This is a genomic window from Sphingobium trunci, from assembly GCF_022664535.1.
Classification (GTDB): Bacteria; Pseudomonadota; Alphaproteobacteria; order Sphingomonadales; family Sphingomonadaceae; genus Sphingobium.
The window spans coordinates 55,072-109,414 of record NZ_JAKUJY010000009.1; the positions used below are offsets into that span (position 1 = coordinate 55,072).

63 protein-coding genes and 1 other RNA gene (2 of these 64 running past the window's edge) are annotated in these 54,343 nt (G+C 65.5%); 34 read left to right on the top strand and 30 right to left on the bottom strand.

Annotated features, from left to right (window positions below):
* On the bottom strand, window positions 1-286 hold the 5' portion of the coding sequence (gene aroQ, locus MJ601_RS10240) for a type II 3-dehydroquinate dehydratase (protein ID WP_242125978.1). Its footprint begins 155 nt before the window's first position; the window shows 286 of its 441 coding nt (coding positions 1-286); the start codon lies at window positions 284-286; its stop codon lies beyond the left edge, outside the window.
* A 94-nt stretch (window positions 287-380) separates the two neighbouring features.
* Here aroQ and thiS point away from each other — a divergent pair, with 94 nt between their 5' ends.
* On the top strand, window positions 381-1,382 hold the full coding sequence (gene thiS / locus MJ601_RS10245; protein ID WP_242125980.1) for a sulfur carrier protein ThiS: 1,002 nt from the start codon (window positions 381-383) through the stop codon (window positions 1,380-1,382).
* Here thiS and MJ601_RS10250 read toward each other — a convergent pair.
* Window positions 1,379-2,263, bottom strand: a complete 885-nt coding sequence (locus tag MJ601_RS10250; RefSeq protein WP_242125982.1) for a LysR family transcriptional regulator — start codon at window positions 2,261-2,263, stop codon at window positions 1,379-1,381. The two genes, thiS and MJ601_RS10250, sit on opposite strands and share 4 nt — an antisense overlap.
* An 89-nt stretch (window positions 2,264-2,352) precedes the next feature.
* On the opposite strand from MJ601_RS10250, the gene MJ601_RS10255 reads away from it, so the two are divergent.
* The 5 genes from MJ601_RS10255 to MJ601_RS10275 all read left to right on the top strand — a co-directional run bounded on the left by MJ601_RS10255 (window position 2,353) and on the right by MJ601_RS10275 (window position 6,753).
* Window positions 2,353-3,063: a CoA transferase subunit A gene (locus tag MJ601_RS10255; RefSeq protein WP_242126188.1), complete on the top strand. Its 711-nt coding sequence runs from the start codon at window positions 2,353-2,355 to the stop codon at window positions 3,061-3,063.
* A complete protein-coding gene (locus tag MJ601_RS10260; protein ID WP_491572905.1) occupies window positions 3,060-3,932 on the top strand; it encodes a 5'-nucleotidase, lipoprotein e(P4) family in 873 nt (290 codons plus the stop codon). The genes MJ601_RS10255 and MJ601_RS10260 overlap by 4 nt, the downstream gene beginning before the upstream one ends.
* Window positions 3,932-4,567: a CoA transferase subunit B gene (locus MJ601_RS10265; protein WP_242125984.1), complete on the top strand. Its 636-nt coding sequence runs from the start codon at window positions 3,932-3,934 to the stop codon at window positions 4,565-4,567. Before MJ601_RS10260 ends, MJ601_RS10265 begins: the two co-directional genes overlap by 1 nt.
* An 11-nt stretch (window positions 4,568-4,578) precedes the next feature.
* A complete protein-coding gene (locus tag MJ601_RS10270) occupies window positions 4,579-5,019 on the top strand; it encodes an HIT family protein (RefSeq protein WP_242125986.1) in 441 nt (146 codons plus the stop codon).
* 81 nt (window positions 5,020-5,100) lie between these two features.
* Entirely contained in the window at window positions 5,101-6,753 is a 1,653-nt protein-coding gene (locus tag MJ601_RS10275) for a capsular polysaccharide export protein, LipB/KpsS family (protein ID WP_242126192.1), read from the top strand.
* 71 nt (window positions 6,754-6,824) lie between these two features.
* Here MJ601_RS10275 and MJ601_RS10280 read toward each other — a convergent pair whose 3' ends face one another.
* Window positions 6,825-7,433, bottom strand: a complete 609-nt coding sequence (locus MJ601_RS10280) for a molybdenum ABC transporter ATP-binding protein (protein WP_242125988.1) — start codon at window positions 7,431-7,433, stop codon at window positions 6,825-6,827.
* On the bottom strand, window positions 7,423-8,121 hold the full coding sequence (gene modB / locus MJ601_RS10285; RefSeq protein WP_242125990.1) for a molybdate ABC transporter permease subunit: 699 nt from the start codon (window positions 8,119-8,121) through the stop codon (window positions 7,423-7,425). Before modB ends, MJ601_RS10280 begins: the two co-directional genes overlap by 11 nt.
* 110 nt (window positions 8,122-8,231) lie before the next feature.
* Between modB and MJ601_RS10290 the strand changes: the two genes are divergently transcribed.
* Complete coding sequence (locus MJ601_RS10290) at window positions 8,232-8,978, top strand: HAD-IIB family hydrolase (RefSeq protein WP_242125993.1); 747 nt, start codon at window positions 8,232-8,234, stop codon at window positions 8,976-8,978.
* A 6-nt stretch (window positions 8,979-8,984) separates the two neighbouring features.
* Here MJ601_RS10290 and modA read toward each other — a convergent pair whose 3' ends face one another.
* Entirely contained in the window at window positions 8,985-9,758 is a 774-nt protein-coding gene (modA, locus tag MJ601_RS10295) for a molybdate ABC transporter substrate-binding protein (RefSeq protein ID WP_242125995.1), read from the bottom strand.
* 98 nt (window positions 9,759-9,856) lie between these two features.
* Here modA and MJ601_RS10300 point away from each other — a divergent pair, with 98 nt between their 5' ends.
* On the top strand, window positions 9,857-11,515 hold the full coding sequence (locus MJ601_RS10300) for a molybdopterin oxidoreductase family protein (RefSeq protein ID WP_242125998.1): 1,659 nt from the start codon (window positions 9,857-9,859) through the stop codon (window positions 11,513-11,515).
* Here MJ601_RS10300 and MJ601_RS10305 read toward each other — a convergent pair.
* Both MJ601_RS10305 and MJ601_RS10310 read right to left on the bottom strand, forming a co-directional pair.
* Window positions 11,512-12,687, bottom strand: coding sequence for a glycosyltransferase (locus MJ601_RS10305; protein WP_242126000.1), 1,176 nt, complete (start codon window positions 12,685-12,687; stop codon window positions 11,512-11,514). The two genes, MJ601_RS10300 and MJ601_RS10305, sit on opposite strands and share 4 nt — an antisense overlap.
* Before the next feature lie 56 nt (window positions 12,688-12,743).
* A complete protein-coding gene (locus MJ601_RS10310) occupies window positions 12,744-13,307 on the bottom strand; it encodes a helix-turn-helix domain-containing protein (protein WP_242126002.1) in 564 nt (187 codons plus the stop codon).
* Between the two features lie 101 nt (window positions 13,308-13,408).
* Between MJ601_RS10310 and MJ601_RS10315 the strand changes: the two genes are divergently transcribed.
* Window positions 13,409-13,870, top strand: coding sequence for a DUF6456 domain-containing protein (locus tag MJ601_RS10315; protein WP_242126005.1), 462 nt, complete (start codon window positions 13,409-13,411; stop codon window positions 13,868-13,870).
* Window positions 13,871-13,877: 7 nt separating this feature from the next.
* On the opposite strand, the gene MJ601_RS10320 is transcribed toward MJ601_RS10315, so the two are convergent.
* Genes MJ601_RS10320 through MJ601_RS10335 form a run of 4 tightly spaced genes read right to left on the bottom strand, consistent with a single transcriptional unit; the run spans window position 13,878 to window position 16,492 of the window.
* A complete protein-coding gene (locus MJ601_RS10320) occupies window positions 13,878-14,420 on the bottom strand; it encodes an NUDIX hydrolase (protein WP_242126007.1) in 543 nt (180 codons plus the stop codon).
* Window positions 14,417-15,094, bottom strand: coding sequence for a TPM domain-containing protein (locus MJ601_RS10325; RefSeq protein WP_242126008.1), 678 nt, complete (start codon window positions 15,092-15,094; stop codon window positions 14,417-14,419). The genes MJ601_RS10320 and MJ601_RS10325 overlap by 4 nt, the downstream gene beginning before the upstream one ends.
* Window positions 15,094-15,882: a TPM domain-containing protein gene (locus MJ601_RS10330; RefSeq protein ID WP_242126010.1), complete on the bottom strand. Its 789-nt coding sequence runs from the start codon at window positions 15,880-15,882 to the stop codon at window positions 15,094-15,096. Before MJ601_RS10330 ends, MJ601_RS10325 begins: the two co-directional genes overlap by 1 nt.
* A gap of 7 nt (window positions 15,883-15,889) precedes the next feature.
* Window positions 15,890-16,492 carry a LemA family protein gene (locus tag MJ601_RS10335; RefSeq protein WP_242126012.1) on the bottom strand — a complete coding sequence of 201 codons (603 nt, stop codon included), beginning with the start codon at window positions 16,490-16,492 and terminating at the stop codon, window positions 15,890-15,892.
* A 101-nt stretch (window positions 16,493-16,593) separates the two neighbouring features.
* Between MJ601_RS10335 and mscL the strand changes: the two genes are divergently transcribed.
* The 11 genes from mscL to MJ601_RS10390 all read left to right on the top strand — a co-directional run bounded on the left by mscL (window position 16,594) and on the right by MJ601_RS10390 (window position 25,208).
* Window positions 16,594-17,022, top strand: a complete 429-nt coding sequence (mscL, locus tag MJ601_RS10340) for a large conductance mechanosensitive channel protein MscL (protein WP_242126014.1) — start codon at window positions 16,594-16,596, stop codon at window positions 17,020-17,022.
* Window positions 17,023-17,155: 133 nt separating this feature from the next.
* The gene (locus tag MJ601_RS10345) at window positions 17,156-17,431 is read left to right on the top strand and encodes a hypothetical protein (RefSeq protein ID WP_242126016.1); all 276 of its coding nucleotides are present in this window, start codon (window positions 17,156-17,158) and stop codon (window positions 17,429-17,431) included.
* A 126-nt stretch (window positions 17,432-17,557) separates the two neighbouring features.
* Window positions 17,558-19,951 carry a chemotaxis protein CheA gene (locus tag MJ601_RS10350; RefSeq protein ID WP_242126018.1) on the top strand — a complete coding sequence of 798 codons (2,394 nt, stop codon included), beginning with the start codon at window positions 17,558-17,560 and terminating at the stop codon, window positions 19,949-19,951.
* Window positions 19,952-19,966: 15 nt separating this feature from the next.
* Window positions 19,967-20,407, top strand: a complete 441-nt coding sequence (locus MJ601_RS10355) for a chemotaxis protein CheW (RefSeq protein WP_242126020.1) — start codon at window positions 19,967-19,969, stop codon at window positions 20,405-20,407.
* 82 nt (window positions 20,408-20,489) lie between these two features.
* A complete protein-coding gene (locus MJ601_RS10360) occupies window positions 20,490-20,855 on the top strand; it encodes a response regulator (protein ID WP_242126022.1) in 366 nt (121 codons plus the stop codon).
* Window positions 20,856-20,918: 63 nt separating this feature from the next.
* Window positions 20,919-21,998: a chemotaxis protein CheB gene (locus tag MJ601_RS10365; protein WP_242126024.1), complete on the top strand. Its 1,080-nt coding sequence runs from the start codon at window positions 20,919-20,921 to the stop codon at window positions 21,996-21,998.
* A complete protein-coding gene (locus tag MJ601_RS10370; protein WP_242126026.1) occupies window positions 21,998-22,879 on the top strand; it encodes a CheR family methyltransferase in 882 nt (293 codons plus the stop codon). Before MJ601_RS10365 ends, MJ601_RS10370 begins: the two co-directional genes overlap by 1 nt.
* A 118-nt stretch (window positions 22,880-22,997) precedes the next feature.
* Window positions 22,998-23,696 carry an N-acetylmuramoyl-L-alanine amidase gene (locus MJ601_RS10375; RefSeq protein WP_242126029.1) on the top strand — a complete coding sequence of 233 codons (699 nt, stop codon included), beginning with the start codon at window positions 22,998-23,000 and terminating at the stop codon, window positions 23,694-23,696.
* Between the two features lie 43 nt (window positions 23,697-23,739).
* Window positions 23,740-24,139: RNase P RNA component class A (gene rnpB / locus MJ601_RS10380), an RNA gene on the top strand.
* 209 nt (window positions 24,140-24,348) lie between these two features.
* The gene (locus MJ601_RS10385; protein WP_242126031.1) at window positions 24,349-24,897 is read left to right on the top strand and encodes a J domain-containing protein; all 549 of its coding nucleotides are present in this window, start codon (window positions 24,349-24,351) and stop codon (window positions 24,895-24,897) included.
* Window positions 24,870-25,208 (top strand): (2Fe-2S) ferredoxin domain-containing protein, encoded by a 339-nt coding sequence (locus MJ601_RS10390; RefSeq protein ID WP_242126194.1) that lies wholly within the window; start codon window positions 24,870-24,872, stop codon window positions 25,206-25,208. Before MJ601_RS10385 ends, MJ601_RS10390 begins: the two co-directional genes overlap by 28 nt.
* Here the strand turns inward: MJ601_RS10390 and MJ601_RS10395 are convergent.
* The gene (locus MJ601_RS10395) at window positions 25,192-25,626 is read right to left on the bottom strand and encodes a hemerythrin domain-containing protein (protein ID WP_242126033.1); all 435 of its coding nucleotides are present in this window, start codon (window positions 25,624-25,626) and stop codon (window positions 25,192-25,194) included. The genes MJ601_RS10390 and MJ601_RS10395 overlap by 17 nt on opposite strands.
* Window positions 25,627-25,754: 128 nt before the next feature.
* The gene (locus tag MJ601_RS10400; RefSeq protein WP_242126035.1) at window positions 25,755-26,366 is read right to left on the bottom strand and encodes a superoxide dismutase; all 612 of its coding nucleotides are present in this window, start codon (window positions 26,364-26,366) and stop codon (window positions 25,755-25,757) included.
* 212 nt (window positions 26,367-26,578) lie between these two features.
* Between MJ601_RS10400 and MJ601_RS10405 the strand changes: the two genes are divergently transcribed.
* A complete protein-coding gene (locus MJ601_RS10405) occupies window positions 26,579-27,136 on the top strand; it encodes a urate hydroxylase PuuD (RefSeq protein WP_242126037.1) in 558 nt (185 codons plus the stop codon).
* Between the two features lie 36 nt (window positions 27,137-27,172).
* Here the strand turns inward: MJ601_RS10405 and ispZ are convergent, their stop codons facing one another.
* From ispZ to MJ601_RS10435, 6 genes are read right to left on the bottom strand one after another with little or no spacing between them, the layout of a single operon-like run.
* Window positions 27,173-27,826, bottom strand: coding sequence for a septation protein IspZ (ispZ, locus tag MJ601_RS10410; protein WP_242126039.1), 654 nt, complete (start codon window positions 27,824-27,826; stop codon window positions 27,173-27,175).
* The gene (gene ftsY, locus MJ601_RS10415; RefSeq protein ID WP_242126041.1) at window positions 27,816-28,754 is read right to left on the bottom strand and encodes a signal recognition particle-docking protein FtsY; all 939 of its coding nucleotides are present in this window, start codon (window positions 28,752-28,754) and stop codon (window positions 27,816-27,818) included. Before ftsY ends, ispZ begins: the two co-directional genes overlap by 11 nt.
* Entirely contained in the window at window positions 28,751-29,995 is a 1,245-nt protein-coding gene (mtaB, locus tag MJ601_RS10420; protein ID WP_242126043.1) for a tRNA (N(6)-L-threonylcarbamoyladenosine(37)-C(2))-methylthiotransferase MtaB, read from the bottom strand. Before mtaB ends, ftsY begins: the two co-directional genes overlap by 4 nt.
* 5 nt (window positions 29,996-30,000) lie before the next feature.
* A complete protein-coding gene (gene dapF, locus MJ601_RS10425) occupies window positions 30,001-30,804 on the bottom strand; it encodes a diaminopimelate epimerase (RefSeq protein ID WP_242126196.1) in 804 nt (267 codons plus the stop codon).
* A gap of 41 nt (window positions 30,805-30,845) precedes the next feature.
* Window positions 30,846-31,235: an energy transducer TonB gene (locus MJ601_RS10430; protein ID WP_242126046.1), complete on the bottom strand. Its 390-nt coding sequence runs from the start codon at window positions 31,233-31,235 to the stop codon at window positions 30,846-30,848.
* Window positions 31,236-31,252: 17 nt separating this feature from the next.
* Window positions 31,253-32,650, bottom strand: coding sequence for an amino acid permease (locus tag MJ601_RS10435; protein ID WP_242126048.1), 1,398 nt, complete (start codon window positions 32,648-32,650; stop codon window positions 31,253-31,255).
* A 168-nt stretch (window positions 32,651-32,818) separates the two neighbouring features.
* Here MJ601_RS10435 and MJ601_RS10440 point away from each other — a divergent pair, with 168 nt between their 5' ends.
* The 9 genes from MJ601_RS10440 to MJ601_RS10480 all read left to right on the top strand — a co-directional run bounded on the left by MJ601_RS10440 (window position 32,819) and on the right by MJ601_RS10480 (window position 40,772).
* Entirely contained in the window at window positions 32,819-33,169 is a 351-nt protein-coding gene (locus MJ601_RS10440; RefSeq protein ID WP_242126050.1) for a hypothetical protein, read from the top strand.
* A gap of 209 nt (window positions 33,170-33,378) precedes the next feature.
* On the top strand, window positions 33,379-34,860 hold the full coding sequence (gene ffh, locus MJ601_RS10445; protein WP_242126052.1) for a signal recognition particle protein: 1,482 nt from the start codon (window positions 33,379-33,381) through the stop codon (window positions 34,858-34,860).
* Window positions 34,861-34,905: 45 nt separating this feature from the next.
* Window positions 34,906-35,352: a 30S ribosomal protein S16 gene (gene rpsP / locus MJ601_RS10450; RefSeq protein WP_242126054.1), complete on the top strand. Its 447-nt coding sequence runs from the start codon at window positions 34,906-34,908 to the stop codon at window positions 35,350-35,352.
* A 5-nt stretch (window positions 35,353-35,357) separates the two neighbouring features.
* Entirely contained in the window at window positions 35,358-35,837 is a 480-nt protein-coding gene (rimM, locus tag MJ601_RS10455; RefSeq protein WP_242126056.1) for a ribosome maturation factor RimM, read from the top strand.
* A 15-nt stretch (window positions 35,838-35,852) separates the two neighbouring features.
* Window positions 35,853-36,125 (top strand): hypothetical protein, encoded by a 273-nt coding sequence (locus MJ601_RS10460; protein WP_242126058.1) that lies wholly within the window; start codon window positions 35,853-35,855, stop codon window positions 36,123-36,125.
* Window positions 36,122-36,868 carry a tRNA (guanosine(37)-N1)-methyltransferase TrmD gene (gene trmD / locus MJ601_RS10465; protein WP_242126060.1) on the top strand — a complete coding sequence of 249 codons (747 nt, stop codon included), beginning with the start codon at window positions 36,122-36,124 and terminating at the stop codon, window positions 36,866-36,868. The genes MJ601_RS10460 and trmD overlap by 4 nt, the downstream gene beginning before the upstream one ends.
* Window positions 36,865-37,233: a 50S ribosomal protein L19 gene (gene rplS / locus MJ601_RS10470; protein WP_176591676.1), complete on the top strand. Its 369-nt coding sequence runs from the start codon at window positions 36,865-36,867 to the stop codon at window positions 37,231-37,233. Before trmD ends, rplS begins: the two co-directional genes overlap by 4 nt.
* 440 nt (window positions 37,234-37,673) lie before the next feature.
* Window positions 37,674-40,148 carry a TonB-dependent receptor plug domain-containing protein gene (locus MJ601_RS10475; protein WP_242126062.1) on the top strand — a complete coding sequence of 825 codons (2,475 nt, stop codon included), beginning with the start codon at window positions 37,674-37,676 and terminating at the stop codon, window positions 40,146-40,148.
* Between the two features lie 87 nt (window positions 40,149-40,235).
* Window positions 40,236-40,772 carry a GNAT family N-acetyltransferase gene (locus MJ601_RS10480; protein ID WP_242126063.1) on the top strand — a complete coding sequence of 179 codons (537 nt, stop codon included), beginning with the start codon at window positions 40,236-40,238 and terminating at the stop codon, window positions 40,770-40,772.
* Here MJ601_RS10480 and MJ601_RS10485 read toward each other — a convergent pair.
* The 9 genes from MJ601_RS10485 to MJ601_RS10525 all read right to left on the bottom strand — a co-directional run bounded on the left by MJ601_RS10485 (window position 40,744) and on the right by MJ601_RS10525 (window position 48,497).
* On the bottom strand, window positions 40,744-42,051 hold the full coding sequence (locus MJ601_RS10485) for an MFS transporter (RefSeq protein ID WP_242126065.1): 1,308 nt from the start codon (window positions 42,049-42,051) through the stop codon (window positions 40,744-40,746). The genes MJ601_RS10480 and MJ601_RS10485 overlap by 29 nt on opposite strands.
* Window positions 42,048-42,845, bottom strand: a complete 798-nt coding sequence (locus MJ601_RS10490; RefSeq protein ID WP_242126067.1) for a TrmH family RNA methyltransferase — start codon at window positions 42,843-42,845, stop codon at window positions 42,048-42,050. The genes MJ601_RS10485 and MJ601_RS10490 overlap by 4 nt, the downstream gene beginning before the upstream one ends.
* Before the next feature lie 80 nt (window positions 42,846-42,925).
* Window positions 42,926-43,921, bottom strand: coding sequence for a sensor domain-containing diguanylate cyclase (locus tag MJ601_RS10495; RefSeq protein ID WP_242126069.1), 996 nt, complete (start codon window positions 43,919-43,921; stop codon window positions 42,926-42,928).
* A gap of 114 nt (window positions 43,922-44,035) precedes the next feature.
* Window positions 44,036-44,308: an HPr family phosphocarrier protein gene (locus MJ601_RS10500; protein WP_242126071.1), complete on the bottom strand. Its 273-nt coding sequence runs from the start codon at window positions 44,306-44,308 to the stop codon at window positions 44,036-44,038.
* Complete coding sequence (locus MJ601_RS10505) at window positions 44,305-44,709, bottom strand: PTS sugar transporter subunit IIA (protein WP_192665690.1); 405 nt, start codon at window positions 44,707-44,709, stop codon at window positions 44,305-44,307. The genes MJ601_RS10500 and MJ601_RS10505 overlap by 4 nt, the downstream gene beginning before the upstream one ends.
* Window positions 44,710-44,734: 25 nt before the next feature.
* Window positions 44,735-45,673, bottom strand: coding sequence for an RNase adapter RapZ (gene rapZ / locus MJ601_RS10510; RefSeq protein WP_242126073.1), 939 nt, complete (start codon window positions 45,671-45,673; stop codon window positions 44,735-44,737).
* A complete protein-coding gene (locus MJ601_RS10515; protein WP_242126076.1) occupies window positions 45,670-46,119 on the bottom strand; it encodes an HPr kinase/phosphorylase in 450 nt (149 codons plus the stop codon). Before MJ601_RS10515 ends, rapZ begins: the two co-directional genes overlap by 4 nt.
* A gap of 109 nt (window positions 46,120-46,228) precedes the next feature.
* Window positions 46,229-47,824 carry a stimulus-sensing domain-containing protein gene (locus tag MJ601_RS10520; protein ID WP_242126078.1) on the bottom strand — a complete coding sequence of 532 codons (1,596 nt, stop codon included), beginning with the start codon at window positions 47,822-47,824 and terminating at the stop codon, window positions 46,229-46,231.
* On the bottom strand, window positions 47,790-48,497 hold the full coding sequence (locus MJ601_RS10525) for a response regulator transcription factor (RefSeq protein WP_242126080.1): 708 nt from the start codon (window positions 48,495-48,497) through the stop codon (window positions 47,790-47,792). Before MJ601_RS10525 ends, MJ601_RS10520 begins: the two co-directional genes overlap by 35 nt.
* Window positions 48,498-48,827: 330 nt before the next feature.
* Here MJ601_RS10525 and MJ601_RS10530 point away from each other — a divergent pair, with 330 nt between their 5' ends.
* From MJ601_RS10530 to MJ601_RS10540, 3 genes are all read left to right on the top strand, one after another.
* The gene (locus MJ601_RS10530; RefSeq protein WP_242126082.1) at window positions 48,828-50,423 is read left to right on the top strand and encodes a phosphoenolpyruvate carboxykinase; all 1,596 of its coding nucleotides are present in this window, start codon (window positions 48,828-48,830) and stop codon (window positions 50,421-50,423) included.
* A 117-nt stretch (window positions 50,424-50,540) separates the two neighbouring features.
* The gene (locus MJ601_RS10535; protein ID WP_348635572.1) at window positions 50,541-50,858 is read left to right on the top strand and encodes a hypothetical protein; all 318 of its coding nucleotides are present in this window, start codon (window positions 50,541-50,543) and stop codon (window positions 50,856-50,858) included.
* Between the two features lie 514 nt (window positions 50,859-51,372).
* Window positions 51,373-52,188 (top strand): ferredoxin--NADP reductase, encoded by an 816-nt coding sequence (locus tag MJ601_RS10540; protein ID WP_242126085.1) that lies wholly within the window; start codon window positions 51,373-51,375, stop codon window positions 52,186-52,188.
* Window positions 52,189-52,244: 56 nt separating this feature from the next.
* Here MJ601_RS10540 and MJ601_RS10545 read toward each other — a convergent pair whose 3' ends face one another.
* Together MJ601_RS10545 and MJ601_RS10550 are read right to left on the bottom strand one after the other, a co-directional pair.
* The gene (locus tag MJ601_RS10545; RefSeq protein WP_242126087.1) at window positions 52,245-52,688 is read right to left on the bottom strand and encodes an NfeD family protein; all 444 of its coding nucleotides are present in this window, start codon (window positions 52,686-52,688) and stop codon (window positions 52,245-52,247) included.
* Complete coding sequence (locus tag MJ601_RS10550) at window positions 52,688-53,701, bottom strand: SPFH domain-containing protein (RefSeq protein WP_242126089.1); 1,014 nt, start codon at window positions 53,699-53,701, stop codon at window positions 52,688-52,690. The genes MJ601_RS10545 and MJ601_RS10550 overlap by 1 nt, the downstream gene beginning before the upstream one ends.
* Window positions 53,702-53,779: 78 nt before the next feature.
* Here MJ601_RS10550 and MJ601_RS10555 point away from each other — a divergent pair, with 78 nt between their 5' ends.
* A protein-coding gene (locus MJ601_RS10555) for an HpcH/HpaI aldolase/citrate lyase family protein (protein ID WP_242126091.1) crosses the window boundary here: on the top strand, window positions 53,780-54,343 show its 5' portion. It continues 252 nt past the right edge of the window; the window shows 564 of its 816 coding nt (coding positions 1-564); its start codon is at window positions 53,780-53,782; its stop codon lies off the right edge, out of view.

Consider the following 54,343-nt stretch of genomic DNA (forward strand, 5'->3'; position numbering starts at 1 on the left):
TCCCCTTGATCGCGTCGTGCAGCGCGACGGAGGTGTGGGTCAGGCCGCCGGGATTGATGATGACGGCATGCGCGCCTTCCGCATGCGCTTCCTGCAGCCAGTCGATCAGATGGCCTTCATGGTTGGACTGGCGGAAGTCGATCTCGACATGGGCGCGATTGGCGGCGTCCTCCATCCGCTCCGCAATGTCGTCCAGCGTGTCATAGCCGTAGATTTCCGGCTCGCGCGTCCCCAGCATGTTGAGATTGGGACCATTCAACACATAGATTTTGCGCGTTTCGGCCATGACGATCCCCTTATGGTTGCGAGCAGGGCGCCCCCGCCCCTATATGCGCCCGGCGGCGCAAAACCTCTTAGCCGCATCAAGGAAGGTTTGCATAGTGAGCGTCGACGGAACCATCTCCATCCACATCAATGGCGAGCATCGCCGCGTGCGCGGCGGCATGACGCTGGCGGAGCTGGCGAGCGAGCTGGGCTTCGTGCCGGAGAAGGTCGCGGTGGAGCGCAACCTGGAGGTGGTGCCGCGTTCGACGCTGGCGCAGGTGTGCGTCGAGGATGGCGACGAGCTGGAGATCGTGCATTTCGTTGGCGGCGGCGATCTGGGGCCGCAAGAGGAGGATAGCTGGACGGTGGCGGGCCGGACGTTCCGTTCGCGGCTGATCGTCGGCACCGGCAAATATAAGAGCTTCGAGCAGAATGCGGCGGCGGTCGCGGCTTCGGGGGCGGAGATCGTCACCGTGGCGGTGCGGCGGGTCAATGTGTCCGATCCCAAGGCGCCGATGCTGACCGATTTCATCGACCCGAAGACGATCACCTACCTGCCCAATACGGCGGGCTGCTATACCGGGGAGGAGGCGATCCGCACGCTGCGCCTGGCGCGGGAGGCGGGCGGCTGGGATCTCGTCAAGCTGGAGGTGCTGGGCGAGGCGCGGACGCTGTATCCCGACATGGTGGAAACGCTGCGGGCGACCGAGATACTGGCCAAGGAAGGCTTCAAGCCGATGGTCTATTGCGTCGACGATCCGATCGCGGCGAAGCGGCTGGAGGATGTGGGCGCCGTCGCGATCATGCCCCTGGGCGCGCCGATCGGGTCGGGGCTGGGCATCCAGAACCGGGTGACGATCCGGCTGATCGTCGAGGGCACGAAGCTGCCGGTGCTGGTCGATGCGGGCGTGGGCACGGCGTCGGAAGCCGCGCAGGCGATGGAACTGGGCTGCACCGGCGTGCTCATGAACACCGCCATCGCCGAGGCGAAGGACCCGGTGCTGATGGCCGCCGCGATGAAGGCGGGGGTCGAGGCGGGGCGCATGGCCTATCGCGCCGGGCGGATGGGCAAGCGCATGTATGCCGATCCTTCCAGTCCGCTGGCTGGCCTTATCTAAAGGTCGAGCCGCGCGGCCCGTTCGAAAATCGCGAGGACCAGCGGGTCGGTTTCGGTGGCGCGCACGGCGACCCGGAACTCGACCGGCGGCATGGCCGGGGCGCCCGGCACCGGCACCAGCGTCCCCTCGGCCATCTGCTGGCGGACCATGGGCTGCGGGAAAATGCCGATGCCGTCGCCTTCCAGCACGATGTCGATCATCGTGCGCATGTTGTTGCACAGATTGACCGATCGCCAGCCCAGATCGGAGGCGGCGATCGCCTCCTTCATGATGCGGTAGAGCGGCGACAGGTTGGACAGCGACCAGATCGGCACCTTCAGGGCGGTGGGCGCATCGCGCATCGCGGCCACCGTGCCGGGGCTGGCCAGCCAGAGCAGGTCGACGCCGCCGATCGGCACCGTGCGCAGCATCGGATGGGCGATCTGTCCCGGAGCGAAGGCGATGTCCGTCCGCCCGGCGGTCAATTGCTGGATCAGGTCGGCGGTGAGCGCGATTTCCACTTCGAGCGAGACGCGTGGCAGGTCGTGGTTCAGTTGCGCGACGAAGCCGGGCAGGCAACTGGCCGCCGCAATCTCACCCGCGCCGATGCGGACGACGCCGGTCGCCCCCGAAATATCGCTGCATTCCGTCAGCACGCTCTGGAAACGGGCCCAGAGCGGTTCGCTTTCCCGCACCAGTTCGCGCCCGGCGGGGGTTAGCGTCATGGTGCGCCCTTCCCGCCGGAACAGCGCGGTGCCCAGATGGTTTTCCAGTTCCCTCACGCGGGCGGAAATGGCAGGCTGGGTCGTGTTGAGCCGTGCCGCCGCCGCCGCGAACGTGCCCAGCCGCGCGATCCACAGCAGCGTTTCGAGATGGTAGAAGGCGATGCGATTGATAGCCATTATTTGGGCATAACCGAAAAAACAAATCATTGGTATTGATCGGTTCGCCCGCCTAAGATTGTGTGCAGTTGCGAAAGGAAGGGATGCCGATGGTCAAGAAGCTCTACCCCGATGCCGCGTCCGCGCTGGATGGCCTGCTGTTCGACGGAATGCAGCTTTGCGCGGGTGGTTTCGGCCTGTGCGGCATTCCCGAGCGGCTGATCGACGCGATCCGCGATTCGGGGGTGAAGAACCTGACCATCGCTTCCAACAATGCGGGGATCGACGGCGAGGGCCTCGGCAAGCTGCTGCGCACGCGGCAGGTGAAGAAGATGATCTCCAGCTATGTCGGCGAGAACAAGGAGTTCGAGCGGCAATATCTGTCCGGCGAGCTGGAGGTGGAATTCTGCCCCCAGGGGACGCTGGCGGAGCGGTGCCGGGCGGGCGGCGCGGGGATTCCGGGCTTCTACACCAAGACCGGCGTCGGGACCGCCGTGGCCGAGGGCAAGGAGGTCAAGAATTTCGACGGGCAGGACTATATTCTCGAGCGCGGGATTTTCGCGGACGTGGCGATCATCAAGGGCTGGAAGGCCGACGAGAGCGGCAATCTGATCTTCCGCAAGACCGCGCGCAACTTCAACCAGCCGATGGCGACGGCGGCGAAGATCTGCGTCGCGGAAGTGGAGGAAGTGGTGCCGACCGGCAGCCTCGATCCCGATGCGATCCACCTGCCGGGCATCTATGTGAAGCGCATGATCATAGGCAGTCCCTATGACAAGAAGATCGAGTTCCGGACGGTGCGGACGCGGGAAGCGGCGTGATCGGCCGCCGCGCGGTTTCCGCAGGCGCGCTGGCGCTTCTCGCGGCCTGCTCGACCGGGCGGCCGGAGCCGGTTCCGGTGGCGCCCGCCGATCCGCCCGCCGGGATGCAGTATCTTTATGGCTCCGGCGAGGCGGCGGCGCTCTCGACGCAGGTCTGGCAGGTGCTGACGGCCTATGTGGCTGCGGCGGTGAAGGCGCGCCCGAAGGACAGCGTCGTGCTGGCGGCGGGCGCGGCCTTGGACGCGCCGCGCTTCGTGCCGTGCGGGGACAAGCCGTTCGCCGCCCTGTTCGACGTCGATGAGACGGTGATGCTGAACACGGGCTATGAATATGATGGCGCCCGGACCGGCAACGGCTTTGACGCTGCGGGCTGGGATGCGTGGGAACAGACTGGCGAGGGTGCGGTCGGGCCGGTGCCGGGCGCTGACCGGGCGCTGGGCGAATTGCGCCGTTTGGGCGTGACGGTGGTGTTCAACACCAACCGCTCCGCCGCCAATGTCGAGGCGACGGTCCGGGCGATCCGGGCGGCCGGCCTGGGCGATGCGGTGCATGGCGAGACATTGTTCCTGAGTGGCGACGACGCCATGGGATCGCGCAAGGACGGGCGCCGGGCGACCATCGCGGCGCGCTATTGCGTGATTGCGATGGCTGGCGACCAGCTTGGCGATTTTTCCGACCTGTTCAATGCGGGGCAGCCGGTTCCGGCCCGCCGCGCCGCGACGACGCAGGATGCGGTGGCCGGTCTGTGGGGGCGCGGCTGGTTCGTGCTGCCCAACCCTGTTTATGGAAGCGCCCTCAAGGGCGGCTTCGACGATGTGTTTCCGTTGGACAAGAGGTGGGCCGGGCCCGCCGCGAGGGAGAAGAACTAATGGCTTGGTCCCGTGACGAGATGGCCGCCCGCGCGGCGAAGGAACTTCAGGACGGCTTCTATGTGAACCTCGGCATCGGCATTCCGACGCTGGTGGCCAATCATATTCCCGCCGGGGTTGAGGTGACGCTGCAGTCGGAAAACGGCATGCTGGGCATCGGGCCCTTCCCTTATGAGGGCGAGGAGGATGCCGACCTCATCAATGCGGGCAAGCAGACGATCAGCGAACTGCCGCAGTCGGTCTATTTCAGTTCGGCGGACAGTTTCGCGATGATTCGCGGCGGGCATATCGACCTGACCGTGCTGGGTGCGATGGAGGTCGCTGAGAATGGCGACATCGCCAACTGGATGATCCCCGGCAAGATGATCAAGGGCATGGGCGGCGCGATGGACCTGGTCGCGGGCGTCAAGAAGATCATCGTCGTCATGGAGCATACGTCCAAGGACGGCAGCCCGAAATTCATCCCGGCCTGCACCCTGCCGCTGACCGGCAGGAATGTGGTCGACATGATCGTCACCGACCTTTGCGTGTTCCAGCGGCCCGACCATGACAGCCCGTTCAAACTCATTGAACTCGCTCCGGGCGTGACGGCGGAGGAAGTCGCCGCTAAGACGACGGCTCATTATGTGAGCTGAGGATTGGCAGCATGAGCCTGGATGGTGTTTATGATGAGGGCAATGTCTTCGCCCTCATCCTGCAGGGGAAGATCCCTTCGACCAAACTCTATGAGGATGAGCACAGCTACGCCTTCCTCGACATCCAGCCGCAGTCCAAGGGGCACAGCCTGGTCATTTCCAAATGGTCGAAAGCGCGCAACATCCTGGAGGTTGAGGACGAGGCGCTGGCGCAGGTGATGGCGACGGTGAAGAAGGTTGCCAACGCCACGCGCAGGGCGCTGGACCCCGACGGCATCCATGTCGCGCAGTTCAACGGCGCGCCCGCCGGGCAGACCGTGTTCCACCTGCATTTCCATATCGTTCCGCGCTGGGAAGGGCAGCCGCGCGGCTTTGTCGCCCATGCGCAGGGCAATTTCGCCGATCCGGCCGCATTGCAGGCCCTGGCCGAAGAGATTCGCGCCCAGTTCTGATGCGACCGGTCCCCGTGGAAGCGCGCTGACATGGCGCTCAAGCCTTTCAGGGCGACCGGCTATTATGGGCAGCGGTCCATCGTGAATGCGATTCCCTTTCTGCGTTCCCCCCCCTTTCCGGGCATTGCGCCCGCGACGGCGGCGATCAGCCGCGTGCGGGAGGCGCAAGGGCGGCAAGCGGCTGAGGTGGCCGAGGGCGTGTCCGATGCGCTGCTCGATGCGATCGCCCAGGCGCGGGTCGGGGGCATGTTCTGGGGACACCGGCCCCAGGGCATCCGGCTGGTCGCGCGGGAAGGCGTGGCTGTTCCGCAGGCGGCGCGCGAGGGACTGGCGCGGCAGGATATCGGCATCGTGCGCGGATCGAGGCGCGTGGCGGGCGGAGTGGCCGGACGGCTCCTGCCGCGGCCCGTCGACCTATGGTCGGTGATCGGGGCGGCGCGATCCGTCCACGCGGCGCCGGATGATGAACTGGCGATCGTCGCGGGATTGCTGAATGTGCCGGTCTTCGGGCCGGACGGCGCGCCGGTCGCGCCCGGCATGTTGCGCGAAGCGGCGAGGGCGGCGGTGGCGGCAGGCAGCTATCGCGACTGTTTCAGCGGGGAAGCGGTCGATGCGGCATGGGCGGTTGCGCAACTGGCCGACTGGCGGCGGCATCTGGACGGCAATCGCGGCATTGCGGCCGCCAGCGGCATGGCCCTCTGGAAGCGCGAGGCGATCCGGCATTTCCTCTGGGATGGGGTGTGTTCCCCGCCCTTCCTGCCGGCCGAGAAGGGCCTGCGGCGGGCGCAGCGGGAAGGCGGCGCGCTGGCGGTATGGCCTTCACGCGTGTCCGGCGCCGTCCTGGAGGAGGCGCGCGTCAGCGGCGTGGCAGTCGCCAAGGTGGAGGACGGTTTCCTGCGATCGAAGGGGCTGGGCGCGGCCTTGCACCCGCCCGGATCGGTGGTGGTCGACCGGTCGGGCATCTATTACGACGCGCGCAGCCCCAGCGATATGGAGACGCTGCTGGCCACACATGCCTTTGCTCCCGCCGAAGAACGGCGGGCGGCCTGCTTGCGGGCGATGATCCGCGCTTCGGGCGTGACCAAATATGGCAGGGAAGCAGGCGTGATGATCGCCCTGCCGCAGGGACGGCGCACGGTGCTGGCGGTCGGGCAGGTGGAGGATGATCTGTCGGTCGAATATGGCGGGGCAGGGGTCGCCGGCAATCTCGACCTTCTGCGGCGTGTGCGCGCGGCCGAGCCCGAGGCATGGATCGTCTACCGCCCGCATCCCGATGTGCAGGCCGGGCTGCGCAAGGGGCATCTGAGCGACGCGGCGGTTCTGGCTGTGGCTGACGCCATCGACCTGGGATCGCCGCTGATGGCGCTGGTGCAGGCGGTGGACGAAGTGCATGTGCTCTCCTCCCTCACCGGCTTCGAGGCGTTGATGCGCGACCGGCCGGTGACGGTGCATGGCATGCCCTTTTATGCGGGTTGGGGGCTGACGCGCGATCTGGCTCCCGCCAGCGGGCGGCGCGGGCGCTCGCTCAGCCTGGACCAGCTTGTTGCAGGTGCCCTGATTCTCTATCCGCGCTATCTGGACCCGATGACGCGCCTGCCCTGCGGACCTGAAATCATGGTCGACCGTCTGGCGAGCGGGGCGCCGTCGCCGATGTCCTGGCTGATCCGGCTGCGCACTTTACAGGGGAAGTTGCGGAGATTCATGACCTTGTCCGCCGAGTATCTGCGTGGCTGACGCGCTGGGGCAGGCGTTGGCGCAAGCGGGTCCGCCGCCCTCGCCATGCCGCCCTCGTCATGCCGTCCTCGTCATAGGGCGATGACCTGGTCGGCCAGCCGTTCGACCTCGGCGCGGTCGTGGCTGACATAGAGGATCGGCATCGCGAGTTCCTGCTTCAGCCGTTCGATGACCGGCATGATCTCGTCCCGCCGGGCCGGATCGAGCGAGGACAGCGGTTCGTCCAGCAACAGGAAGCGCGGTCCCGACAGGAGCGCCCGGCCGATGGCGACGCGCTGGGCCTCCCCACCCGAAAGCGTGGCGGGCCAGCGGTCGAGCAGATGGCCGATGCCGAGGACATCGAGCACCGCCTCCAGGGCCATGGGCGCCTGCGCATGGCGTCCATAGAGCAGGTTCGCCCGCACCCGCATGTGCGGAAAGAGCCGTCCGTCCTGGAAGACATAGCCGGCCCGGCGGCGGGCGGGCGGAATATCCACGCCCGTCTCGCTGTCGAACAGCGTCTCGCCGCCGACCACGATCCGGCCCCGGTCGGGCGTCATGATGCCCGCGACCATGTTGAGGATGCTGGTCTTGCCCGCGCCCGACGGACCGAACAGGGCGACAAGGCCCGCCTGGGTACGGCAGTCCAGCCTGATCCGCCGATCCCCGACGGCATGGTCGATGCTGAGGTCAAAGGACATGGTTGGTCCTTCCGCCATTGGCCCGCCGTGCCAGCGCTTCCGATGCGACGAGGGCCCCCAGCGAGAGCAGGATCGAGATGATGGCGAGCCGTGTCACCGCCATCTCCCCGCCGGGCAGCTGCAGCGCGGAATAGATGGCGATGGGCAGGGTGCGGGTCTCGCCTGGCACGTCGGAGACGAAGGTGATGGTCGCGCCGAATTCGCCGATGGAGCGGGCGAAACCCAGTACCAGCCCCGCCAGCACGCCGGGCAAGGCAAGCGGCAGGGAGATGGTGAGAAAGACCCGCCAGCGGCCCGCTCCCAGCGTTTCGGCGGCGCTTTCCAGGCGCCGGTCGATGCCCTCGATCGACAGGCGCATGGCGCGCACCATCAGCGGCATCGCCATGATCGCGGAGGCCAGCGCCGCGCCGGTCCAGCGGAACATGAAGCTGATGCCCAGCGCCTGTTCGAACAGCCTGCCGATCGGGCCGTTGGCGCCGAACAGCAGCAGCAGCAGCCATCCGGTCACCACCGGCGGCACCACCAGCGGCAGGTGCACCAGCGCATCGACGAGCAGCTTGCCGGGAAAGCGGAGCCGGGCGAGCATCCACGCCATCGCGAAGGCGACGGGCAGCATGAGGCCGACCGCCACCAGGCTGACCTGCAACGACAGCGTCACGATGCCCCATTCTTCGGATGACAGGATCATGCCGCCTCTTTCGAACAGCTGGGCGGAAAATGCCAGTCCCGGTCATCGGCGTTGCATCGCGCCGGTTCACAGGGCAAAGCCGGACCCATGACCCGATCGGAGCATTTCGCATGAAAGAATTGATCGCCTTCGACCTTGACGGAACCCTGGCGGAGAGCAAGCAGCCGCTGGGCGAGGCGATGGGGGAGGCGCTGGCCGACCTGCTGACGGTGGCCCATGTCGCGGTGATTTCGGGCGGGGACTGGCCGCAATTCGACAAGCAGGTGGCGAGCCGACTGCCCGCGCGGGCGGACCTGTCCCGCCTCTGGCTGATGCCGACCACCGGAACCAAGCTCTACACGCATCGCGACGGCGCCTGGGCGCCGGTCTTCGCCGAACTGTTCGACGATGGGCAGAAGCAGGCGATTTTCGCGGCGTTCGACGCTTCGCTGGAAGCGACCGGCTTCGTGCCGGAGGAGGTGTGGGGCGAGCGGATCGAGGACCGGGGCAGCCAGATCACCTTTTCCGCGCTCGGCCAGCAGGCGCCGATCCATGCCAAGGATGTGTGGGACCCCGATTTCGCCAAGCGCAGGATCATCCAGGCGGACCTGCGCCAGCGTCTGCCCGGCCTGTCGATCAACATGGGCGGCGCGACCTCCATCGACATCACGCGGGCGGGCGTTGACAAGGCCTATGGGCTGAAGAAGCTGCGCGACGCGAGCGGGATCGCGCTCGACGCGATGATGTTCATCGGCGATGCGATCTTCCCCGGCGGCAATGATTATCCGGCCAAGGAACTGGGGCTGGACACGGTGCGCGTCCGCGATCCGCAGGAGACGCTGTCGGTCATCGATGCGATCGTGGCGTGTCAGAAATAACCTCTCTCAAGGCCTGCTGAAGCCATAGCGGGCGAGGATCGCCTGCCCGGCGCCCGACAGCAGGAAGCGGCGGAAGGCTTCCGCATCCGGATTGCGGCTGCCGGCGAGGCGGGCGAGCGGATAGCGGATCGGCGCGTGGCTGCCCGGCGGGAACAGGCCTGCGACCATCACGTCCTTCGATGCGCGGGCGTCGGTCGCGTAGACGATGCCCAGCCGCGCCTCGCCGCGCTCGACCAGCGCCATGGCGGAACGGACATTGTCGCCCAGCGCCAGCCGGTCCGCGACCGACGGCCAGACGCCCAGCGCGGTCAGCGCCGCCTTGCCATATTTGCCCGCGGGCACGCTGTCGGGATTGGCCATGGCGAGGCGCGATGGGCCGAGCGCCCTGGCGATCGGCATGGCGCGGGCGACGCGGAGGCGCAGCGGCATCCGCGCCGGTGCGATCAGGACCAGCCGATTGCCCGCCACATCGGCGCGGGTGCCGGGCGCGACAAGGCCCGCTTTCTCGATATCGTCCATCCAGTCCTCGTCGGCGGAGACGAACAGGTCCGCCGGGGCGCCGCTCCTGATCTGGCGGGCGAGCGCGGAGGAGGCGGCGAAGGAGAGGGTGGGCCGGGCATGGCGCTGCGCCGCCCAGGCGTCGGCCGCAGCGTTCATCGCCTCCTGCATGCTGGCGGCGGCGAGCACCAGCGGCCCGCGCTGCTGCGCCATGGCGGGGGTCAATAATATATGAAGGAATATAGCGAGCAGCGCGGCAGCGCGGAGAATCACTTTCATCATCATCCGCCCCTTGTGCCAGCTTGCCGGTCTTTTGTCTTGGCCGGTCATCGGCTAAACGGCGGCGGTGATGATGTTCCGTTTCGTGGCCTGACGACATTGTGCCGGTGATCCGTTCGCTTTGCGGCCAGTGCGGCGTGGGCTGCGGCATTCGCGCGGTGACCGGCGAGGGGCGGGAGGTCGCAATCGCGGGTGATCCGGTGCATCCGGCCAATGCGGGCCTGTTGTGCGACCGAAGCGATGCGCTCAACGGCATGCTGTCGCTGGAGGGGCGGTTGTTGCAGCCGATGATCGGCGGGCGGCCGGCCGGGTGGGACCGGGCCATGGCCCATGCGGCGCGGCGGCTGGGCGGGATCATCGCCCGCCATGGTCCCGGCAGCGTCGCGCTGCATGTGCCGGGCGGGTTGCTGACCGAGGATTATTATGTCGCCAACAAGCTGATGAAGGGCTTTGTCGGCTCCGCCCATATCGACGCCCCTTTCGCCGGGGCGGGGGGCGTGGCGGCCGCGCAGCGGGCGGCCTTTGGCGAGGATGTGATGCCTGCCGCCTGCGAGGATCTCGGCCAGGCGGACCTGTTGCTGCTGGTCGGCGGATCGACGGCGGGGCGCCATCCGGTGCTGCAGGAGCGGATCGGGGCGGTCCGGGCGGCGCGGGGAACCCGGCTGATCCTGATCGCGCAGGACGATGACGGGCGGGATATGGAGGCGGACCTGCGCCTGCAGGTCGCGCCGGGCAGCGAGGCGGCGCTGATCGCCGGATTGCTGCTGCATTGCCATGACAGCGGCGCGGTCGACCCTGATGGACTGGAGCGAAGGGTGGCCGTTCCGGAAGGGTTCTGGGCGGACCTGCGCCGGGGACATGATCTCTGGTCGGTGGCGCGGGCCTGTGGGCTGGCCCCGGGCGAGGTGCGCGGCTTTTACGATGCTGTCGCCGCCGTGCCCCGCATGGTCACGCTGTTCGGCCCGGCCAGCACGGGCGCGGCCGCGCGGCGGCTGTCGGCGGCGGTGCTGAACCTGCATCTGGCGACCGGGCGGATCGGCCGGCCGGGCGCGGCGCCCTTTGCCGTCACCAGCGCGGCCAACGGCATGGGTGGGCGGGAGGTCGGCTGCTGGGCTGGCGAACTGGCGGTGCATCGTGATTTTTCGGCTGGATCGCTCGCCCAGGTCGGCCGCTTCTGGGGCGGGACGGCCATGGCCGACCGGGCCGGCCTGTCGGGCGCGCCGCTGGCCGAGGCGGTGGAAGCGGGGCAGGTCAAGGCCTTGCTGGTCATGGGCGGCCTCCCCCCGGCGTCGCATCCGATCCGCGCGCTCTTGGGGCAGGTGCCGCTCGCCATCCTCTGCACGCCATGGATGGAGCCGGAAGCGGCGGGGCCGCGCATCATCGCCCTGCCTTCGCCCGTCTGGATCGAGAAGGACGGCACCCTGACCGGAGCCGACCGGCTGATCAGCCGGCAGCGGCGGCTTTTCCCCCTGCCGGGCGAGGCGAAGCCCGACTGGTGGATCATGACCCGGCTCGCCCGCGCCATGGGCTGGCGCGACGCCTTCCATTATGAGCGGCCCGCCGACATTTATCGAGAATATGTGCGGCTGACCGCCTATGGCAACCAGGGCGCGCGGCTGCTGGATCTGAAGCGGCACGCTCCCATCTCCAACCCGGCCTATGAGGAGTTGACGCCCTGGCGCTGGGGGGAGACGCCGTTCGACGAGGGGCGCTTCCCGACGCCCGATGGCCGCGCGCGGCTGGTGCCGATCTGGGATTAGGACGCCTGGCCGGCGATCGAGCGCAGATGCTCGACCAGCGCGTCGCCATTGGCGCTCCAGGTGAAGCGGCGGGCGGTTTCGCGGACGGCCTCGCGCTCCGGCGGGTTGAAGAGGATGGCGTTGATGGCGGCGGCGATCGCTTCGGGTTCGCGCTCGACGATCTGGCCCGCTTCCGGGCGGTCGAGCAGTTCGCGCGCGCCGCCGACATCGCTGATGACGAGCGGCGTGCCGCAGGCCAGCGCCTCGACCCAGGCATTGGCCAGGCCCTCGGAAGAGGAGGGCAGGGCCATGACGTCGGCGGCGGCATAGATGCGGGGCAGCCGGTCGTGCGGCACGGACCCCAGAAAGCCGATGCGGCGGTCGACGCCCAGTTCGGCGGCAAGATTTTCAAGGGCGCGGCGATATTGCCCCTGCCCCGCGAACAGCAGCGTGACCGCGGGCAATTGCGGCAGCGCCCGCACCAGCAGTTCCTGCCCCTTGCGCGGGATCAGCGCGCCGACGCACAGCACCACCGGCCCTTCGAAGCCGAGCGCTTCCTTGGCCGCCGCGCGGTCGGCCACTTCGAAACGGTCGAGATCGACGCCGGTATAATGGACGCGGATCTTCCCCGCATCGATGCCCATGCGCGCCATCGACCGGCGCATGGCGTCCGACACGGCGAGCAGGCCCGCAGCGTCGTCGGCGGCGCGCTTCACCATCTTGCGGGTGCCCCGCCGCGTCCCCCAATAATGGATGTCGGCCCCGCGCGCCTTCACCGAATAGGGGATGCCGAGCGCGCGGGAAAGGCGCTGCGCCACCGGCCCGTCGGGGAAGAAGAAGCTGGCGTCGATGACGTCGAAGGGCTGCTGGGCGTGGAGCTGCCGGACCAGCGGCAGGATCGCGCGGGTCATGCTGTAAACGTTCATCCGCCCGCCGAATTTGGGGATGATCGGGAAGGTCGGGCGGTAGACCGTCAGATCCTTCCACCTTTCCTTGCGCGGCAGGGCGCGCAGCGGGGCATAATGTCTGGCGGTCGAAAGCGGCCAGGGCGGGATGCCCAGCGGCGCGACCACCGTGACCTTCACGCCGTCCCGGCTCGCCAGTTCGCGCGCCTGCCGCTCGACGAAGACGCCGAAATGGGGGCGGCTCATGTCGGGGAACAGCGTGGACAGCGTCAGGACGTTCAGCGTCATGGCCTCTTCCTAAAGTGCCTTGGTCACCACAGGGTTAAGGATGATGCCGCTTTTGTCTACAGCCGTCTCACCAGTTGCACGGCGACGGCGCCCCACGGCGGGTCAGTGATCACCTGCTGGCGCGATCCGCTGCCCAGGGGCAGGATCTGCAGCCGGTCGTCCTCCCGCCCGATCAGCCGCCCGAACAGGAAGCGCCCGGCATGGCGGGGCAGCAGCAGGTCGCGGTTGAGGGCGCCGGCAAATTCCTCCGGCAGGATGCGGCGGCACCATATTTCATCACCGCTGCGGTAATCGCCGATGCTGCCGGACACCTGCACGCCGACCATGGCGTCGGCGGGGGCGGGCGGCGCGAGGGAGAGCGGGCGGGTGGGAGCGCGCGCGCCCTCCGGCCCCAGCAGCGCGGCGACGGGCACGACGCTTTGTCCGGGCAGGGCGACCAGTTCGGACGAGGCGACACCGAGCGCGCGGGCGATCCGGTTCAGCCAGTTGACCGATACGGTTCGGGTCCCTGTTTCCAGGCGGCCGATGGTCTGGGCCGTGGTCGGCGGGTCGCACAGCGCACCCACCTGTTCCAGCGTCAACCCCTTCGCCTTGCGCACTTCCCGGATGCGGGTAATCATCTTGCGTCCTATTTTTTACCTATTTGGTTTTTTCTCTTTCCTGCAATCAGGCGTGGATGGCAAGGCCCTTCTCCCGTGATTTTTGAGGAGGAGGCGGCTCCATGCCCACGCAACCCAAGCAATTTGTCGAGCGGATCATCGAGGATCCCTTCGGTCTGCCGCGGAAAATGGCCGTCAATCTGGGCGAATCGCCGCTCGCCTGGCTGCATGCGCGCGGGCATCTGAGCGAGCGCCATTATCTTGCAGGGGACAGGCTGCGGACGGATTGGGAAAAGGCGGGGCTGGGCGCGCGGGTGACGATGCGATGGGATGCCGTGCCCGCGCAGGCAAGCGCCGGGGCCGGGAAGGCCGATCCGACCCTGGCCCAGCTTTCCGCGCGGGAGCGGTTCGACGGTGCGATCCGGGCGGCGGGGCCGGGGCTGGCGGACATATTGTGGCGCGTGGCCTGCGCCGGCGAGGGGCTGGTCGCGGCGGAAAAGGCGCTGGGCTGGCCCAGCCGGGCGGGCAAGCTGGTGCTGACGCTCGCGCTGGAGCGTGTGGCCGGGTGGTATCGGTTGGGGTGATCGGCCCTTATCCGACGATCCCTCCGCCCAGCAGCAACAGCAGCTTCACGTCGATGGCAAAGCCCTCCGCCCGCCATGCTGCAACCTGGTCCTGCAAGCCTGCCAGCGGCACGCGATGAACGCGGATATCCTCGCCGTCGACGCCGCCGCCTTCGCCGGTCCTGCTAAGATCATGCGCGCGGAACAGGCTGAAGCTTTCCGAGACCATGCCGGGCGAGCTGTAGAATTCGCCCAGCGCTTCCATCCGGCCGGGGCGATAGCCAGTCTCCTCCTCCAGTTCGCGGGTCGCGGCGAGCATGGACTCCTCGCCCTCGTCATGATCGCCCACCAGCCCCGCGGGCAATTCTATGCAGCGGCGGCCGAGCGGCACCCGGAACTGGTCGACCAGCAGCACGTGCCGCCCGTCGGCCGCTTCATCGATGGCAAGGATGACGGCGGCGTGGATGCCGCGCGCGCGGCCGACATATTCCCATTTCCCCCGCCGCTTGGCAGTGATGAAACGGCCTTCCCACATGATCTCTTCGGAAGCCGCCATATCCTGTTCACTCATAATAGGATCAACCTGTCGGGCAGTTCATTGGGATTGTCGCCGGTCGCGGGGAAATGGAGGGCAAGGATGGCGCCCACCTGCCGCACGGCGTCGGCCATGCCCTCTGCCGTGCGGCCCGCGCGCACGCCGTCGACCAGGGCGGCCATGGCGTCGCCCCAGACTTCGGGCGCGACCTTCGCATTGATGGCGGCGTCCGCGACCAGCTCGGCGCGATGTTCGTCGAGGGACAGATAGATGAGCACGCCTGTCCGCCCGCGCGTGCGCCCCTGCGCCACGGCGCGGAACAGGGTGATGGCGCGCCGCCGCACCCGCCGGGCCTTGGTCGCTTTGGGGGTCAGCGCCATGCGCAGCGGCATCCACGCCAGCGCGTAGCGCACCACCAGGAATTTGAGGATGAGCAGGCCGAGCAGCACGGTCAGCAGCTTCCAGTCCTCGACATCATGCTCCCAGCTTTGCAGCAGCCAGGAACAGAGCGCGCGGAACTGCCGCGGGAAGGCGGCCGCCACGGAAAGCGCGAGGAACACGACGCCGATCGCCCAGTGCAGCCCGGCATCATGATAGGCATCCGACCGGCGCGCGACGATGGTGACGATCTCTCCGTCCGTGGCCTTTTCGGCCTCGGCCACGGCCGCCGTCACGCGGTCACGGTCGGCTTCGCTGAAATTCAGGCGCATCACCAGCCCCCCGAAGCGCCGCCGCCGCCGAAGCTGCCGCCGCCGCCGGAAAATCCGCCACCGCCACCGCCCCAGCTCGACCCGCCACCCCAGCCCGATCCGCCGCCGCCCCAGCCGGAATCGCCCGGACCCCAGATGATGACGGGACTCGATCCGCCCCGATAGCGCCGTCCCCTGCCCCGGCCGGACAGCATGGCGACGACGATGATGAAGACGACGAACAGCCAGAAGACGACCATCACGCCGCCGCCGTCGCCGGAGGCGTTGCGCGCCTGAGCCGCGGCTTGCGCCGCAAGGGCCTTGGCTTGCTCCGGTGGAAGGGTTAGCAGCCTGCCGATGGCGTCCGCACCGGCATCGATGCCGCCCGCCATGTCGCCAGCCTTGAAATGCGGCGTGATCTCATTGCGGATGATCTGCGAGGAAAGGGCATCGGTCATGATGCCTTCCAGCCCATAGCCGACCTCGATCCGCACCTTGCGCTCGTTGGGCGCGACGATCAGCAGGGCGCCGTCATTCCGGTCCTTGTTTCCGATCCCCCAGGCACGGCCGAGTTGATAGCCATAGTCGGAAATATCATAGCCCTGCAGGTCGGGGATGGTCGCCACCACCAACTGCCGTCCGCTCTGCTTCTCCAGCGCGGCGAGCTTTGCGGTCAGCGCCTGTTCCTGCCCGGGGTTGAGCAGCCCGGCATCGTCCACCACCCTGCCGGTCAGCTTGGGAAAGGTCTGTGCCTGCGCCGCCGGCAGGAAAACCAGCAGCGCGAGGATCAGGAGCAGGCGGCGCAGCATCGTCGGCTCAGTTGCCGAAATCGACCTTCGGCGCTTCCTCGGCGCCGGGCGTGGTGGCCTGGAACGGGGTCATCGGCTTGGCGCCGTGGATCAGCTTCGCGCCGATCGCGTCGGGAAAGGTGCGGATGCGGGTATTATAGGCGCGCACCGCCTCATTATAGTCGCGGATGGATACGGCGATGCGGTTTTCCGTCCCCTCGAGCTGGGATTGCAGGTCGAGGAAATTCTGGTTTGTCTTGAGGTCGGGATAGGCCTCGACCGAGGCGAGCAGGCGGCCAAGGCCCTGGCTGAGCTGCGCCTGCGCCTGCTGGAACTGCTGCACCTTGGCCGGGTCGGACAGGTCATCGGCGCTCACCTGGACGGAGGTGGCCTTGGCGCGGGCTTCGGTCACCTTGACCAGCGTGTCCTGCTCCTGCTTGCCTGCCGCCTTCACCGTGGCGACCAGATTGCCGATCAGGTTGGCGCGGCGCTGATACTGGGCCTGAACGTCGGCCCACTTGGCCTTGGCGACCTCCTCGGCGGCGGGAACGCTGTTGATGCCGCAGGCCGACAGCGCGAAGGCGCCAAGCAACGGCAGGAGGAACAGATGGAATCGGCGCAGGATCGTCATGGAACATCCTCAGGCTTGTTTCGGTCACGGAAATAGGCGGTTGTCGAACCCTTCGCAACGGCCCATGCTGCGATAATCGCCATCAGGACAAGGGGTTCACCATGGGGCTGATTTCCGAATTCAAGACGTTCATCAACCGCGGCAATGTCATGGACCTGGCGGTCGGCGTGATCATCGGCGGCGCCTTCGCCACCATCACCAAGTCGCTGACCGACGACCTGATCATGCCGGTGGTCGGCTATCTTTTCGGCGGCGCGGACTTTTCACGCTACTTCATCCGGCTGGGCGAACTGCCCGCCGGGTTCAAGGGCAATCCGGAAAGCTATGCCGACCTCAAGGCCGCGGGCGTCGCCATGTTCGGCTGGGGCGAATTCCTGACCGTGTTCGTCAATTTCCTGATCCTCGCCTTCATCATCTTCCTGCTGGTCAAAGCCGTGAACAGGCTGATGCCCAAGCCGGAACAGGCACCCGCCGCGACGCCGGAGGATGTGCTGCTGCTGCGCGAAATCCGGGATTCCCTTAAAAAATAATCGTTTCCGCGACGAAAGGAGCCTGCGGCGGGAACCATCCCGCGCGCGACCGGTTGATGGGCGTCAGGGTTCCGGACGTCCGGTCCCCTTGCCGCATAAGTCAGCCCATGGGGGCGCAACAGGAGAAAACGCCGTGAAAACTTTCGTATCAGTCCTTGGCCTTGCCAGCCTGATCGCGCTTGCTGCGTGCGATTCCAAGCAGGAAAACAAGGTCGAGAACGTATATGAGAATCAGGCGGATGCGATCGACAACCAGGCTGCGAACATGGAGGCGCTGGCCGACAATCTGAGCGGCAACGCCGAAAATGCTGCGGAAAACGCCGCCGACTCACTGGAGAACAAGGCTGACGCTACCCGCGAGGCCGGTGAAAAGGCGGCCGACGCGGTCGAGAAAAAAGAAAAGCACTGATCCAGATCGGAGTGCTTCGAAAAAAGGGGCGCCGCGGCGACAGGTCGCGGCGCCCCTTTTTCCGTCTTTAACGGCCCTTTAACCACAGGTCCGCCATGGTCCGTCCCCTATCCATGAGGCGCGGGAATGGACGAGTTACTCCAGGAATTCATATCGGAGACGCAGGAAACGCTGGAGGCGCTGGCCGGAGAGGTCATTGCCTGGGAAGCCGATCCTGCGGACCGCGACCGGCTGGACGCGATTTTCCGCTTCTTCCACACGGTGAAGGGCAGTTGCGGCTTCCTCAACCTGCCGCGCTTCGAACGGCTGAGCCATGCCGCAGAGGATGTGCTGTCGGAGATTCGCGCGGGCAAGCGCACCGCCGATCCCGCGACGGTCAGCGCCGTGCTGGGCATCATGGACAGGATCGCCGAACTGGCCGAGGCCGTGGCCATCGGCGCCGCGCTGCCGCAGGAAAATGACGATCACCTCATCAATGCCCTGGCTGAGAGGGACGAGAAGGAAGACGAGGCGCCAGCCGCCGCCGAGGAGACCGCCGCGCCGGTGGCCGTCGCGCGGGCATCGGGCGGCCAGACCGTGCCGCGGACCATCCGCCTGCCCCTGTCGCTGATCGACCAGTTGATGAACGGCGTGTCGGACATGGTGCTGGCACGCAACGAATTGTCGCGCAAGCTGCGCGAGCGGACGGGCGACCCGGAACTGGAAAGCGCCTTCGAACGGCTTTCGACCTGCGTGGCGGACATGCGGGACGCCATTTCCAAGACCCGGATGCAGCGCGTCGACCGGCTGTTCACGGCGATCCCGCGCATGGTCCGCGATCTGGGCCGTGACCTGGGCAAGCGGATCGACCTGACCCTGGAGGGCGGCGACGTCGAAATGGACCGCGAGATGGTGGAGATGGTCGTCGACCCGCTCACCCATATCGTGCGCAACAGCATCGACCATGGCATCGAGACGCCCGAACAACGGCTTGCCCTGGGCAAGCCGGAGGCGGGGCGGCTGCGGCTGGAGGCACGCCAGTCGGGCAACCAGATCGTCATAGAAGTGTCCGACGACGGACAGGGCATCGACACGGCCCGGCTGGTGGACAAGGCGGTGAAGGCGGGACGGCTGACCGCCGACGCCGCCGCGCGGATGAGCGAGGCGGAAAAGCTGGAGCTGATCTTCCATCCCGGCCTGTCCACCGCCCGGCAGGTGACGGCGGTGTCGGGCCGGGGCGTGGGCATGGATGTGGTCCGCGCCAATGTCGAACGGATCGGCGGCGTCATCGCGCTCGACAACCGGCCGGGGCGGGGCCTGACCATCATGCTGCGCGTGCCGCTGACGCTGACCATCATTCCGGGTCTGATCGTGCGGGCAGGCGGGCTGCATTTCGCCATTCCGCGTGCCGCCGTCGTCGAAATCCTGCATGACAACAACGAAACGCTCCAGATCAGCCAGGTGGGCGGGGCGAAGATCGCGACCATCCGCGCGGTTCGCCATTCGATGATCGATCTGGAAGATGTTCTGGGCATGGAAAAGCCCGGCCAGCAGGGACCGCGCGCGATCATGGTGGTGCGATCCGCGACCGGCGTGCCCTTTGCCATGGGCGTGTCGGCGGTCGACAATCATGAGGAACTGGTGATCCGTCCGGCGTCGCCGCTGGTGATGGCGACCGGCGTCTATGCAGGCATGACCTTGCCCGACAACGGCAAGCCGATGCTGCTGCTGGACGCGGCGGGCCTCGCCAATGCGGCGCGGCTGCCCAATATCGCCGACGACCGGGCGGCACTGCTGGCGCATGAGGCGGAAGACGCGCAGAGCCGTGTCGAAATGGTCTCCGCCCTGCGTTTCGAGGAACTGTCGGGCGAGCGGCGCCTGCTCAAGCTTTCCGTCATCGAGCGAGTCGAGGATATCGACGCGCATCTCTTCGGCCGGTCGGGCGGACGCGGCTTCGTGCGGCTGGACGGGCGGCTGGTGCCGGTGGCGAACGGCCATCAGGGCCTTGCGGGAGAGAAGGTCGCCGCGCTGCGGCTGCGCGACGGCTCGCGGGAGGCCTGCTACCCGGTGGCGGCAGTGCTCGACATCGTGGATATGCCCGCCGTGCCGGACATGGTGGCGATGCACGGCCTGCTGAGTGGCGTTGCGGTCATCGACGGGGAGCATCTGGAGGTTCTCAATCCCTTCGCCCTCTTCGCCGCGCTGCCCGGTGAACCGATCGTCGAAAAGGATCGCGGCCGCTGCCTGCTGGCGGACGGAGAGGATGGCTGGACGCGCGAGATATTGGCGCCGCTGCTGCGGCAGGCCGGGCATGAGGTGGTGCTGGGCCTGCCCGCCGACGCGGTAGTGGACCCGCGCGACGTGGTGCTGTTCAGCGGCGCGGATGACGTGCGGGCGACGGAGATGCTGGCTGCCGACATGCTGGGATGCCGCGTCGTCCATCTGCGCGCCACGCCCCGGCCCAGCGGCCCGCAGGACAGCAGCATCTACCGCTATGACCAGGACGCGCTGATGGCGGCGGTGTCCGGTTCGAAGGCGTAAAGGGGAAATGGCATCATGAACCAGCTCTATCTTCTGGCCAGGCTGGCGGGCACGCGGGTCGCGGTGGCAACGCGCGAGGTCGAGGCCGTGGTCAAGCTGGCGGATATTTCCCCGGTTCCGGGCATGGGCGCGCATGTGGCGGGCCTTTCGGCGCTGCGCAGCCGGGTGCTGACGATCATCGACGTCGCGGCGCTGATCCTGGGGCGGCGGACGCCCGCCGAGGATCGCGGCCACGCCATCATCGCGGACATCAGCGGGCACAGCTACGGACTGATGGTCGATGCGGTGTACGATATCTGCCAGGTGCCGGAAGGGGAATTGCCGTTGCGGGGACAGCTCGACCCCGCCTGGCTGCCCTATGCCGGCGGCATCGTCGAGCATGAGGGGCAACCCTATCTGCTCGTGTCGCTGAGCAGTTTCATCGAGGCCGGCGCGCTCGTGCAGGCGGCGGCATGAACAATTTTACCGACGTTTACCAATTGCTTGGTTTTGCCGGATAAACCGAACGGCATCGGGACGCAAAACAAAGGGAAGCATCATGAAAAACTGTCTGGTCGTCGATGATTCGAAAGTCATACGCAAGGTCGCGCGCCACATATTGGAATCGCTCGACCTTTCGGTCACGGAGGCGGTCGATGGCCAGGACGCCCTGGCCCAGTGCGAGGCGGCGGTGCCCGATGTCGTCCTGCTCGACTGGAACATGCCGGTGATGAGCGGCATGGAATTTCTGCAGGCCCTGCCGGGCGCCAATCTGGCGGCGCGGCCCAAGATCATCTTCTGCACGACCGAGAACGGCATCAGCCATATCAAGGCGGCCGTCGAAGCGGGCGCCGACGAATATGTGATGAAGCCCTTCGATCGCGATACGCTGGAAAGCAAGCTGTCGATCGTCGGCGTGATCTAGCGACGGCAAAGCGGCTCCTTCTTCCCTTCTCCTCATCGCCTCCGTCCCAGAAAGTTTTCCTTGATGACCGTCATGGTGCCGATCATGGCCAGCAGCCGAAGCGACGACAGGGCGATCCGCGCCCTGATCGTCGACGATTCGGTGGTCGTGCGGACGGTGATCGAGCGGATATTGAACGCCGATCCGGGCTTTTCCGTCGCGCACAAGACCAACAGCGCCGAACAGGCGCTGGCCTATCTGGGCGAGCATGAGGTCGACCTCGTGCTGCTCGACATCGAATTGCCGGGCCTTTCGGGCCTGATGGCGCTGCCCGCGATCCTGAGGACCAGTCCGAAGGCGAAGGTGGTGATCCTCTCGGGCAATTGCGAGGAGGGCAGTGCCGCCGCGGTCGAGGCTCTGGCGCTGGGCGCGAGCGACATTTTCGCCAAGCCCGGCAGCGGCAGCTTCGGCGAGCAATTCCCCCAGACGCTGATCGAACGGCTCTCGCGCCTGTTCAGCCAGGGTGCGGCTCCCATCGCCTTTCGTCCCATGCTGCCCGCCGAAACCGGACAGGCGACCCAGCCGCTCGCCTGCCTGGGCATCGGCGCGTCGACCGGCGGCATCCATGCGCTGGGGCAGTTGTTCGGCGGCCTGGCGGAACCGCTGGACGTTCCGGTCCTGCTGACCCAGCATCTCCCCGCCAGCTTCACTCATTATTTCGCCCAGCAGTTGGGGCGGATGACGGCCCTGCGGGTCAAGGTGGCCGAACAGGGCGAGATACTGGCGCCCGACATCGTCTATGTGGCGCCGGGCGACGCCAATCTGCAATTGCGCCGGGGCCTGCACGGGCGGGTTTCGGTGGTGCTGAATCCGGAGCGCACGCCGACCGGCAACCTGCCGGGGGTGGACCCCATGTTCTCCAGCATGGCGCAGGCCTATGGCGCGGGCGCGGCGGGCGTGGTGCTGACCGGCATGGGCCGCGACGGCACGGCCGGAGCGCGGGACATCGTGGCCGCGGGTGGCTGGATCGTGGCGCAGGACGAAGCGAGCAGCGTGGTCTGGGGCATGCCCGGATCGGTCGCGGGCGAAGGATTGAACTGCGCCTTGCTGGAACCCCATGCGATCATGGAATTTGTGGCCCGACGAGGAAAGAACAGAAACTGATGCCAACGACTCCGTCCTCGTCCGGCGCCTCTTCGCGCAGCGCCACGCGCATCCTCTCCGGCCTGCTGGAGGCGCGCACCGGGCAGATCCTGTCGGAAAGCCGGGCGTGGCGGATGGAGACGGCGCTGAAGCCGGTGCTGCGCGCCCATGGCCTTGCCGACATGGACATGCTGGCGGCGCGGCTGGTGTCGCAAAAGGATGTGGCGCTGGAAAATGCGGTCGTCAACGCGCTGCTCAACAATGAAAGCAGCTTCTTCCGCGACCTTCAGATTTTCGACATGATCCAGCGGCATATCCTGCCGCAATTCCATGCGCAGCGGCACGACCGGACCTTGCGCATCTGGAGCGCGGGCTGTTCGACCGGGCAGGAGGCCTATTCGATCGCGATCCAGATCTGCAACGACATGGCGCGCTGGCGCGGCTGGCGGATCGAGATATTGGCGACCGACATTTCCACCACCGCCATCGAACAGGCCAGAGCCGGTCTCTTCAACCAGATGGACGTGCAGCGCGGACTGGCGGTCGGCGACCTCATCAAATGGTTCGAACCGTCGGGCGACGACTGGAGCGCCCATCCGGCGTTGCGCCAGATGATCGATTTCCGCACCGACAATCTGTTCGATGCGCGCGCGCCGGTCGGCGAATATGACCTGCTGCTCTGCCGCAACGTCCTGCTCTATTTCACGCCGGAGCGGCGGCAGAATGTGCTTCGACTGCTCGCCCGGCACAGCCATGCGCGGTCCGTCCTGCTGCTGGGAGCGGGGGAGACGGTGATCGGGCAGAGCGACGATTTCATTCCCCACGCGGAATTTCGCGGTGGCTATGGCCGCCGGCCGGAAGGCGCCGCGCAGGCCGAAGGCCCGGTGCGCCGCGCGCTTTGAGGCGCCACAACCGGCATCCCCGCGATTTTGGCGATTGATTGGCCCGTCCTGGTCGGCCATGGTCTGCCGTGGATATGGCGGCGACTGACGGACGTGTGCGAGTGACTGGCCTTTCGCGATGACCGATTTTCAAATGATCGACACGCCGTCGCCCAATTTCGACGAGCGCCGCCTGCCCGTCACGATGCTGGTGCTGCACTATACCGGCATGGCCGACGCCGCGACCGCGATCAACTGGATGGCCAGTCCGGAATCCAAGGTTTCCGCCCATTATGTCGTGACCGAGGACGGACAGATCATCCGCATGGTCGCTGAGGACAAGCGCGCCTGGCATGCCGGGCGCTCCCACTGGCGGGGCATCGACGACGTCAATTCCGCCAGCATCGGCATAGAGATCGTCAATCCGGGTCATGAATGGGGCTACCGGCCCTTCCCGGACACGCAGATGGGATCGCTGATCCCGCTGATCCACGACATCGTCCAGCGGCACCGGATCACGCGCGGCAACATCGTCGGCCACAGCGACGTCGCGCCCGCGCGCAAGCAGGATCCGGGTGAGCTGTTCCCCTGGGGCCAACTGGCCCGGCTCCGGCTGGCGCTGCCCCGCCCGACCAAGAATCTGATGGACCCGCACTGGAGCGACGGGGGCTTCATGCTGGCGCTGGAGCGCTTCGGCTACGACATTGCCGAGCCGCAGGCGGCGGTGGTCGCCTTCCAGCGCCGCTTCCGGCCCGAACTGATCGACGGGATCATCGACGGCGAGTGCCGGGCGATCCTGCTCGCCCTGCTGCTCCCCCGGCCGCAGGGCGACGAATAAGCGGGGATGACGGGCTGCGTGGAGCTGTGTATAGGCGGCTCTGCCAGAGGGCCGGGCGGCCGCGGCGTGGCGGGTGACCGCCACGGCGAGGAAAGTCCGGGCTCCACGAAATGACGGTGCCGGCTAACGGCCGGCTGGAGTGATCCAAGGGACAGTGCAACAGAAAGCAGGTCGCCCAGTCTTCGGACTAGGCCTTCGGGCGGGCGAAATTGAAAGGGTGCGGTAAGAGCGCACCGCGCCTCCGGCAACGGCAGGCGGCACGGTAAACCCCACCGGGAGCAAGACCGAATAGGGGCGGCGCGCAGCTTGTCTGCTAGGCCTGTTTCGGCCGAGACCGCCCGGGTTGGTTGCTTGAGGGACGGAGCGATCCGTCCCCTAGAGGAATGGTCGCCTATCCCTGGCAACGGGGTGGACAGAACCCGGCTTACAGGCCCTCTGGCACAGGACTGGCCATCATTTGGCTGATGCCGGGCTGCGAACGCGGCTGTTTTGCGCTTCCGGTGCTCACGTGCTTCAAGCACGCTGCGCGCCGGTTCTCAAACAGCCGCATTCTCGCCTCGGCCTGAGCCAAATGACGGCCAGTCCTGATCCGTCACAATTTTGATGGCCCGCCGGGGTGGCGTTCCGCCTGCGGCTTGCCTAATTTGGGACTATGGCAAGAAGCAGCCGATCCAATGACTGGGGCTTTCCCCGCTGGCGCAGCTATGGCGCATCGCGTGAGGCGCAGCAGGTGCGCCTGTGCGACCGGCACGGCTGCGACCGCCCCGGTGACTGCCCCGCGCCCAAATCGCCCAACAGCCGCGACCGCTGGTATTTCTGCACCGACCATGCGGCGGAATATAACCGGAACTGGGACTATTTTCAGGGCCTCGACCGGGAGGAACGCGAAGAGCGCGAGCGTGCCGAGCGGCGGGATGCGGGCGGCTATCAGAACAGCGCCTATCATGGCTGGGGCGGGCCGGGCGACGGCAGCCGGTCCCGCGACGAACTCCATGCGCTGCAGGCGCTGGAGCTGGAGGACGATGCCGATTTCGAGACGGTGAAGAAAAGCTGGCGCCGCCTCGCCAAGGAATATCATCCCGACGTGAAGCCGGGCGACGCGCAGGCTGCGATCCGCTTCCAGACCATCCAGGCGGCCTATGAAGTGCTGCGCGCCGCCGAGGAACGGCGGACCTGGAGACCGCGGGAGCGGGCGGATTGAAGGATATCGTCCGTTCGAACTGGGATCATGCGGTGCTCGTCTGCCGCAAATGTTCGAAGAAGCTGGACGGCGGTTTCGGCCGCGATGGCGATGAACGGCTGGCCAGGGCGCTGCGCCGCCATCTGTCGCTGAAAAAGGGACGCAAGGCTGCGACGGGCATTGTCGAAGTCAACTGCCTGGGCGTTTGCCCGAAAGGCGCGGTGACGGTCGTAAATGGCGCGCAAGCGCGCGAATGGCTGCTGGTCCGGCCGGGCGCCGACCTCGACGCGCTGGCCTCTCATCTCGGCCTTGTGCCTAAGCCGTCCGGCTGATCCGCGCCGCGCTGGCCCGGTTGCTGTCGACCAGCGGGTAGAGAATGCGGTCCTCCTTCTCGATGCGGGAGGCAAGGACATCCAGAAGCTCGCGGGTCTCGGCGCAGAAGCCGGCCCATTCGCGGCTGACCCGGTCATCGCTCCACCGCGCCATATAGGCGGAGAAGGCTTCGGCCAGCGGACCCATCTCGGTCTGCAGGCGCGAGGCGGTACGGCGGGCATGGTCATCGCCTGCTCGTTGAACGCCGGGATAGAATATGCGGTCTTCCAGGGCCAGGTGCGTCATCAACTGGCGGGCGAGTTGCCATCGCAGTGCCCCGACGCTTTGCCGGACCGCGTCATCCGCGATGGCGCGTGCCAGTTGCGACGCCGTTACGCTCAACTCCCTGTGCTGTCTTTGCAGCTCGCCGATATCCATATCGTGCTTCCTCACCACCCCATCGGCAGACTATGCCGCGCATGGATTAAGAAAGCATTGTAATCAACTATATGGTTCACCGCCGATGGCGGCCGCCGCGCGTCCCCGCGGCGGCCATCCGGATCGGGTCAGGCGGGCTGGTCGGCGCGGCTGACGCCCTCGCCGTCGAGGTTCAGCGCGACGAAGTCCCAGTCGATCGCTTCCTTCAGCAGCTTTTCGGCATAGTTGGGGCGCAGGTTGCGATAGTCGATATAATAGGCATGTTCCCACACATCGAGGATCAGCAGCGGCGTATGGCCGTGCGCGACCGGCGTGTCGGCGTCATGATAGCTGGTCACTTCCAGCTTGCCGTCCTTCAGGATCAGCGCGGCCCAGCCGCTGGCGAAATGGCCGACGGCTTCGGCCTTCAGCTTCTCGACCAGGCCGTCGACCGAGCCGAAACCCTCGTTGATGAGGTCGAGCAGCTTGCCCGAGGGCGCCTTCTTCTCGGGCGAGAGCGAGAGCCAGTAGAATGTGTGGTTCCAGATCTGGCCGACCTGGTTGAACAGGCCGCCCTTGCTGGTCTTGATCAGTTCGACCAGCGACTTGCCCTGCAGCGCGGGGTCGGCGGCGACCAGCTCATTCGCTTTCACGACATAGGCATTATGGTGCTTGCCATGGTGATAATCGAAGGTTTCGGCCGACAGAATGTCGCCGAATGCGTCCTTGGCGTAGGGAAGGGGGGGCAGAACAAATGCCATGTCGGAACTCCTCGGTTCGTTATGGGATGGCCGCATAACGATGATGCGGCCGGAAGGCTCCATGGCCCTAGCAGGCTTATTGCGCCGCGGAAAACATGATATTTTCTTTCAGGAACGCGGAAATATCCATGTGACAGGCGCGTAACGATGACATAGAATCACCGGTCAGGCCGCCCGGAGAATGCGGCGGTCGGAACTTGGGGGACGGGTCCATGGCAAAATTCTTCGGCAATCTGCATCTTGTGCTGGCGGCTGGGCTGCTGCTCGCCATCATCGTCATGTTCGGCGCCCATGCGGGGCTGGTCGACGCCAACACCATCTTCCGCTGGCTGCATGTCTTCTTCGGCATCACCTGGATCGGGCTGCTTTATTATTTCAACTTCGTCCAGATCCCGACCATGCCGAAAATCCCGGCGGAACTGAAACCGGGCGTGTCCAGGCATATCGCCCCGGCGGCCCTGTTCTTCTTCCGCTGGGCGGCGGCGCTGACGGTGCTGACCGGCCTGACCGTCGCCTGGATTTCGGGCTATATCGCGCAGGCGCTGACCTTGCAGAAGCCCTATCTGCTGATCGGCATCGGCATGTGGCTGGCGCTCGTCATGGCGTTCAACGTCTGGTTCGTGATCTGGCCGAACCAGAAGAAGGCGCTGGGCATCGTCCCGGCCGAGGACGCGGTGAAGGCGAAGGCGGCGACCACCGCGATGATCTTCAGCCGCATCAACACCATGCTGTCGCTGGCGATGCTCTATTGCATGGTCAATTTCAGCTGAAAGAGCAGGGGCGGGCGCCGTGCGGCGCCCGCCCGCTCACCCTTGCGGCGGCGTCGTCTCGCCGATCTCGTCGCTGTCGATCCTGTCGCCAAGGTCCAGGCCATGGCGCATCAGCATCGGCACATTGGCGGCGGCGAAGACCACGGACACCACCGTCACGCCCCACACCTTGACCGCCAGCCAGCTGTCGAACGTCATGGTGCGGCGCATGACTTCATTGGCGATGGCCATGCCGACGAAGAAAAACGCCCAGTTGCGCGACAATTTGCGCCAGCCCTCCTCGGTCAGGCCGTCATAGGCCGCCTGCAGCAGATATTTGAGCAGCGCCTTGCCCCGCAGCAGCCCGGCGAACAGCATCAGCGCGAAGAAGGCGTAGATGATGGTCGGCTTGATCTGGATGAAGCTCTGGTCGCGGAAATAGATGGTAAGCCCGCCGAAGAAGAGGATCAGCATCGCCGACAGCCAGAGCATCGGCGACACCCGGCCCAGCTTTACCTTGGAGATGATGACGGCAATGACGATCGCGGCCATGAAGGCGGCGGTGCCCAGCATCATGGCGGTGATCGGATTGCCCGGCCCCCAGATCCAGCCCGCGCCCTTGTAGCTTAGGAAGAAGACCAGCAGCGGCCCGAAATCGAGCGCCAGGCTGAGGTTTCCGCCATGGGTGGGCTTCCTGGCGTCAGCGGGCATAGGCTGTCCCCGCAATCGCCCGCGCCATGTCGCCCGGATCGAAGGGGCGCAGATCCTCGATCTTCTCGCCAACCCCGATCGCGTGGATGGGCAGGCGGAATTTCTCCGCCGCCGCGACCAGCACGCCGCCGCGCGCGGTGCCGTCCAGCTTGGTCATGACCAGCCCCGTCACCTGCGCGGTTTCCTTGAAAACCTCGATCTGGTTCAACGCATTCTGTCCCGTGGTAGCATCCAGCACCAGCACAACGTCGTGCGGGGCCGCCGGGTTCAACCGGCCCAGAACCCGGCGCACCTTGGCCAGTTCGTCCATCAGCTCGGTCTTGTTCTGAAGGCGGCCCGCCGTGTCCACGATCAGCACGTCGATGCCGGTGGCGGTCGCCTGCTTGACCGCATCGAACACGATGCCCGCCGCGTCGCCGCCTTCCTTGCCCGCGACGATGGGGATGCCCAGCCGCTCGGCCCAGACCTTCAATTGCCCGATCGCCGCCGCGCGGAAGGTGTCGCCCGCCGCCAGCATCACGCCATAATCCTGCTCCAGGAACAGGTTGGCGAGCTTGGCGATGGTGGTGGTCTTGCCCGATCCGTTGACGCCGATCACCAGGATCACCTGCGGGCGCGGAAACGCCTCGATCTCCAGCGGGCGGGCGACGGGGGCCAGCACCTTCTCGATCTCCTCCGCGATGATCTCGCGCAGATATTCCTCGGTCAGTTCGCGATTATAGCGGCCTTCGGACAGCCGGTCGCGCACGCGGGTGGCCATGGCGGGGCCAAGGTCGCTGACGATCAGCGCTTCCTCGATCTCGTCCAAAGTCTGTTCGTCGAGCGCGGCCTTGGTGAAAAGGCCGGTGAGATTCTCGCCGAGCTTGTCGGAAGTGCGCTTCAGACCGCCGAAGAGGCGTTCGCGCCAGCTGGTGCCGGGTTCAGTCATTGCTGCGCCTCTTGCGCGATCAGCGCGCCATTCTCAAGGCCCGTGATGGTTGCGCGGACGATGGAGGAGGGCGATTGCGCCGCCGCGAACCGCACCGGGGCGAAATTCTCTGCATGACCCGAAAGCCCGTTACGCTCGACCAGTACCGATTGTTCGGAACCGATCAGGCTGTTGAGCCAGTTTTCGCGCTGCGCTTCGCAAGCCGAGCGCAGCCGCGCCGCCCGCGCCTTGATGGTGGCGCGATCCACCTGCGGCATCCGGGCGGCGGGGGTGCCGGTGCGCGGCGAATAGGGGAAGATATGGCCATGGACGATGGCGCACTCCTCGACCAGCTTCAGGCTGTTTTCGAACATCGCGTCGTCCTCGGTCGGGAAACCGGCAATGATGTCCGCGCCGATGCTGATGTCCGGACGGGCGGCCTTCAGCCTCTCCACGATGCGAATGGCCTCTGTCCGGCTGTGGCGCCGCTTCATGCGCTTCAGGATCATGTCGTCGCCCGCCTGAAGCGATAAATGAAGGTGCGGCATCATGCGCGGCTCATGGGCGAGCAGGTCGAACAATCGCTCGTCAATCTCTACGCTGTCGATCGAGGACAGGCGCAGGCGGGGCAGGCCAGGCACGCCCTTCAACAACCGCTCGATCAGCAGGCCCAGAGACGGCGCGCCGGGCAGGTCCGGGCCATAGCTGGTGACATCCACGCCGGTCAGCACGATTTCCCTGTACCCCGCATCGACCAGCTCGCGCGCCTTGTCGATCACCGCGCCCGCGGGCACCGACCGGCTGTTCCCCCGGCCATAGGGGATGATGCAGAAGGTGCAGCGATGGTCGCAGCCATTCTGCACCTCCAGGAAGGCGCGGGCATGTTCGGCAAAGGCGCTCGCCATATGCGGCGCGGTCTCCCGCACCGCCATGATGTCGGAGACATTCAGCCGCGCCTCGCTGGTGGCAAAGGACGCTGCCTCCATCTTCTCCCGATTGCCGATCACTGCGTCGACTTCCGCCATGGCGGCGAAGGTCTCCGGCTCGGTCTGCGCCGCGCAGCCCGTCACCATGATCCGCGCATCGGGCCGGTCCCGCCGGGCGCGCCGTATCGCCTGCCGGGTCTGGCGCACCGCCTCGGCCGTCACGGCGCAGCTGTTGACGACGATCAGGTCATCCTGCCCGCCCGCCATTTCGCGAATCGCCTCGCTCTCCGCGATATTGAGGCGGCAGCCCAGGGTAATGATCTGCGGCCCGCTCATCAGGCCTAGAAGCGCGCCCAGTCAGCTTCGCCGTCAAAGACATGGGTGGCAGGCCCAGTCATCACGATGTGCCCGCCCGGCGCCCAGTCGATCACCAGATCGCCACCTGGCAGACTCACGCGCGTCGGCCCGCTCACTAGCCTGCGCCGGACCGCCGCCACTGCCGTCGCGCAGGCGCCCGTCCCGCAGGCCCGCGTCAGGCCGGCGCCACGCTCCCACACGATCAGGCGGATATGGTTTTCGCCCACCATCTGCGCGAAATTGACGTTCACCCGGGCCGGGAACAGCGGGTCCGTCTCGATCAGCGGCCCCAGCCGCTCGACATCCACCGCATCCAGATCGTCGCAGAAGAAGATGACATGCGGATTGCCGACATTGACCGCGACCGGCGCGGGCAGATCCTCCCAGCTCACCGGCATGGCCAGCGTGTCCATGGCATAGGCCAGCGGGATCGCGTCCCACTCCAGCCGGGGTTCGCCCATGTCGACGCTGGCGCCGCCGTCCACGCCCTTCGCGTCCAGCAGCCCGCCCTTCGTCTCGATCAGCACGTCCCTCCCAACGAACAGGGGGACGCAGCGGGTCGCGTTGCCGCAAGCCTCCACTTCGCTGCCGTCGCTGTTGAAGATGCGCATCGACACATCGGCGCGCTCCGAATCCCCGATCAGGATCAGCTGGTCACAGCCGATCCCGGCATGGCGGTCGGCAATGGCCTGCGCACGCGCCGCCGTGATGTCGAGCGCGCCATCGCGCGCGTCGATCACGACGAAATCGTTGCCCAGCCCATGCATCTTCGAAAAACGGCCCATAATGCGCGCGCATGTAGGGCCTGTACGGCGAAAATGCCAGTGGTTCAGTTCCAGAGCAGCCGTCCTCGCCATGTCCGGGCCGCGGGTTGCCCGTCGCCATCCAGGGCAGGCAGGAACGTTACGCGGGCCATCAAGGTGGCGCACAGCGCCTGGTCGTGCATTGCGGAACCGGAACTTTCATTGATGGTGCAGTCCACCACCTTTCCGGTTTCATCCACGTGCAGGACATAGGCTGTGCTATGGCCCGAAGGAAGCGGGCGAAGCATGGCGGCGTCCGCATTGGTGAACCATGTCCGGGGTTCGGATCGCGGGATGGGCTTGCTACGATCGAGTTCGTCAAAAGGGATGATCTTGCGCTTTGCCGCTTCTGCTTGTGCCGGCATTGTCAGGATGAGCGCATGAACGACGCCCACCAGCCATTTGTTTCTTGTCATTTACCGCCAGTTCCCCGTTATCGCGCTGCCGTGGCGCGTTTCCTTCCATAAAGGCCATATACAGCCAACCCGATGGCGTTCCAGATCAGGCAGGCAAGGATGGTCTTCACCGGCAGGCTGACGAACAGATAGGCGCAGCCGCCGATCGCGCCGATGCCCACCAGCCAGCCCGCCGGGGCGCGGAAGGGGCGCTTCATGTCGGGCATCCGCCGCCGCAGGATCAGCAGGCAGGCGCCAACGGCGGTGAAGGCGATCAGCGTCCCCGCATTGGCCAGCGCGGCGATCTCGTCGATGGGCAGCACGCCCGCGATGATCGCGACCAGTATCGCCGTCATGCCGGTGATCCGCACCGGCGTCCCGCGTTTCGAGATCAGCGCCAGCCGCTTTGGCAGGAAGCCGTCGCGCGCCATGACCAGGAAGATGCGGCTCTGCCCATAGAGAAAGCCCAGCAGCACCGTCGGCAGCGCGATCACCGCCGCGATGGCGACGATCCGCGCCACCTGTCCCTGACCCATTTCGCGCAAGATCAGCGCCAGCGGCTCCGGGCTGTCGGCAAAGCGGGTGAAGGGCATGGCCCCGATCGCCGCCGCCGCCACGGCCACATAGATCAGCGTGCAGGCGATCAGCGACCCGACGATGCCGATGGCCAGGTCGCGGTCCGGATTCTTCGCCTCCTCCGCCGCGGTCGAGATCGCGTCGAAGCCGTAGAATGCGAAGAAGATGATCGCCGCCGCCGCCATGACGCCACGCTCGACCCCGTCCGGCGCCACCGACTTGGCGAAGCCGAAGGGCATGAACGGCGACAGGTTGTGCGCATCGAAGGCGGGCAGGGCGATGGCGACGAACAGGCTCAGGGTCGCGATCTTGATGACCACCAGCAAGGCGTTCAGCCGCGCGCTTTCCTGCGTGCCCAGCATCAGCAGCCCCGCCACGACGGCAATGATGAAGATGGCGGGCGCATTGACGATCCCGCCCAGTTCCGGTCCCCTGGTCAACAGTTCCGGAAAACCAACGGAGGTCAGCAGCGGCGCGGCATAGCCCGACCAGCCCACCGCCACGGTCGACACCACCAGCGAATATTCCAGGATCAGGCTCCACCCGACGATCCAGGCAAAGCCTTCGCCCAGCACCACATAGCTGTAGCTGTACGCGCTCCCGGCGGCGGGCATCATGGTGGACAGTTCCGCATAGGCGAGCGCCGCGCAGGCGCAGATTGCCCCCGCAATGGCGAAGGACAGCAGCACCGCAGGCCCCGCCCGGTCGGCGCCGACCCCGATCAGCGTCAATATGCCGGTCCCGACAATGGCCCCCACGCCCAGCGCCAGCAGATGCGGCCATGACAGTGTGCGCGCCAGCCTCTGTCCCTCATGGGCAGGCATCATCGCCTCCATCGGCTTGCGGCGCGTCCAGCTCATTGCAGTGTCTCCCTTTGCACGCATGGCTCGCCGGGGACGGCGCGGCTGGCAAGGGGAATTTTTGCGAGATCCTTTGAATGGCAGCGTTTCGATGTCGGGCAATCCGTAACTTTCAAAATTGGGGCGCTACATTACACCTCTTTAACGATGCGCTGTCAGAAAGGGCAAATGGCCCTTAAGCTGACCTCCTTGCTATACACGGTGCTGATTTGCGCATCGGTCCTGTCGGGCCCTTATGCTATTTATCTGGCGGCAAGGATGAGGCTCTGGCGAGCGATTGGTGCGATCCTTGCCGGGCTGTCGCTGGGCTTGGCGGGGTTATTTGCCTCGCTGAAGGCGAGCGACATGTATTTTGAAGCCTTGCGGGAGCATAACCCCCACGCGCTCAACGATATGGTTGGATTTGGGCAGGTGGTGCTGGGCTTCCTTGGCCTATTATATTTCCTCGCCATATTCGTCCTTGCCGTGCTTGTGTTCTCGATCAGGTGGATAAAGAGCAGGCAAAAGTCCGCCGAATAGTGCCCTGCTTCGCGCTTGTTGCATCCCATCCCCCTTTTCGCTAAAGGCGCCCCTGCAATCGGGCAGTCCGCTGCCTGATACCCTGACAGATCCATGGCGCCCAAATGGAGCACCGGATGGACGCTGGCCGGCGAGGTTTCGCCCGCCGGCGATTTTGTCGTTTGGCAGGGTAGGCGCAGTTTTCCGGGCTTTCCGGCCCAAATGAGGTGATGATGTTCGATTCGCTAAGCGATCGTCTCGGTGGGGTATTCGACAAGCTGCGTGGGCGCGGTGCGCTGACGGAGGACGATGTCCGCGCCGCGATGCGCGAGGTGCGAATCGCGCTGCTCGAAGCCGACGTCGCCCTTCCCGTCGTCCGCCAGTTCGTCGAACAGGCGACCGAGCGCGCGGTCGGCAGCGACGTGCTACGCTCGGTCACGCCGGGCCAGATGGTCGTCAAGATCGTCTCGGACACGCTCACCGAAACGCTGGGCGCCGAAACCAGCGACCTGCTGATCGACGTCACCCCGCCCGCCGTCATCATGATGGTCGGCCTGCAGGGCTCCGGCAAGACCACCTCCACCGCCAAGATCGCCAAGCGCCTCAAGGAAAAAGAGCGCAAGAAGGTGCTGATGGCGTCGCTCGACGTCCAGCGCCCCGCCGCGCAGGAGCAGCTGGCGGTGCTGGGCACCCAGACCGACGTGGCGACCCTGCCGATCGTGCCCGGCCAGCAGCCTGTCGACATCGCGAAGCGTGCCTTGCAGGCGGCGAAGCTCCAGGGCTTCGACGTGGTGATGCTTGACACCGCCGGGCGCCTGCATGTCGACCAGGCGCTGATGGAAGAGATGAAGGCGGTGGCCGAAGTCTCCAACCCGGCGGAAATCCTGCTGGTGGTCGATTCGCTGACCGGGCAGGACGCGGTGAATGTCGCGACCAGCTTCACCCAGCAGGTGCCGCTGACCGGTGTGGTGCTGACCCGCATGGACGGCGATGCCCGTGGCGGCGCGGCGCTTTCGATGCGCGCGGTCACCGGCCGCCCGATCAAATTTGCGGGCACCGGCGAAAAGCTCGACGCGATCGAGCCTTTCCATCCCGCCCGCGTGGCGCAGCGCATCCTGGGCATGGGCGATGTCGTGTCGCTGGTCGAAAAGGCGGCCGAGACGATCGACGCCGAGGAAGCCGACAAGCTCGCCAAGAAAATGGCCAAGGGTCAGTTCGACATGAACGACCTGCGTGCCCAGTTGAACCAGATGCGCCGCATGGGCGGGCTTGGCGCGCTGGCAGGCATGCTGCCGGGCCTCAAAAAGGCGCAGGCGGCGATGGCGGCGAGCGGCGCCAATGATAAGACGCTGATCCATCTCGACGCAATGATCGGGTCGATGACCCCCAAGGAGCGGGAGAAACCCGCCCTCATCAACGCCAAGCGCAAGATCCGCATCGCCAAGGGTTCCGGCCGCACGGTGCAGGACGTCAACAAGCTCCTGAAAATGCATCAGGAGATGGAAACGGCGATGAAGAAGATCCGCAAGATGGGCGGCCTGAAAGGGCTGGCCAAGATGTTTGGCGGTGGAGGGATGGGCGGCCTGGGCGGCGCCGGTGGGCCGGGAGGTTCCGGCGGTGCGCCGGACCTTGGTGGCCTGGGCGGGCTTGGCGGTCTGGGCGGCAATATGCCCAACCTGCCCCCCGGCTTTCAGAATTTCATGAAGAAATAAGCGAATTCAACGGATCAGATCAGAGTAGAAAGGCAAGTTACTTACATGGCAACCTCCATCCGTCTGTCGCGCGGCGGCTCCAAGAAGCGCCCCTATTACCGCATCGTCGTGGCTGACAGCCGCGCCCCGCGTGACGGCAAGTTCATTGAGCGTATCGGCAGCTACAACCCCGTCCTGCCCAAGGGCGACGAGAAGCGCGTCGTGATCGACGTCGAGCGCGCGAAGCACTGGGTTTCCGCCGGCGCGCAGCCGACCGACCGCGTCGCCCGCTTCCTCGACGCCGCTGGCGTGAAGGAACGCGCCGCCCGCAACAACCCGAAGAAGGCAGAGCCGGGCCAGAAGGCCAAGGATCGCGCCGAAGACCGCGCTGCCAAGGCTGCGGAAGCCGCTGAAGCTGCCGAAGCCGCCAAGGCTGCCGCCGCTGAAGCCGCCGCCGCTCCGGCCGAAGCCCCGGCTGAAGAAGCTGTTGCCGAAGAATCGGCCGAAGGCTGATTGTCTTGACCGACAGGCCCGTCACTCTCGCCGTCATCATCGGCGCGCATGGGGTGACGGGCGAAGTCCGTCTGAAGCTCTTCGGCGAGGGCGTGGAAACGCTCAAATCCTACAAGGGCTTCGACGCGGCGGGGCGCGCGCTGACGCTGCGGTCGGTGCGCCCCGGTCCCAATGGCGCCGTCGCGCGCTTCGCCGAGATCGGCGACCGCAGCGCCGCCGAAGCCTTGCGCGGGACCGAATTGACCGTGCCGCGCTCCGCCTTGCCCGCGCTGGGCGAGGGTGAATATTATCATGCCGACCTGATCGGCCTGCCCTGCTTCTCCAGCGAGGGCGAGGGGCTGGGGAATGTCGTCGCGGTCGAGAATTTCGGCGCGGGCGATATCATCGAGGTCGAGCGGCCGATGGGCAAGCGCTTCATGGCGCCGATCCATGCCGTGACCATCGCGGATGAGCGGGTGGTCATCGAAGCCGCCTTCGCGGTCTGACGGCGGGTCGCGCGCATGTTTCATCTTCTCGTCGCCCTCTATCTGCTGCTGATGGTCGCCGCTGGCTGGCGGCTGTTCGCCATGTCCTGGTCGCGCATGTTGAAGATCAGTGCGGCGGTGGCGTTGGTCATTCCCATTCCGATGCTGTTCCTGTTGCCTGCGCTGATGCAGCCTGACCGTCCCTTTGCGGACCTGTTGCGGGCCATCGGCATCGCTCTGATGCTGGGGGGCGGGGTGTCGCTGTTGGGCGGCATGGCTGGAGCGTGGCTCAGGGCGCGCAAGGCGTGAGCTTCCACGCGCAGATACTGACGCTTTACCCTGAGATGCTTCCAGGACCGCTGGGCGCGTCGCTGGCCGGGCGGGCGCTGGCGGAGGGAAAGTGGACCTGCGACCCGATCCACATTCGCGATTTCGCCACGGACAGGCATCGCACGGTGGACGATACGCCCGCCGGCGGTGGCGCGGGCATGGTGCTGCGCGCCGACATATTGGCCAGGGCCATCGACCATGCGCAGGAAAAGGCACCCGATCTGCCCGTCATCGCCATGACGCCGCGCGGCGCACCGATCACGCAGGCGCGCGTCCGTCAGCTTGCCGCCGGTCCCGGCGCGACCATCTTGTGCGGCCGGTTCGAGGGCTTTGACGAGCGCATTTTCGAGGCCCGCCCGGTCGAGCAGATCAGCATGGGCGACATCATCCTCTCCGGCGGAGAGATGGGCGCGCTGATGCTGCTGGACGCTTGCATCCGCCTGCTTCCTGGGGTAATGGGCGCCGCTTCCAGTGGGGATGAAGAGAGCTTCGAAAGCGGCCTTCTCGAATATCCGCACTATACCCGGCCCGTTGAATGGGAAGGGCGCACGATCCCTGAAGTGTTGCGATCGGGGGATCATGCGAAGATCGCCGCCTGGCGGAAACAAAGGGCGGAGGATGATACACGGCTAAGGCGGCCGGACCTTTGGGAACGTCATATCGGCGTTCGGGACCAGTCGCCCTCTGGTGCGCAACGCGAAGAGACAGGACCTAAGTTATGAACTTGATCCAGCAGATCGAGGCCGAAAACATCGCGGCCCTCGCCAAGGATATTCCGGATTTCCGTCCGGGTGACACGCTGCGCGTCGGCGTGAAGGTCGTCGAAGGCGACCGCAGCCGCGTCCAGAATTATGAAGGCGTCTGCATCGCCCGCTCGAACAAGGGCATGGGCAGCAACTTCACCGTGCGCAAGATCAGCTTCGGTGAGGGCGTGGAGCGCGTCTTCCCGCTCTATTCGCCGAACATCGATTCGATCACCGTGGTCCGTCGCGGCGTCGTGCGTCGTGCGAAGCTCTATTATCTGCGCGGCCGCACCGGCAAGCGCGCTCGCATCGCCGAGCGTCGCGAGGTGCGCAGCGAGGACTAGAGCATTTTCGAAGCAGGTGGCATCACCTGCTGGCTTGGAAAATGCGGAAAACCAGGGACAAATGGAGCATGATCCGATTCAGCTTGATCGGATCATGCTCTAAGTTCCGCACGCTGTCCTTGACAGTTGCAAAAAGGATACAGGCGGTACCCCTTGGGGGTGCCGCCTTTTTCTTTGATTATCAATAAATTAGTCATTCATACCGTTCCGTTCCGCTTCTCTCGCGCTTTATGATTTTGCGCCGCAGCAGAAATTTCATTTCGCATATGGCGGTTTTATGTCAGCGTTCCGTTTCCAGAGATTGCTCAATATTGCCAACGCCAAACTGTCGGGTTCTGGTGAATGTCGGGCCGTATGCGGGCAATGCTGAAGCAGGGGTAGCAAAAACAGAAAAGACCAATGGAGAGGCCTCTTCATAATAATATCAAAGGGGCTGTTTCATGAATTATACGGGTTTTGTTTCTCGCGCCGCCATGGCGATCGCGCTGTCTTCTGCAGCGCCGGTTCTGGCCCAGAGCGATCCGCAGGTTTCCGGCACGGACGAAGGCGCGGCGATCATCGTTACCGGTACGCGCGCAACGGGCGTCACGGCGGCCGAAAGCGCCGCTCCGATCAAGGTTCTGGACAGCGAAGCGCTCACCAAGGTCGGGCAGCCCAACCTCAACCAGGTGCTGACGCAGCTCGTTCCCTCCTTCACGGCGGAGGCCTTTGGCGGCGATACCGCGAACCTGACGCTGGCGGCACGCCTTCGTGGCCTCAGCCCCAACCATGCGCTGGTGCTGGTCAACGGCAAACGGCGTCACGGCACCTCCAACCTGCATGTGTTGAGCGGACCCTATCAGGGCGCAGCCTCGCCCGACCTCGACCTGATCCCGCCCGGTGCGATCGGCCGGATCGAAGTGCTGGAGGACGGCGCGGCGGCCCAATATGGCTCCGACGCGATCGCGGGCGTCATCAACATCATCCTCAAGGAGGACAAGGGTTCGATCTCCGGCAACCTGACCGCCGGGCAATATTATAAGGGCGACGGCGAAACCTATTCGGGCAGCGTGACCTTCGCGCCCGATGTCGGGCCGGACAGCTATCTCGATTTCACCATGTTCCACCGCTTCCACGATTTCTCGCAGAGGGGCGGCGTGGACCGCGGCATCTACAATCGTGACGGATCGATCCGTACCGATATTTCAGCCGCGCATCAGGCGATGGCGGCGGTCGGCCTGCCGGGCGCGCCCTATACCAACCGGATCGTCGGCGACGCGCGATCGGAACTCACCACCATTGTCTATAATGCCGGTCATGATTTCGGCGGCGTGGAACTCTATGCCTTCGGCAGCTATGGCCGCCGCGATGCCAGCGCCTACGAAAATTACCGCCAGCCCTGGCGCGTCTCGCGGTCCCCGGTTCTGGGTGTCGCGGGTGAGCAGATTCTCTACAGCACCACCGGCTTCAACCCGCGCGAGGCGATCAAGGAGGACGATTTCTCCAACACAGGCGGGATCAAGGGCGAAACCGCCGGTTTCCGCTGGGACATCAGCACGACCTATGGCCAGGATTATGCCAAGCTCTACACGCTGGACTCGGCCAACCGTTCGCTGTTCATCGACACCGGTTCCACCCCGTCCAACTTCTATGACGGCTTCCTGAAGGCGTCGGAATGGACCAGCAATATCGACATCGCCAAGGAAGTCGATCTGGGCATGGCCAAGCCGGTCAATATCGCCTTCGGTGGCGAATATCGTGAGAATAGGTTCCAGATCGGCAAGGGCGACTTTGCGTCCACCTATTTCGAGGGTGGCCAGTCCTATCCCGGCTTCCTGGCGACCGACGCGGGCAAGCACAAGCGGAACAACAAGGCGGCCTATCTCGACGTTGCGATGAACCCGGTCGAGATGTGGAAGCTCGACGGCGCCGTCCGCTATGAGGATTATAGCGATTTCGGCACCAAATGGACGTGGAAGGTGACGAGCCGCCTCGATTTGTCCGAACAGTTTGCGGTGCGCGGCACGGTCAGCACGGGTTTCCGTGCGCCGTCGCTGCTGGAGGAATATTATTCCTCGACCAATGTCGGGCCGACCACCGCCTATGTGCAGTTGCCCCCCAACTCCGCCGCTGCGAAACTGCTGGGCTATCAGGATCTGAAGCCTGAGACGTCGCAGAATTTCAGCCTTGGCGTGGTCATCCGTCCGGTTCCCAAGCTGAACATCACCATTGATGCCTATCAGGTGAAGGTGAAGAACCGGATCGTCGGAACCGGATCGATCCAGGGTCTGGCTGGCGGTGTGGTCACCAACCAGGCCGTGCTGGATGCGATCGCCGCGCATGGCAATGTGCTCGATCCCTATGTCCTTCAAAACGGCGATGCGGGCATCAACCTGTTCACCAACGGCGCCGACACCCGCACCCGTGGCGTCGACGTGACGGCCAGCTACCCCACCCCGGTGGGCAGCGGCTCCATCCTCTGGTCGCTGTCGGCCAACTATAATGCGACCAAGATCACCAGATTGCGGATCGATGAAAGCCTTTATGCAGAGGACGCCCGTTCCACCCTCGAAAATGCCTCGCCCAAATATAAGATCATCGGCGGCGCGCTCTTCACCATGGGCGGTCTGAGCGTCAACCTGCGTGAGACGATCTACGGCAAATCGTCCGAGGTCGTGATTTTCGGCACGACCAACCCGACGGTCAAGGTTCCCGCTGCGGCGGTTACCGATCTGGAAGTCGGCTATGATCTGAGCAAGGCGATCAAGCTCAGCGTGGGCGCGAACAATCTGTTCAACAAGAAGGCGCCGGTCATGCCCAATGATTCGAGCGATATGCCGATCGACGGCGCCCGCGTTCTGGACGCCCCGCTGTCCTTCACCCCCTATGGCATCAATGGCGGCTATTATTACGCCCGCATCAATTTCAATTTCTGACGGGCCTGAAGCGGCCGCCGGACCTTCGGGACCGGCGGCCGCTTCTTTTTATTGGACCTGACGGCGCCGCCGCGACAAGGACCGGCTATGCCGCTGAATGACAGACTTGCCACGCTGGCGGATGAAGCTGCGCTTTCCGCCGTCATGACATTGGCCATCGACCGCCTCCAGTCCGACTTCCTGACGCCCGGTCAGGTGCGGGCGAGCCACGGCTTCATGGGGCTCGACAGCCGCCTGATCGCCGACGGCACCTATTTCGTGATCGAGGATGGTGGCGAGATTGCCGGATGCGGCGGGTGGAGCCGCCGTGCGACGGCTTATGGCGGCAATCACAGCGCCGGGCGGGACGACCGGCTGCTCGATCCCGCGACCGAGGCGGCGAAGGTGCGCGCCATGTACACCCATCCCGATCATGTGCGGAAGGGCGTGGGCACGCTGATCCTGTCGCTGTGCGAACGGGCGGCGCGGGCGGAGGGGTTTTCCGCGCTGGAATTGTCTGCGACGATGGCGGGCGTGCCGCTCTATCGCAGCTTCGGCTTTGTCGACGTGCGGCCGTTCGAGGATAGCGGCGTGCCGCTGATCCTGATGCGCAAGGCTATTGGCGGCCCTGATTCCGGCTGGTGAACCAGAGGCCGCCCAGGCTGATCGCTGCCGCCGCCGACATGTAGAGGCCGACCAGTGCCACGCCCTGCATGCCGATCAGCCAGGTCGCGACGATCGGCGCCAGCGCGCCGCCGATGATCCCACCCAGATTGAAGGCGAAGGAGGCGCCGGTATAGCGTAGCTGCACCGGAAAGAGATGCGGCAGATAGGCGCCGAGCGGCCCATAGACGAAGCCCATCAGGAACAGCGCCAGGCTGAGGATCAGGAAGATGGGCAGCAACTGTCCGGTGCCGATGGCAGGGCCGAAGATCATACCCATCAGCGCCGTGCCGATGCAGCCCGCGACCAGCACCCGGGTCGGGCTGCTCCTGTCCGACCACCAGCCCGCGATGATGATGCTGGCGGCCATGAACAGGATCGCGCCGAGCTGGATGGCCAGGAAGGTTTCGCGGTCGATCTTGAGCGTGGTCGTGCCGTAGCCGAGCGCGAAGGCGGTCGCGATATAATAGACCGCGAAACAGGCCGCGCAGGCAAAGGTGCCGGCAATGGCTGCCCCCAAATGGCTGCGGAACAGGGTCGCCAGCGGCACGGCGGGGGGTGGTGCCTCGGCCCTGGCTGCAGCGAATTCCGGCGTTTCGGTGAGCTTGAGGCGTATCCAGAGGCCGAGGATCACCAGCACCGCGCTGCCGAGAAAAGGCAGGCGCCAGCCCCAGGCGAAGAAATCCTGGTCGCTGAGGAATATGCCGAGCAGCAAAAACAGTCCATTGGCCGCGATGAAGCCGACTGGCGCGCCCAGTTGCGGGAACATGCCGAAGCGCGCCCGCCAGCCCGGAGGGGCGTTCTCCACCGCAAGCAACGCCGCGCCGCCCCATTCGCCGCCCAGGCCAAAGCCCTGACCAAAGCGCAGCACGCAGAGGATCAGCGGCGCCCACCAGCCGATCATCTGATAGGTGGGCAGGAAGCCGATCGCCAGTGTGCAGCCGCCCATCAGCATCAGTGAGGCGACCAATGTCGCTTTGCGGCCGATGCGGTCGCCATAATGGCCGAAAACCGCCGCGCCGACCGGCCGGGCAAAGAAGGCGAGGGCGAGACTGCCATAGGAGGCCATCAGCTGCGCCGTGGGTGAGGAGGCCGGGAAGAAGAGCGAGGGGAAGATCAGGCTGGCGGCGGTCGCATAGATATAGAAATCGTAAAATTCGACCGCGGTGCCGATCAGGCTCGCCGCCAGAACCCGTTTGTGGCGCAACATCGCGCCGATACCGCTTCCCTCCATCCCCTGCTCGCCCCCCGCCATGTTCATTTCGCCCGCTTCTGATTCAGCAATTCATAGGCCATCACCGCGCAGGCGACCGCCGCGTTCAGGCTGTCCGCCTTGCCCAGCATCGGCATCTTCACCAGCAGGTCGCATTCGGCTTCATAGCTCTCGGGCAGACCCTGCGCCTCATTGCCGACCAGCAGGAAGCTGGGGTTTCGATAGCGCGGCTCCTGATAGTCGTGGGTCGCCTTGAGGCTGGTGCCGATCAGTTCGCCTGGTCCCTGCCGCAGCCAGTGCATGAACTCGCCCCAGCGCGCCTGGGTGATGGATTGGGTGAAGAGCGCCCCCATGCTGGCGCGCACCGATTCGACGGAAAAAGGATCGACGCAATCGTCGATCAGGATCAGCCCGCCCGCGCCCACGGCGTCGCCGGTGCGCAGGATGGTGCCCAGATTTCCCGGATCGCGCAGCGACTGGGCGACGATCCAGATGTCGGCCTTGCTCCGGTCGAGCTTCGCCAGGGGAGTCAACCGGTCGCGATAGACGCCTACCACCGCCTGCGGATTATCCTTGCCGCTGATCTTGGAGAGAATGTCGGGCGTGGTTTCGATGATGTCGCCGCCTGCCGCCTCCATCGCCGCGATCAGGTCTGCGGCCAAGGGATGCGTCGACCCGGCATGGAACAGCATTTCCGGCAATACGCCTTCCTCGCGCGCCTCGGTGAGGATGCGCAGCCCTTCTGCCAGGAAGAGGCCTTCGGCCTTGCGGAACTTCTTTTCGCGCAGGGAACGGACGCGCTTCACCAGCGGGTTTGAAAATCCGGTGATTTCGCGTGCCACGATCCTGTCTCAAACCTTTTGAATGTCCGCCGAAGCGGCTTCTCTATAGGGGGATCGCAAAAAAGGGTAGGGGGTCGGAGTCACGTTGCGTGGGAGGAGTCCCGCCGGGCGACGGCGATGCGGTTGCGGCCGGAGCGTTTGGCCTCGTAGAGCGCCATGTCCGTCACTGCCAGCCAGCTATTCTCCGTCGGCCATTCGCCGCGCAGTTCTGCCACGCCGAAGCTTGCGGTGACGCGCAGCGAAGGTGAGCCGGGCATGTCCGTCGCGGCGATCGCATCGCAGAAGCGCTGGGCTGCCTTGGTGGCGTCTTCCTCTCCGGTTTCAGGCAGCAGGATGCCGAATTCCTCCCCGCCCAGCCTACCGAGCGAATCGCTGGGCCGCTGCAAGCCGGCGCAAAGCTGGGCGATGCCCCGGATCACCTGATCGCCGGCGGGATGACCGTGCGTATCGTTGATCCGCTTGAAATGATCGATGTCGAACAGAAGCAGGCTGGCGGGCCGCTGATGGCGATCGAACAGGGCGATGGCGCGGTTCAGTTCATGGAGGAAAGCGCGGCGGGTAAGCGCGCCTGTCAGATGGTCGCGCTCCGCGATCCGGCGCAATTCCAACTGCTCGACCACCAGCGCCGCCAGATTGCGGAGGATGGCGATCTGGCCGGGGTCGAACTGGCGCGGCACCGTGTCGATTGCGCAGAGCGAGCCGATATTATAGCCGTCCGGCGTCTCCAGCGGGATGCCGGCATAGCTGCGGATATTGGGATCGCCGGTGACGAGCGGATTGTCGCAAAAGCGCGCATCCTCCAGTGCGTCGGTGACGACCATCGGGGCACGATCGCGGATGGTATGGTCGCAAAAGGCAATGTCGCGCGGCGTTTGCCCGCTATCCAGCCCGGATATCGCCTTGAACCATTGCCGGCCCGTATCCACCAGGGAAACGGCTGAAATCGGCACGCCCAATATGCTGCGGACCAGGTCGGTGATGCGATCGAAAGAGGGTTCTCGCGGTGTGTCCAGAATTTCGTAGCGATGCAGCGCGGCCATGCGCGCCGGTTCGTCCATGAGCTTGGGATCGGGCATTGCCAAGGCACCTCAATTGGTGGCGCAGTCACTACTGCGTCCCGCGACTCTCTTTCTTATCCTCTGATAATCGCTCGGGGATATTTAACAAAGTTTTGGCAAAGGCATCATGCCTCATTCCTCGCCGAACTTGTCCTCGACCAGCGTGACCAGCTTGCCCAGCGAATCAACGGCTTCCGGGCCGGTGGCGCTGATCGTGATGGAATCCCCCATCGCTGCGCCCAGCATCATCAGGCCCATGATCGACGTCCCGGTGACTTCGCTGCCATCCTTGCGCACGGTGATCTGGGCGGGAAGGCCGCTGGCTAGGGTCACGAATTTGGCGCTCGCGCGAGCGTGCAGGCCGCGCCTGTTGCTGATCCTGACTTCCTGGCTGACTTCGCTCATGTAGTGCTACCCAACAGTTCCGACGCAACGCTGATATATTTCTGCCCCGCTTCCCGCGCCGCGGCAACGGCCTGCCGCACGTCCATGACCTTGCGCGCGCTTTCCAGGCGGATCAGCATGGGCAGGTTGATGCCCGCGATCACTTCGATCTCGCCGGCCTTCAGCAGCGAAATGGCAAGGTTGGACGGGGTGCCGCCGAACAGATCGGTCAGCAGGATCACGCCGGACCCGTCATTGACGCGCTCGACCGCACCGGCAATGTCGGCACGGCGCATCTCCATATCATCCTCCGGGCCAATGCAGATGGTCTCGATCTGCTGCTGCGGACCGACGACATGCTCCATCGCGACGACGAATTCCGTCGCCAGCGCCCCGTGGGTGACGAGTACCAGTCCTATCATCTTGCTTGCGTGGCCCACCTGTTTTTCATGATATTGCTTTCGGGCCTCCCGGTCTGCGCTTCTCCAGGGCATCCTGGGGCGCTGATTCCATATTGCGGTGCGAGACCGTGGGCGAAAAGCCCGCGTCTTGCAAGTATCTCGCGACACGTTCGGCGACATGGACCGAACGGTGCCGCCCGCCGGTGCAGCCGAACGCGACGGTAATATAGCTTTTTCCGCCTTCCGCATAACGGGGCAGCAGCAGCGCCAGCAGTTGCTCGATCCGTTGCAACGCCTCCTCGTAGGCGGGATCGTCCATGATATAGGCAGCGACATCGGGATCGAGCCCGGTCTTGGGCCGCAGCGCCTCCTCCCAATGCGGATTGCGCAGGAAGCGCATGTCGAACATCAGATCGGCGTTGAGCGGAACCCCGCGCGAGTAACCGAAGGACAGGATGGTCAGGACCGGGTCGGAAAACCCCTCCCGCGCGAAGCGGTTGCGGATTTCCTGCTGCAACGCATTGCTGCTGAGACTGCTGGTGTCGATCACCTGGCTGGCCCAGCGGCGCAGCGGCTCGATCAGTTCGCGCTCGCGGGCGATGCCATCGGCGGCGGGGCGGTCGGCGGCCAGCGGGTGGCGGCGGCGTGTCTCGGCAAAGCGGCGTTCCAGCTCCGCGCCCGAACAGTCCAGGAACAGTGTCTCGACATCATGGCCATAGCGGGTCCGCAGCGCCTTGATGCGCTGGACGATGGCCCCTGCGTCGAAACCGCGCGTTCGCGCATCGATGCCGAGCGCCAGCGGACGGTCGTCCCCTTCGTCATGGCCGTGCGGAAGCGGAGTGCCCAGCAGCCGATCGAGCAGCACCAGCGGCAGATTGTCCACCACCTCCCAGCCCATATCCTCCAACGTCTTGAGCGCGGTGGTCTTGCCAGCGCCCGACAGGCCGGAAACGAGCAGGATGGTCTTCGGCGAATCGGGGTTCACGACGGCCCCATGCTCTTGAGGCCCATATTCCTGACCGCCAGTTCGACCTTGATCGGCGCGGAAGCCTCGAACGGCGCGAGCCGGACCACCGGCACATCGATCCCGGCAATCGCCCGCATCGCGGTATCCAGCGGCATGCGCTCGACGGCATCGCTGAGGTCGACGGCCAGCGCGACCGGCGCATTGTCGGCATGGGGGACGTCGATCAGGCCCAGGCCGCGCACTTCCATCATGCCGACGATCCTGTCCGGCGCGCGCGCAAACAGGCGGCCTTCAATCTCCAGCACGCGGGTGTAATCGTCGCTCACCAGCACGGCGCCACGGTCGATCAGCCGCAGCGCCAGGTCGGACTTGCCCATGCCGCTCGCGCCGCAAAGCAGCACGGCGCGGCCGTCGATCGCCACGCTCGTCGCATGCAGGGTTTCGGAAGAGGGTGTCGACGCCATATCGCCTTATCGCTTTGCCGCCATATTAGCTCTTGTTGGCGCTGGAGAAAATCGAATTGAGAGGGAAGAGTCCCAATTCAGAGCACCGTGCGCGAAGGGACGGCAAGCATCATTCTGACACCATGCCCGGGTCCCGTTCCACCGCCATCGGCAGGCGCAGGATGAAGCAGGCGCCGCGCTGCGCATTTTCCCGGTCGGCGATGCTGATCTTGCCCTGATGGCCCTCCACGATGGAGCGCGCGATGGCGAGGCCCAGGCCCGAATGTTTGCCGAACGCTTCATTTTCCGGGCGGACGCTGTGGAAACGGCGGAAGACATGCTCGCGTTCGGCCCGAGGGACGCCCGGCCCCTCGTCCTCGACGCTGACCATGACTTCATTATGGGCGACGGTGGCGACGATCTGGACCAGCCCGCCATCGGGGGAGAAGGACACCGCATTGTCGATAAGGTTGTCGAGCACCCGGATGATCCGCTGTTCCTCGCCCAGAACCACCGCGACATTCTTGCGCGGCCGGGCGAAGGCCAGCCGCACGCCGCGCGGCACGCCCCGCGCCTCGCGGGCGACGACCATCTTCTCGATCAGCAGGCCGAGGTCGATCGGCTCGAAGCGGGTGCGGGAAAGCTGGGCGTCGATGCGAGAGGCTTCCGCGATGTCGGTCACCAGCCGGTCGAGCCGCCGCACATCATCCTGCGCGATCGCCATGAGCTGGGCGCGAAGCTCCGGTTTGTCGACGCGGTCAAGCGCATCGAGCGCGGACCGGAGCGAGGCGATGGGGTTTTTGAGTTCATGGCTGACATCGGCGGCGAAGGCGTCGGTGGCGTCGATCCGCTGGCGAAGCGCATGGCTCATGTCGGACAGGGCGCGGGCCAGCATGCCGATTTCATCGCGCCTGTCGGGCAGGCGCGGCACGGTGACTTCGCGGGCCCGGCCGAGGCGCACACGGACCGCCGCGCGGGCGAGGCGCTGGAGCGGCCGAACGATGGTACGCGCGAGGAACAGCGACAGCAGCACCGAGGCCAGTACCGCCGCCGCGAGCACCATGCCCAGGCGGAACCGCTCGGCCCGGACGGTGCGGGTGATGTCGCGGGCATTTTCCGTGGCGAGCAGGCTGGTCCCGTCCTTCAGGCCCACGGCGGCGGAGATCATGAAGGTGCGATCGGGCGCATAGCGATTGAGCGCCTGCGTCTGTCCGGTCTTGCGGACCATGACGAGTTCCGGCCAGGCCTGCGCCCGGTCGATCGCCGGCTCCTCGAAATTGGGCGGCCGGTCGGCGGAAACGATACGGTCGATCGCCTTGTCGAGGAAGCGGGCGACATGGCGTTGCCATTCTTCCTCCTCCGGCAGACGCAGGCGATAGCGCGGCGCGTTCATTGTGAAGCTGTCCGCGATGAGGCGCCCGTCGGCATCATAGCGGCGGACCCGGTCTTCGGTCTGTCGCGCATAGGCGGCGATCAGGTCATTCTGCCGATCCGCCGGGGCGTTTTCCAGGGCGATGGCAAGCAGCTTCAGTTCGCGCGCCGACTGGTAGAGCCGATCGTCGACGATGCGGGTGCGATAGCTGTCGAGATAGAAGAAGCCGCCCGCCAGCAGCGCCAGCGCGAACACATTTACCGCCAGGATGCGCGGGGTCAGGCTGATCCGGCCGGACCAGTTCCTCCCCATGCTCCCGTCAGACCTCTTCGGAGAAACGGTATCCGGCGCCATAGAGTGTATCGATCGCGTTGAATTCGGAGTCGACTTCGCGGAACTTGCGGCGAAGGCGCTTGATGTGGCTGTCGATGGTGCGGTCGTCGACATAGACGTCATCCTGATAGGCGGCATCCATCAACTGGTTGCGGTTCTTGACCACGCCGGGGCGGGTGGCGAGCGTTTCCAGAATCAGGAATTCGGTCACCGTCAGCGTGACGTCGCGGCCATTCCATTTCACCCGGTGGCGCGCAGGGTCCATTTCCAGGCGGCCGCGGACGATCGGTTCGGCAACCGGCTCATCGGGCAGGCTGTCGGTGCGGCTGAACTCGGCGCGGCGCAGGATGGCCCGGATGCGCGCGATCAGCAGCCGCTGGGAAAAGGGCTTCGAGATATAGTCGTCCGCGCCCATGGCGAGACCCAGCGCCTCGTCCAGTTCATCCGCCTTGGAGGTCAGGAAGATGACGGGCATCTGGCTTTTCTCACGCAGCCGCCGCAACAGTTCCAGCCCGTCCATTTGCGGCATCTTGATGTCGAATACCGCCAGATCGGCGGGATTTTCGACCAATGCCTTCAGCGCGGCCTCCGGGTCGGAATAGAGGCGCGTCAGGAATCCCTCAGTCTGCAACGCGATGGATACAGAGGTCAGGATATTCTTGTCGTCGTCCACCAGAGCGATGGTTGCGGTCATGCCTTGTCCCAAAATCGTCCGGCCAGAAGCCTCTGCCAGAACCGTCCGTCAGCCAAATGCGGCCTGTGAGACCCAAGCGTTAGACGATGCCGCCTGCCGTCGCAAGGAAGGCTGAATGAGGCGGGTTATGCGGTGTAGCCGTGGGAATTCGGGATAAATGCAGCCATGGGGCCGTTTGCCGGGATTTGACGCATCATCAGCAAACGCTTATTGCCCTTGTGTCTGCAGCAAACGGCGGCACGCGGCTTGAAGCCCGCGGCGCCCAGAGGCGGACCGGCCGTAAACATGATAAGATGGCGGCCGGACATAATGATATTCAGGAGCAAAGGCGTGCAGGCCAAATCCTCTTTCACCCTGGATCAGCAGGGCATTTCTACTCAGGCTGTTCAATATTGGAATCTGGGCACCGCGCCCCTGGTCGAAGCCGCGCTCGCCAATGGCGAAGGCATTTTGGCGAAGGACGGCCCGCTGGTTGTCAAGACCGGCAAGCATACCGGCCGCAGCGCCAGCGACAAGTTCATCGTCAAGGATGCGGAAACCGAATCCACCGTCTGGTGGGGCAAGACCAACGTGCCCATGACGCCCGAACATTTCGCGGCGCTCAAGGCGGACTTCTTCGCCGCGCTGGGGCAGAAGGACAAGCTCTACGTCGCCGACCTGTTCGGCGGCTCGCAGCCGGAGCATCGCGTGAAGGTGCGCGTGATCAACGAACTGGCCTGGCACAATCTCTTCATCCGTACCCTGCTGGTCCGCCCGGCGGCCGAGGAACTGCCGGACTTCGCGCCGGAATATACCATCATCGACCTGCCGACCTTCAAGGCCGATCCGGCCCGCCACGGCAGCCGCAGCGAGACGGTGATCGCGGTCAACTTCACCGAAAAGCTGATTCTGATCGGCGGCACCCGCTATGCCGGCGAGATGAAGAAGTCGGTCTTCGGCATCCTCAACTATCTGCTGCCGACGCATGGCGTGATGCCGATGCACTGCTCCGCCAATATCGGCCCTAACGGCGACACCGCCGTCTTCTTCGGCCTGTCGGGCACTGGCAAGACCACTTTGTCGGCCGACGCCAGCCGCACGCTGATCGGCGATGACGAGCATGGCTGGTCGGATACCGCCGTCTTCAATTTCGAGGGCGGCTGCTATGCCAAGATGATCAACCTGTCGGCCGAGGCCGAGCCGGAGATATTCGCCACCACCAAGCGCTTCGGCACGGTGCTGGAAAATGTCGTGATCGACGAGGAAACCCGTGAGATCGACCTGGACGACAACAGCCTGGCCGAGAACAGTCGCGGCTCCTACCCGATCGATTTCATCCCGAACGCGTCGGAAAAGAATCTGGGGCCGGTGCCCAAGAACATCATCTTCCTGACAGCGGATGCCTATGGCGTGCTGCCGCCGATCGCGCGACTGACGCCGGACCAGGCCATGTATCACTTCCTGTCGGGCTATACGGCGCGCGTCGCGGGCACCGAGATCGGCGTGACGGAGCCTTCGGCGACCTTCTCGACCTGCTTTGGCGCGCCCTTCATGCCGCGTCACCCATCGGTCTACGGCAATCTGCTGAAGGAGCGGATCAACAAGGGCGGCGTGACCTGCTGGCTGGTCAACACCGGCTGGACCGGCGGCAAATATGGCGTCGGCAATCGCATGCCGATCAAGGTCACGCGCGCGCTGCTCAATGCCGCGCTCGACGGCAGCCTCAACAATGTCGAATTCCGCGTCGACCCCAATTTCGGCTTCCAGGTGCCGGTCGCGGTGCCGGGCGTGGATTCGACCATTCTCGATCCGCGGGCGACCTGGGCCGACAAGGCTGCCTATGACGATACCGCCGCCGGTCTGGTGAAGCAGTTCGTCGACAATTTCGCCCAATTTGTGGATCATGTCGATGAATCGGTGCGCGACGCGGCACTGACGGCTGCCTGACGGCAAGATCATTTCGGTCGGGATCGGGAGGCCGGGGGCATGTTTCCCCGGCCTCTTTTTCTTTCGGCCGGCGTGACAGGATGCTATGCTGGGGTAAATTTCAGCGGGATCCGTGTCATGGCTATGTTTGACGATATTCTGGGCAATATGGGTGGTCTGGAGGCGGTTGCGGCGAAGATCGGCCTTCAGCCCGACCAGATGCAAGCATTGATGAGTGAAATCGGCGGCAAGATCGCATCGGGCGAGACGGATGTCGCGGCCTTGGCGACGACGGCGGCCGAACATGGCGTGTCGGCCGACAAATTGCAGGAGCTTTTTGCGCATTTTGGTGGACCCGAAGCAATCCTGTCGAAGATTGGTGGGCTGTTCGATCGCGATGGCGACGGTAATCCGCTCAATGAATTGGGCAGTCTGGCCAAGGGTCTGTTCGGTTAGGCATCGCTTATCGCGTTTGAACAACGGCTTTTGCTTACCTGTTGTTGATCGGTCCTTTATACCGATCTTGGGGTATGTCTTTCGTTGGGTAATTGATTATGGCGCTGTTGCGGGATCGAGCCTATGGGTGCTCGGGGGCAAGGGGACATCGCCATGGTCGGGAACATGCTGCGGAATGGAGCGGTCGTTGCAGCCTTGTGGGGCGGCAACGTGCAGGCGCAGGAGCATTTTTTGAGGATGGAAGGATTGCGGGAGGGGCCATGCCCGCATGGCAGCGCCCTGGCGGTGGCGCGTCTCGCTGACCTGCCCTGTTGTGTCCCGGCCCGGCGTGCTGCGCGCATTTGCCCGCGGGCTTGAACGGGACGGCTGATCGTCAGCTTTCGCACAGACAAGTTTTTTTCGCCTTGCCTTCGCGCGTCCCAAGGGGCATTCGCGCTGCATGCTTATTGCGAAGCCCACGCAACTGACGTTCGTTGGAGCGCCGGTCGTCCTGGATTTGGCAGGGGAAAAGGTTTTGAACGACGTGACGATCGAAAAGCCGGTGCTGGAACCGACCGGTGCGCTCTCTGTGGAAACCGTGCTGTCCGTGAGGCATTGGAACGAGCATCTGTTCAGCTTCCGGATCACGCGGCCGGCGAGCTTCCGCTTCCGTTCGGGCGAGTTCGTCATGATTGGCTTGCAGGGGGACAATGGCAAGCCGCTGCTGCGCGCCTATTCGGTGGCCAGCCCCGCCTGGGACGAGGAACTGGAGTTCCTGTCGATCAAGGTGCAGGACGGCCCGCTGACCTCCAGGCTCCAGCTGATCCAGCCGGGCGACCAGATTTATCTCGGCCGCAAACCGACCGGCACGCTCGTCACCGATGCGCTGCTGCCGGGCAAGCGGCTGTTCATGCTCTCGACGGGCACGGGCCTGGCGCCTTTCCTCAGCCTGGCGCGCGATCCGGACGTATACGAATTTTACGAGCAGGTCGTCATCGTCCATTCGGTTCGCCGGGTCAGCGACCTGGCCTTCCATGATGAGCTGTCGGGCAAGCTGGCGGACGACCCGCTGGTGTCGGAGCAGGCGGCGGCGCAGTTTCACTATGTGCCGACCGTCACGCGTGAGCCGTTCCGCAACAATGTGCGGATCGACAAGCTGATGGAAACGGGCGCGCTGTTCGACGGCATTCCTGGCGAACGGAGGTTCAACCCGGAAACCGACCGGATCATGATGTGCGGCAGCATGGAGATGATCAAGCAGTTCGGCGCCTATTTCGAGGAGCAGGGCTTTGCCGAAGGTTCCAATGCGGCGCCCGGTGCCTATGTGATCGAGCGCGCCTTCGTCGGCTGATCATTTTCCGAACGATGAGAAAAAAGGGCTGGCGGCGACGCCGGCCCTTTCTGCTTTCAGGCGAGCTCGACCGTCAGGACCGAGGCTTCCGCGCCGGTCACCCGGACCCGTGTGCCAGCCGGAGCGTCAGGGCCGCGGCAGGACCAGACGCTGTCGCCTACCTTCACACGGCCGCGACCATTGTCGATCGGTTCGACGACAGTAACGATCTCGCCCACCAGCCGAGCGGTGCGGTCGTTGAGCAGCGGGTCCTGCGAGTCCACGGGATGGGATGTGTACCAGCGGCGGCCGCCCCAGACCGAGACCAGGCAGAGAAAGGCAAACAGCAGCAATTGCAGCGGCAGCGAGATCGGCAGGACCAGGGCGACAAGCCCCGTCACCGCCGCCGCCAGCGCAACCCAGATCAGGAAGACCCCCGGCATCAGCACCTCGGCCATGCTGAGCAGTGCCGCGAAGACCAGCCAGCCCCAATGATCGTCCAGCAGGGCAAGCCAGGCCATCAGCCCTGTCCCGATCCGGACGATCCCGATCCGGACGATCCCTGGCCTGACGATGCCTGCCCGAAAGGTCCGCGCCGGGGCGGGGCGGGCGGCGCCGGGGGCGTCTCGCCGCCCAGCGCGTCTTTCGCCAGCGCGCCGATACCTCCCAACGTGCCGATCAGTTGGGTGGCCTCGACCGGGAAGAGGATGGTCTTGGCATTGGGCGAGGTGGCGAACTGGCTTACGGCCTCGACATATTTCTGGGCGACGAAATAGTTGATCGCCTGGGCATTGCCCGATGCGATGGCTTCCGACACCATCTGGGTCGCCTTGGCTTCGGCTTCGGCCTCACGCTCGCGGGCCTCGGCGTCGCGGAAGGCGGCCTCGCGGCGGCCCTCCGCCTCCAATATCTGGCTTTGCTTCTGCCCTTCGGCCTTCAGGATTTCCGATGCGCGCAGCCCTTCCGATTCCAGGATCAGGGCGCGCTTCTCACGCTCGGCCTTCATCTGGCGGCCCATGGCGTTGACGATATCGGCGGGCGGGCGGATGTCCTTCAACTCGACGCGGGTGATCTTGATGCCCCAGGCGTTGGTGGCGTGATCGACCACGGAGAGCAGGCGGGCATTGATCTCGTCGCGCTTCGACAGGGTTTCGTCGAGGTCCATCGACCCCATCACCGTGCGCAGGTTGGTGGTGGCGAGCTGCATGATCGCGACATAGAGTTCCGACACCTCATAGGCCGCCTTGGCCGCGTCCAGCACCTGGAAGAACACCACGCCATCGACCGACACCATGGCATTGTCCTTGGTGATGATCTCCTGCCCCGGTATGTCGACCACCTGTTCCATCATGTTGATCCTGCGGCCCACCGCGTAGAAGAAGGCGGGGTAGAAATTGAGGCCGGGGCGGGCGACTTCGGTGAAGCGGCCGAACCGCTCGATCGTATATTGATAGCCCTGGCGGACCACCTTGACGCTTACCGCCAGATAGAACAGCACCAGCATCGTGACCGTCAGTGCGAATGTCGTGAGCATCAGCTTCCCTCCCCGAATTCCCTTGGACTATGCCGGGAAATCATTAACGGGAAAAGCGAAAGAGAGAGGAGTTTCATCATGTTGTTGCGCCATGCCCGTTCGCTGCTGTTCCTGCCGGCCTCGAACCCGCGCGCGATCGCCAAGGCGCGGACCCTGCCCTGCGACATGGTGATCCTGGACCTGGAGGATGCCGTGCCCGCCGACCGCAAGGAGGAGGCGCTGGCCGGCGCGGTCGAGGCCGTTGCGGAGGGTTTCGGACGGCGGCTGTCGGCGGTGCGCATCAATGTCGAGGGCGCGCCCACCCATGGCCGGGAAATGGTGGCGCTCAAGGCGTCCGCCGCCGATTACGTCGTGCTGCCCAAGGTCGAAAATCCCAAGCAGGTGAAGGATGTGTTCAGCGTCTGCCAGAAGCCGGTGATCGCCATGATCGAAAGCGCCGTGGGCGTGACGGCGGCGCAGGCGATCGCCGCGGGGGAGGGCTGTGCCGGGCTGTTCATGGGCAATAACGATCTGCGGCAGGATCTGGGGATCCCGCCTGCAGCCGGGCGGGACGGGCTGTCCTTCTCGCTCCAGGCGGTCATATTGGCGGCACGCGCGGCCCGGATCGCGGTGTTCGACGGCGTGTTCAACCGGCTGGACGAC

Coding starts and splice junctions, on each gene's coding strand:
- MJ601_RS10250 (WP_242125982.1), bottom strand. CDS start 2,263: ATGGCTATCAATCGCATCGCCTTCTACCATCTCGAAACGCTGCTGTGG.
- MJ601_RS10255 (WP_242126188.1), top strand. CDS start 2,353: ATGGTCAAGAAGCTCTACCCCGATGCCGCGTCCGCGCTGGATGGCCTG.
- MJ601_RS10265 (WP_242125984.1), top strand. CDS start 3,932: ATGGCTTGGTCCCGTGACGAGATGGCCGCCCGCGCGGCGAAGGAACTT.
- MJ601_RS10270 (WP_242125986.1), top strand. CDS start 4,579: ATGAGCCTGGATGGTGTTTATGATGAGGGCAATGTCTTCGCCCTCATC.
- MJ601_RS10280 (WP_242125988.1), bottom strand. CDS start 7,433: ATGTCCTTTGACCTCAGCATCGACCATGCCGTCGGGGATCGGCGGATC.
- modB (WP_242125990.1), bottom strand. CDS start 8,121: ATGATCCTGTCATCCGAAGAATGGGGCATCGTGACGCTGTCGTTGCAG.
- MJ601_RS10290 (WP_242125993.1), top strand. CDS start 8,232: ATGAAAGAATTGATCGCCTTCGACCTTGACGGAACCCTGGCGGAGAGC.
- modA (WP_242125995.1), bottom strand. CDS start 9,758: ATGATGAAAGTGATTCTCCGCGCTGCCGCGCTGCTCGCTATATTCCTT.
- MJ601_RS10305 (WP_242126000.1), bottom strand. CDS start 12,687: ATGACGCTGAACGTCCTGACGCTGTCCACGCTGTTCCCCGACATGAGC.
- MJ601_RS10310 (WP_242126002.1), bottom strand. CDS start 13,307: ATGATTACCCGCATCCGGGAAGTGCGCAAGGCGAAGGGGTTGACGCTG.
- MJ601_RS10315 (WP_242126005.1), top strand. CDS start 13,409: ATGCCCACGCAACCCAAGCAATTTGTCGAGCGGATCATCGAGGATCCC.
- MJ601_RS10320 (WP_242126007.1), bottom strand. CDS start 14,420: ATGAGTGAACAGGATATGGCGGCTTCCGAAGAGATCATGTGGGAAGGC.
- MJ601_RS10325 (WP_242126008.1), bottom strand. CDS start 15,094: ATGCGCCTGAATTTCAGCGAAGCCGACCGTGACCGCGTGACGGCGGCC.
- MJ601_RS10330 (WP_242126010.1), bottom strand. CDS start 15,882: ATGCTGCGCCGCCTGCTCCTGATCCTCGCGCTGCTGGTTTTCCTGCCG.
- MJ601_RS10335 (WP_242126012.1), bottom strand. CDS start 16,492: ATGACGATCCTGCGCCGATTCCATCTGTTCCTCCTGCCGTTGCTTGGC.
- mscL (WP_242126014.1), top strand. CDS start 16,594: ATGGGGCTGATTTCCGAATTCAAGACGTTCATCAACCGCGGCAATGTC.
- MJ601_RS10350 (WP_242126018.1), top strand. CDS start 17,558: ATGGACGAGTTACTCCAGGAATTCATATCGGAGACGCAGGAAACGCTG.
- MJ601_RS10355 (WP_242126020.1), top strand. CDS start 19,967: ATGAACCAGCTCTATCTTCTGGCCAGGCTGGCGGGCACGCGGGTCGCG.
- MJ601_RS10360 (WP_242126022.1), top strand. CDS start 20,490: ATGAAAAACTGTCTGGTCGTCGATGATTCGAAAGTCATACGCAAGGTC.
- MJ601_RS10365 (WP_242126024.1), top strand. CDS start 20,919: ATGACCGTCATGGTGCCGATCATGGCCAGCAGCCGAAGCGACGACAGG.
- MJ601_RS10370 (WP_242126026.1), top strand. CDS start 21,998: ATGCCAACGACTCCGTCCTCGTCCGGCGCCTCTTCGCGCAGCGCCACG.
- MJ601_RS10375 (WP_242126029.1), top strand. CDS start 22,998: ATGACCGATTTTCAAATGATCGACACGCCGTCGCCCAATTTCGACGAG.
- MJ601_RS10385 (WP_242126031.1), top strand. CDS start 24,349: ATGGCAAGAAGCAGCCGATCCAATGACTGGGGCTTTCCCCGCTGGCGC.
- MJ601_RS10395 (WP_242126033.1), bottom strand. CDS start 25,626: ATGGATATCGGCGAGCTGCAAAGACAGCACAGGGAGTTGAGCGTAACG.
- MJ601_RS10400 (WP_242126035.1), bottom strand. CDS start 26,366: ATGGCATTTGTTCTGCCCCCCCTTCCCTACGCCAAGGACGCATTCGGC.
- MJ601_RS10405 (WP_242126037.1), top strand. CDS start 26,579: ATGGCAAAATTCTTCGGCAATCTGCATCTTGTGCTGGCGGCTGGGCTG.
- ispZ (WP_242126039.1), bottom strand. CDS start 27,826: ATGCCCGCTGACGCCAGGAAGCCCACCCATGGCGGAAACCTCAGCCTG.
- ftsY (WP_242126041.1), bottom strand. CDS start 28,754: ATGACTGAACCCGGCACCAGCTGGCGCGAACGCCTCTTCGGCGGTCTG.
- mtaB (WP_242126043.1), bottom strand. CDS start 29,995: ATGAGCGGGCCGCAGATCATTACCCTGGGCTGCCGCCTCAATATCGCG.
- MJ601_RS10430 (WP_242126046.1), bottom strand. CDS start 31,235: ATGACAAGAAACAAATGGCTGGTGGGCGTCGTTCATGCGCTCATCCTG.
- MJ601_RS10435 (WP_242126048.1), bottom strand. CDS start 32,650: ATGAGCTGGACGCGCCGCAAGCCGATGGAGGCGATGATGCCTGCCCAT.
- MJ601_RS10440 (WP_242126050.1), top strand. CDS start 32,819: ATGGCCCTTAAGCTGACCTCCTTGCTATACACGGTGCTGATTTGCGCA.
- ffh (WP_242126052.1), top strand. CDS start 33,379: ATGATGTTCGATTCGCTAAGCGATCGTCTCGGTGGGGTATTCGACAAG.
- rpsP (WP_242126054.1), top strand. CDS start 34,906: ATGGCAACCTCCATCCGTCTGTCGCGCGGCGGCTCCAAGAAGCGCCCC.
- MJ601_RS10460 (WP_242126058.1), top strand. CDS start 35,853: ATGTTTCATCTTCTCGTCGCCCTCTATCTGCTGCTGATGGTCGCCGCT.
- rplS (WP_176591676.1), top strand. CDS start 36,865: ATGAACTTGATCCAGCAGATCGAGGCCGAAAACATCGCGGCCCTCGCC.
- MJ601_RS10475 (WP_242126062.1), top strand. CDS start 37,674: ATGAATTATACGGGTTTTGTTTCTCGCGCCGCCATGGCGATCGCGCTG.
- MJ601_RS10480 (WP_242126063.1), top strand. CDS start 40,236: ATGCCGCTGAATGACAGACTTGCCACGCTGGCGGATGAAGCTGCGCTT.
- MJ601_RS10485 (WP_242126065.1), bottom strand. CDS start 42,051: ATGAACATGGCGGGGGGCGAGCAGGGGATGGAGGGAAGCGGTATCGGC.
- MJ601_RS10495 (WP_242126069.1), bottom strand. CDS start 43,921: ATGCCCGATCCCAAGCTCATGGACGAACCGGCGCGCATGGCCGCGCTG.
- MJ601_RS10500 (WP_242126071.1), bottom strand. CDS start 44,308: ATGAGCGAAGTCAGCCAGGAAGTCAGGATCAGCAACAGGCGCGGCCTG.
- MJ601_RS10505 (WP_192665690.1), bottom strand. CDS start 44,709: ATGATAGGACTGGTACTCGTCACCCACGGGGCGCTGGCGACGGAATTC.
- MJ601_RS10515 (WP_242126076.1), bottom strand. CDS start 46,119: ATGGCGTCGACACCCTCTTCCGAAACCCTGCATGCGACGAGCGTGGCG.
- MJ601_RS10520 (WP_242126078.1), bottom strand. CDS start 47,824: ATGGCGCCGGATACCGTTTCTCCGAAGAGGTCTGACGGGAGCATGGGG.
- MJ601_RS10525 (WP_242126080.1), bottom strand. CDS start 48,497: ATGACCGCAACCATCGCTCTGGTGGACGACGACAAGAATATCCTGACC.
- MJ601_RS10535 (WP_348635572.1), top strand. CDS start 50,541: ATGGCTATGTTTGACGATATTCTGGGCAATATGGGTGGTCTGGAGGCG.
- MJ601_RS10545 (WP_242126087.1), bottom strand. CDS start 52,688: ATGGCCTGGCTTGCCCTGCTGGACGATCATTGGGGCTGGCTGGTCTTC.
- MJ601_RS10550 (WP_242126089.1), bottom strand. CDS start 53,701: ATGCTCACGACATTCGCACTGACGGTCACGATGCTGGTGCTGTTCTAT.